Below are 53,012 nucleotides of genomic sequence, written 5' to 3'. Positions count from 1 at the left end.
TGAAGATTACCCAGGACGTGCGCGACTTCGCGGCGAAGCAGGGCATCGGCGAGGATGAGGCCCTCAGCAAGGGCATGGAAACCAAGGCCGTCGAGTTCGTGAAGAGTGGCGCGGAGATTTACCGGAAGGTGTGAGTCGCTTGCGTTATCTGCCCCGGCTGCCGTTGTCGCGGTAGGTGGGGCGGATGCTCAGTAGCGGGCGCGAAGCGTGATGACGAAGTTGCGGGGATCGCCGTAGAAGTTGTAAGTGTTGGTGCCCCCCAGGCGGGTGTAATAGTGGCTGTCGAAAAGATTGTTGATGTCCAGCGTGGCCGACCAGGTCTTGTCGATGTCGTAGCCGAGTTGCACCCGGTAGACCGTGTAGGCGTTTTGAGTGCGGGCGGCGATCGTGGGGCTGGGCGCGCCGCTGGCACTGGTTCCCTGACCTTGCATGCCAAGCCCAAGGCTGAATCCCCTGAGTGGGCTGTTATCCGCAAACCGGTAGCGGGTCCAGAGTTTGAGCAACTCCTTGGGGTACCAGAAGCTGATGGGCTGGCCGGTGCTCGTCCCATTGTGCACCCAGCGGGTGTCCATCCAGGTGTATCCCGCGGAGACATCCCAGCGCGGCGTGATCTGCCCCGCCATTTCGATTTCCCGCCCCTTGCTCTCCAGCTGGCCCGCGGCTGTGTAATAGCCGGGATTGTCGGAGTCGGCCAGCGCCCGGTTGGTGTCCCGGATGTTGAACACCGATGCCGTCACGCTCAGCCGGTCATTGAGCAGACTGGTTTTGGCGCCCACTTCATATTGTCGTCCTACGCGTGGGTCCAGCACGCTGTTGTCCACGCGCGTCTGGGTCTGGGGAACGAAAATGTCCGCATAGCTCGCATATAAAGTGAGCGCTCGGCTGACGTCCCAGGTGAAGCCTGCGTAAGGCGTGAATTGACCTTCTGCGTTGGCGCCGCGGGACCAATCCGTTGGCGCTGGATTGGGGGCCGTGGTGCGGGATTTGCTGGTGTAGTCCGAAAAACGTCCGCCGAGGATCAGGCGGAGCGGGTCTGCGAGATTAAGGCTGAGGCGCCCGTAAACACCGCTTTGGGTCGTTACGTTGTGACTGCCGGTTCGATAGCTTACGGCGGGCTCCGCAACCAGGGGGGGATCGGCGAGGAGCACATTCGTTACGGTCAGCCCCGAACTACCCGGCGAATTCGGATTGGCGCCTCGTCCGCGGCTGTCGAAACTGCTGAAGTTGGCGCCCACGAGCACGCTATGTTCCCGTCCCAGGAGCATGAACGGACCGCCGGCAAAGGTATCCACGGCCTCATGCACGTAGTCGTACATGAACTCCCTGCGCGCATAGCTGGCGATCCGCCCGCTGGCTGGGTCAACCCCGGCTGTTGCATAGCCGTCCTTGAAGAATTGACTCTGATCCCGGCGCATCAGCCTGAGCGACGCCGTCCAGCGGTTGGCGAAGCGATGGGTGAGATCGAGCCCGATATCGGTCGTATCCCATTCAATGCGATTCCAGTCCGGGTAAGGATTGAAGCTGCGTGGAACCGACAGCTGTCGGCCATCCGTGTAAGTGGGTAATCCTGAAAAGCCGGTCGAATCGTTGGTGAGATTGGCGACAAAAAGGTTGAGGGTTGTTGCTCGGGAAAAGTCGTAGTCCAGCGTGAGGTAGCCCATCCACTTCTTGTCATGGATGCGGTTGAAGACGAAGTCCCGGTCTATGCCTGACAACACGCCCCGGGCACGCAGGCTGCGATCCGCGTTGAGCGCACCGCTCACGTCCGCCTCCAGCCGCCGATTGGTCCAGGATCCATAGGATGCGAGGGCCGATGCCGTGAGGTCTGCAGTGGGGCGTTTGCGCACAAAGTTCACCGTCCCGGAGAACGAGCCTGAACCTTGCAGCAGACCGGACGGACCGCGCATGACCTCGATGCGTTCATATAGTCCGAGATCGAACTGTTGGTACCCGGAAAGAGGCAAGGTGGAGGGCAGGCCGTCGTGCTGGACCTCGAGCGCGCCACCCCGGGAATGGAACTGTCCCTGGGTGATGTCGTTGGCGACCGCCTGGACGCCGGTGATCTGGGAAAGCGCATCCCAGGGGGTGACCATGTTCTGGTCGTCCATCTGCTGACGGGTCAGCACCGAGACCGAGTTTGGAATCTCCCGGATGGATTGAGGCAGTTTCCCTGCAACGGTTGTGGTTTCCGCCCGATACGATTCCGCGCGGCTGGCTTCCACCAAAACCTCAGGCAGCGCCTTGGCAGTGGCTGGAACAGAATCGGGTGAGGCCGCAGCGACACCCGCCTGGAGCGCACCCATGAGGAGCGCAAGATTGAGGGGCTTGGGCATGAGCAGTTTCCGCAAGTTCTTAGAGTCGTGGCAAGGGCCGCGATTCTAAAAACTTGCGGAATGCATGGATTGCGACTGATTGCCGCATCCTTTGTGCTGACTGCCGGCTTGCCCTAGATAATCTCCCAGCCCAGCTTGCCGATCAGCACCGTTACCACCGCCAGGAAGGCCTTGCGCACGAAGCCGCTGCCGTGGCGAACGGCCAGCCGAGTGCCGACCTGGGCGCCGGCCAGGTTGCACACCGCCATCGTCAGCCCGATGCCCCACAGCAGCGGGCCGTGGCTGGCGAAGAAGGCGATGGCGGACAGGTTGGTGGCGACGTTGACCAGCTTGGCGCTGGCCGAGGCGCGCAGGAAGTCCATGCCGAACAGGCGTACGAAGCCGAAGATCAGGAAGCTGCCGGTGCCGGGGCCGAAGAAGCCGTCGTAGAAGCCGATCGCGGCGCCGAAGGCGGCGGCGCGCCAGCGGTCGGACGGGCGCAGTTCGCGGGTCGGCACGTGGCCGAGTTCCTTGCGGCGGAAGGTGTAGATGGCCACCGCCAGCATCAGCACCATCACCAATGGGCGCATCGCCTCGCGGGGCAGCCAGGCCACCACCGCGGCGCCGAGCCAGGCGCCGGCCAGTGCGGCGAGGGCCGCCGGCAGCACGACGAACCACGGAATCCGCACCGTCCGCGCGTACTGCCACAGGGACGCACCGGTGCCGGCGATGCTCGACAGCTTGTTGGTGCCGAACAGGGGCGGGATGGGCACCTGCGGAAAGTGGCCGAGCAGGACCGGGATCTGGATCAGGCCGCCGCCGCCGACCACGGCATCGACCGCTCCGGCGAAGAAGGCCACGCTGCCGAGCAGCAGGAGTTCGAGGGACATGGGGGAAGGGCTGTTTTGCCGGGGCGGAGAGCTACGGCTGGAATTTACCGTTGGGGCGAATTCATTCGCCCGTCGAGGTGAATCGACTTACCGAGGGCGAATGAATTCGCCCCAACAGCCATAAGGCTGTGTGGGGCGATGAGTGGCGATCAGACCGTGGCGGGAACGCCGTCGTCGACCGGCAGGGCTTCGTCTTCGTCGTCGAAGGCCTCATCGACCGGGACGATGGCGTTTTCCCACTTGGCGACGACGCTGGTGGCGATGGCGTTGCCGAGCACGTTGGTGACGGTGCGGCCCATGTCGAGGAAGTGGTCGATGCCCAGCACCAGCAGCAGCCCGGCTTCCGGCAGGTTGAACATCGGCAGCACGGCGGCAACGACGACCAGCGAGGCACGCGGCACGCCGGCGATGCCCTTGGAGGACACCATCAGTACCAGCAGCATGGTGATCTGCGTGGTCAGGCTCATCTCGATGCCGTAGGCCTGGGCGACGAACAGCGCGGCGAAGGTGGTGTAGATCATCGAGCCGTCGAGGTTGAAGGAGTAGCCCAGCGGCAGCACGAAGCTGGTGACGCGGTTCTTGATGCCGAACTTCTCGAGCTGTTCCATCAGCTTCGGATAGACCGATTCGCTGGAGGCGGTCGAGAAGCCGACCAGCATCGGGCCGCGGATCAGCTTGAGCAGGCGGAAGATCTCCTTGCCGAGCACGAAGTAGCCGGCGGCGATCAGCACCAGCCACAGGGCGGCCAGCGCGGCGTAGAAGCTGAGCAGCAGCTTGCCGAAGACGAGCAGCATGCCCAGGCCGTTGGTGGTGATGGCACCGGCGACGGCGCCGAACACGCCGACCGGGGCGAAGCGCATCACGTAGTCGGTGACCTTGAGCATCACATGGACGACTTCTTCCATGGTGCATACCAGGCTGCGCGCGGTCTGGCTGTGCAGGTGGCCGAGGGCGGTGCCGAAGAAGACGGCGAAAACCAGGATCTGCAGGATTTCATTGGCCGCCATCGCCTCGAAGATGTTCTTCGGGAAGACGTGGGTGATGAAGTCCTTCAGGTTCAGCGCGCTGGTCTTCAGGTTGGTGGCGGCGCCGGCTTCCGGCAGCGGCACGTTGAGGCCGGTGCCGGGCTGCAGGACGTTGGCGAAGACCAGGCCGAGCAGCAGCGAACAGAACGAGGCGCCGACGAACCAGCCGAGGGCCTTGAGGCCGATGCGGCCGACGGTCTTGGTGTCGCCCATGCCGGCCAGGCCGGCGACCAGGGTCGCGAAGACCAGCGGCGCGATGATCATCTTGATCAGGCGCAGGAAGACGTCGGTCAGGATGCCGAAGTAAGAAGCGATTTCCTTGGCCTGGGCGGGGGTGGCGGCCAGCGTGTTACAGGCGTAGCCGACAATGATGCCGAGCACCAGGGCGATCCCGATCAGGGTCGTCAGCCGGTTCATTTTCATGATGTTCTCCTTGGTTCCAGAAATGGAGGGCGGCTCAGGCGGCCCGGGTCGGGATCATTTGCGGCTTGGTCAGTATTTCCGGGCGCAGCACGTCGGCCAGCTGCTCGGCGTTCATCAGCTGGCGCGCGAGCACGATCTCGGCGACGCCCTTGCCGGTGGCGTGGGCCTCGGCGGCCACGTCGGTGGCGTTGGCGTAGCCGATGTAGGGGTTCAGCGCGGTGACGATGCCGATGGAGCGTTCGACGCTGGCGCGCAGGGTGTCCCGGTTGGCGGTGATGCCGTCCACGCACAGGTCGGCCAGCGTGGTGCAGCCGCGGGACAGGTGCAGCACGCTCTTGAACAGGCTGTGGGCGATGATCGGCTCGAAGGCGTTGAGCTGCAGCTGGCCGGCTTCGGCGGCGAAGGTGACGGTCATGTCGTTGCCGATGACCTCGAAGGCGATCTGGTTCACCACTTCCGGGATCACCGGGTTGACCTTGCCTGGCATGATCGAGGAGCCGGCCTGGCGGGCTGGCAGGTTGATCTCGCAGAAGCCGGCGCGCGGGCCGGAGGACAGCAGGCGCAGGTCGTTGCAGACCTTGGACAGCTTGGCGGCGACGCGCTTGAGCACGCCGGACAGCTGGATGAAGGCGCCGCAGTCCTGGGTGGCTTCGATGAGGTTCGGGGCGGTGACCACCGGGATGCCGCTGACTTCGACCAGGCGGCGGCACACCAGGCCGGCGTAGTCCGGGTGGGCATTGATGCCGGTGCCGATGGCGGTGGCGCCGAGGTTGATCTCGCGGATCAGCAGCGCGGCTTCCTTCAGGCGCTCCTCGTCCTCGCCGAGCATGGTTGCGTAGGTGGAGAACTCCTGGCCGAGGGTCATCGGCACGGCGTCCTGCAACTGGGTGCGGCCCATCTTGAGTACGTCGGCGAATTCGGTGGCCTTGCGCTCGAAGGCGAAGCGCAGGTGGGCCATGGCGTCCACCAGGCGGAAGATGCCGACGTAGGTGGCCAGCTTGAGGGCGGTCGGATACACGTCATTGGTGGACTGGCTCATGTTGACGTGTTCGTTGGGGTGCAGGAACAGGTACTCCCCGCGCCGATGGCCCATGATCTCCAGCGCGCGGTTGGCGATCACCTCGTTGGCGTTCATGTTGGTGGAGGTGCCGGCGCCGCCCTGGATGACGTCCACCACGAAGTGGTCGTGGAACTGGCCGGCGATCACTTCGCGGCAGGCCTTGACGATGGCCTCGGTGCGCTCGCTGTCGAGCAGGCCCAGTTCCTGGTTGGCCTGGGCGGCGGCGAGCTTGATCTGGGCGAGGGAGCGCACAAGATCGGGATAGGCGGCGATGGAGATGCCGCTGATGTTGAAGTTCTCCAGGGCCCGCAGGGTGTGCACGCCGTAGTAGGCGGCGGTGGGAACCTGGCGGTCGCCGAGCAGGTCGTGCTCCGTGCGGTAGATCGGGGTGGTCATACGTGTCTCCAGTGCTTTTTGAATGTGATTTGGCGGGCCGTGGAGAGGCCGTCGTGCCCATTCATTTGCAGGAGCTGTGCCACCGCCCGGACCGCAGTCCGGGTTTTTATCGGTCTGTTTTTAAAGGGTTTTGTTTTCTCCGCTGGCGGGCGCGTTCGGATTTCCGGAAAAGGGGCGGGAAAAGCATCCGGAAATCCGAACGATGCTGTGGGAGAGGGACTCAGTACCAGTTCGAATCGTCTTCGTCGCCCGCCTTGCGGGCTGCGGCCTTCACGCGTACGGCTTCCTCGCGCAGGAAGGTGACGATCTGCCAGATTTCCTCCTCGCCGAGGGCCATGCCGAAGGAGCCCATCTGGGTGTTGGGGCGGCCCTTGGAGATGGTGTCGAACATGAACTTGTCGGAGTTGGGGCCGCCGGGGGCCCAGGCGCCGCGCACGAGCTGCGGGCACTTGCCGCCGTGGCCGCGGGTGTTGTGGCACTGCTGGCAGTTGCGGCCGAACAGCTCCTCGCCCTTGCGGGCGGCCCCGGCATTGCCGGCGAGGGGATTGGCCGACGCGGCGGCGGGCGCGCCGCCTGCGGGCGTCACGCCAAAGGCGTGGGCCAGGCCGCTGAGCCCGAGGGTGAGGCACAGGCCGATGGCGGAGGCCCGCTGCCGGACGGCACGGGCGGTGATAGACGTGGGGGATGTGGGGTGTGTCATGGTTCTCTGGTGTGGGGATCGTTGGAGTTTGATCACGGCGCCAGGCCGTGGGCCCTCAGGATGGCGGCGAGGCGGCCGTCGCTGCGCAGGCTGTCCACCGCGGCATTGACGTCGGCCAGCAGGGCCGGGTCGCCGCGGCGCAGCGCGAAGACGAAGCGGGTGCGGCCGGCCTCGGGCAGCGCCAGGCCGTCGACCGCCTGCGCCTGGCCCCGCCGCCGGGCCTCGGCGAGGGCCGGCTGCCACAGCGCGGCGGCGTCCACGCTGCCGTCGGCAAGGGCGGCCAGCAGCGCGCCGTTGTCGCCGTAGGGCAAGCGGTGCAGGTTCTGCTGGAACAAGTACAGATCGGCCGGCGTGGCGGTGACCACCCCGATCCGGCCGAGCCGGCGGGCGTCGTCGAGGCTGCGGACTGGCGTGCGGGCTCCGACCAGTACATAGCCGGTTTCCAGGTAGGGCGTGCTGGCGGCCAGGCGTTTCTCGGCCAGGTCCTCGTTGGGCCCGCCGCTTTCCGGAATGCCGGCAAACAGCGCGCAGGCGCCGCCGGCGAGGTTCTGCGCGAGGGCCTTGCCGAGCCCGCCGCGGTTCGGGATGCTTACCCATGTCAGGCGGACTTCCCGGCCGAGCTGCCCGGCGACGGCGCGGGCCAGTTCGGCGTCGATGCCGCCGTCCGGCAGGCTGCTGGCCGAGAACGGGGGGGTGGCTTCGGCGAGGCAGACGGTCAGCGGGCCGCCGCCTGGTTCTGCCGGGGGCGGCGCGCTGCCGGCCGGCTGGCCGTGGGTGAGCAGGGCCAGCAAGGTGCCGCAAAGGCGTGTGCGCGGTGTCATGGATCGCTCCGCGGGCGCGGCCCAGGCTTCGGCCGCGCCCGCCGCAAGGGCTGGGACGGGGTTAGCGGTATTGCGGCGAGAGGGCGAAGACCATCATGCCGCCGCCGCGGTTCTGGTGCTTGAACAGCTCGCCGTACACCAGCGGCCACAGGCTGCCGCCGCCAGGGCCGTAGACGATGGCCACGTACTGCTGGCCGTTTACGTTGAAGGTGGTCGGGTTGCCGTGGATGCCGGTGCCGACGTTGAAGCGCCACAGGGTTTCGCCGGTGTCGTCGCGCATCGCCGAGAAGTAGCCTTCGGCGTCGCCGGAGAAGACCAGCCCGCCGGCGGTGGCGAGCAGGCCGCTGGTGGCCGGCGTGCTCTGCGGGCGGCTCCAGGCCAGCTTGCCGGTGGTGGCGTCGAAGGCCTTCACGCCGCCGGTGTAGGGGTTGGCCTTGAGGACCTTGGACGACAGGAACCACTCGCCCTGCCGCCATTCCATCTTCTTGGCCTGGATGTCCATCGAGCTGTCGATGAAGGGCACGTAGAGCAGCTTGGTGAGCGGGCTGTAGGCGGCCGGGTGCCATTCCTTGCCGCCGTCGAGGATGGGGGCGACGTCGGTGGCGACCTTGTCGTAGCCGGGCACCTTGTCCGGATTGACGATCGGGCGACAGTTGCCCTGGAAGCCAGTAACCCAGTTCACGCGGGCGATGGGCACCACCCAGTTGCACTTGCCGCTGTCCCGGTTGATGGAATAGACGTGGCCGTTGCGGTCGGCGTGCAGCCACACCTTGCGGCCTTGGTCGTCGTCCACCAGGATGGTTTCGTTGTTGCCGTCGTAGTCCCAGGAGTCGTTGGGGGTGTACTGGAAGTGGTGCTTGATCTTGCCGGTGGCGGCATCGAGGGCCAGCGTGGCGTTGCTGTACAGGTTGTCACCGGCGCGCACGCGGGGGTCGAAGTCCGGCGAGGGGTTGCCGACGCCCCAGAAGATGGTCTTGGTCTTGGGGTCGTAGTTGCCGGTCAGCCAGGCGGAGGCGCCGCCGGTCTTCCAGGAGTCGTTGGCCCAGGTCTTGGCTACCGGGTCGCTGGCGCTGGTCGGCCGGGTGGTGGTCTGCCAGGCGATCTTGCCGGTGTCCGGGTCGAGGGCGGTGATCTTGCCGACGTTGCCGCCCACGTCGGAGCCGGAGTTGCCGACCACGATCAGGCCGTTGGCGACCAGCGGCATCGAGGTGTAGATCTCGCCGGTGCGGTAGTCGCCGAGGGGCACGTCCCACACGACGCGGCCGGTGGTGTTGTCGAGGGCGACCACGTGGCTGTCGAGGGTCGCCATGTAGACCATGTTCTTGAACACCGCGACGCCGCGGTTGACGGCCTCGCAGCACAGGCGCGGGCCGATGTCGCCGGGTAGCGGATGCTCGTACTTCCACAGCATGCGGCCGCTCTCGCCATCGAGGGAGAAGACCTTGTTCTGGCTGGCGGTCACGTAGATGCGGCCGTTGACGACGGTGGTCTGGCTGTCCTGGGCGTCGTTCACGCCGAAGGACAGGTTCCACTTGGGCACCAGCCGCAGTACGTTGTCACGGGTGATCTGGCGCAGCTGGCTGAAGCGCGTGGCCTGGTAGTCCTTGCCGTAGTGCAGCCAGTTGTTGGCGTCCTTGTCGGCATTGATCAGCATGTCCTCGGACACGTAGTTGGGGCGCCATTTGAAGCCGGCTTCCAGGACGTCGACGCCGAGGGGCGGCTCCGGATCGGCAGGGGCCGCGTCGGCGGCCAGGGCGCCGGTGGCGAACAGGGTCGCCAGCGAGGCGGCCAGCAGCGGCCGGGAAATGCGTTGGGTTTTTCTCATCGTTTTGTCTCCCGCTTTGAGCGTGGTGTGGTGAGGCTTGTCGTCGGGCGCGCCGAAACTGCGTCGCGACGGCCCGCGACCTCCACCAGCCAGCTTTGTGCCAGGCGGTGAAATCTTTTCTTAACAAGGGCTTGCGTTCAGGGGGCGGTCGGCGGACGAGACATCCTTCTCAAATCGGGCAGTCCAGCCGAGACAGGCGAGACAGCTGTCTCAAGCCCGCAGTGCTTCCCTGCGCGGGGCGGTGGAAGGGGCAGGAGCGGACGCGGACGGCCCGGAGGGTGTAGTCTCGCCCCTGTCGGGCGGGCATCGGTCGCTCCTGTCCGTCATGCGTCGCGTCAAGCGCGATGTGTCGAGGCCGGTCGGAATGACCGGGATGCGGGCCGGATGCGGTGTGTGACGAGTGGATCGATGTCTTTGCGGATTGCAATAAACGGGTACGGGCGGATCGGACGGTGTTTCCTGCGGGCCTTGCTGGCGTCGCCGATGCGGGAGGGTTTTTCGGTGGTGGCGATCAACGAGCCGGCCGATCTGGACAGCATGGCCTACCTGACCCGCTTCGACTCCACCCACGGTTGCTTCCCGGGCACCGTCGAGGTGGGTGACGGCTGCCTGCGCATCGACGGCAAGGACATCCCGGTCTTCCACGCGGACACGCCGGAAGGCGTGGACTGGGGCAGGATCGGCGTGGATGTGCTGGTGGAAGCCTCCGGGCGCTACAGCTACCGGCCGGAACTGCAGCGCTTCCTGGATGCGGGTTGCCGGCGCCTGCTGCTGTCCCATCCGGGGCATAGCGCCGGGGACGTGGACCAGACCATCGTCTTCGGCATGAACCATGAGTTGCTGAGCGGCGCGGAGCGCATCGTGTCGGCGGCGTCCTGCACCACCAATGCCATCGTGCCGGTGCTGTCCATCCTCGACGAGGCCTATGGGCTGGACCACGCGATGCTGACCACGCTGCATTCGGTGATGAACGACCAGCCGCTGATCGACGGCTATCACCACACCGACCTGCACCGCACCCGCTCGGCGATGCAGTCGATGATCCCGGTGTCCACCGGCCTGGCCCGTGGTGTGCAGCGCTTGCTGCCGCACCTGGCCGGGCGCATCGAGTCGAAGGCGATCCGCGTGCCGGTGGTGAACGTGTCGGCCATCGACTTGCTGGTGACGCTGAAGCGCGGCACCGACGCGGCCGACGTGAAGGCCCGCCTGCGGGCGGCGGTGGAAGGCCAGGGCTCCGGCCGCATGGCCTACACCGACGAGCCGCACGCCTCCATCGACTTCAACCACAGCCCCCACTCGGCCATCGTCGACGGCGGCCAGACCCGCATGAGCGGCGACCGCCTGCTCAACCTGCTGGTGTGGTTCGACAACGAATGGGGCTTCGCCAACCGGATGGTGGACGTGGCCGCCTTCTGGGGCTCGCGGATGGCTTGAGCGCGCCGCCGGGGCTTCACTCGCGGACCGGCGGAATCTCCTTCAGGGCCGGGCCGCGGCCGAACACGTCGAGGATGGGGCGCAGGTTGGCCAGCTCGCGGGTGCAGGTGGCGGCGTCGTCCGGGCAAGTCAGCGCGAAATCCCGGCGAAAACCGGCCAGTTGCCCCTGGTCGTGCAGGACGGTGGCCAGCACGTTGAGGGCGTCGATGCGCTCGGCGTAGTCGCCGGGCCTGACGCCGGCTCCATAGAACAGCGTGGCGATGCGGTCGCGGCCAAAGTGGTAGGCGTCGCCCTGGCTGGTGTCCGTCGAGCCGTCCTCGTCGAAGGTGACGATCAGCAGGCTGTTGTGCTGGGTCGCCCACGCGGCGTAGGGGCCGATATTCGTTTTCAGCCAGTTGTCCATCTCGCCGAGGGAGGCGCTGTGGGCGTCGTGCTGCTCGTTGGGGATCACCAGCGCCACGTTGGGTAGCTGCGCGAAATCCAGTGGCCGGCCTTCGGCGTCCTCGGCGAAGCCGCGCCAGTGGCGCCCCTGCGGGTCGGTGCTGGCATGGAAGGCGAGGTTCACGTCGGGCGGCAGCAGGAAGCGGCGGCGCCCGGCGGGAAGGCTGTCCGTCGTCGCGGCGCTGGGCAGGGCGATCCAGTTGATGGCCGGGTTGTGCTTGCGGCGGTAGAGATCCAGTTTGGGATCGGCATCGCCTTCCGCATCCCATGTCGGGTGGGGCAGACTCTCGGAGAAGCTCAGGAAGCTCCGCCCGCCGGCACGCAGGCTGGCGCCCAGGTTGGCCGTGGCGAAGGGGCGGCGGGCTGCCGGGATCAGCCGGTTGCCGATGCCGCTGGGCTGTTCGGCGCCGGGGCTGAGCAGGCGGTCGCCGTTGGGCGCGAGTTCGGCCTTGCCCTGGTAGGGTGAGGACGGATCGGCGAACCAGGCGGGCAGCACGCCCTGATTGCTGGCGGCAAACAAGTACAGGTAGTTGGGCTGGCTGGGGCGTGCCGATAGCGGGCGCTCGAGGCCGGCGGGGATGCGCCGGTAGGGCGTTTCGGCGGCCCAGGCGTTGGTGAAGCGGGCGCCATGGCGGGGATCGCGGGCCAGACCGTTGAGGAAGGGCAGGGCCGGGTTGTCCCACACGCGCCGTTCGCCGCCGGCGTAGGCGGAGCGGTTCTCTAGCACCACGACGACGATGTGGTCGTAGGGTCGGGGCTTGGCCGGCGGGGCGGCGAACAGCGGCGTGGCGGCGAGCAGGCTGGCGGCGGCGAGGTGGCGGAGGTGCATGGCGGATTGGCGGCGGGGGCGTGTTTGGGGGTTATGGGCGGGCAATCTCGCCCTACGGGGTGCCGTGCAGGGACTCCGTTCGCCCCAGTTGCGGGAACAGGCGTGTCCATAACGCCACGACGAGCAGCGTGGCGGCACCGCCGATCAGCACCGACGGCACCGCGCCGAACCACGCGGCGGTGAGGCCGGATTCGAATTCGCCGAGCTGGTTGGAGGCACCGACGAAGATGGAGTTGACCGCGCTGACCCGGCCGCGCATGTCGTCCGGCGTCTGCAGCTGGACCAGGGACTGGCGGATCACCATGCTGACCATGTCGGTGGCGCCGCCGATGGCCAGGAAGAACACCGACAGCCACAGGTTGGAGGACAGGCCGAAGGCGATGATCGATAGCCCGTAAGCGGCCACCGAGCCGTACAGAATGCGGCCGACCGAGTGACGCAGGGGATTGCGCGCCAGCCACAGGGCCATCGCCAGCGCGCCGATGGCCGGCCCGGAGCGGAGCAGGCCGAGGCCCCAGGAGCCGGTGTGCAGCACTTCGTGGGCGATGATCGGCAGCAGTGCGGTGGCGCCGCCGAACAGCACGGCGAAGAGGTCCAGCGACATGGCGCCGAAGACGATGCCCTGGCCGCGGATGAAGCGGATGCCGGCGACGAAGCGTTGCCAGGCGGAGCCGGACAGCACACGCTCCACGTGCACGTCGGGCAGGCGCAGCAGGAAGATGGATGACAGGGCCAGCAGCAGCGCAGTGAGGGCGTACACCACCGAGGCGCCGAGCAGATACAGAAAGCCGCCCAGGGCCGGCGCGACGATGGTTGCCGCCTGCATCGCCGAGGCGCTCAGCGCCAGTGCCCGGGGCAGCGCGGCGGGCGGGACGAGGGCCGGCAGCAGGGATGCGCTGGCGGGCATCTGGAAGGTCTGGGCGGCGCCGAGGATCAGTACGGTGCCGAAGATCAGCTCGCGGCTGACGAAACCGGTGGCGCTGGCGACGGCCAGCACGGCGAGGCCGGCGGTCTGCACCAGTTGGGCGGCGACGGTCAGACTGCGCCGGTCGAGGCGGTCCGCCAGGTCGCCGGCGATGGCGGTGAGCAGGATGCGCGGCAGGAACTGGATCAGGCCGACCAGGCCCAGATCCAGCGCGCTGCCGGTGAGCTGGTAGACCTGCCAGCCGACGGCCACGTCCTTGATCTGGCTACCGCCGCCGAACAGGATGCGGGCCAGCCAGAAGAGGACGAAGGGGCGATGCCGGCGCAGGAAATCCGGCGCGTGGGGGTCGCGGGCCGCTTCGCTCATTCGCCGCGGGACAGCGCCGGGCGGCGGCCGATCTCCACCTTGAGGTCGAGCTTGTCCTTGCCGCGGCGCAGCTCGAAACCGGCCTTGCGTCCGGGCGACAGCGCGGCGATGGCTTCCAGCATGGCCTGCGGGTCGTTGACCTTGCGTCCTTCGACGGCCAGCAGCACGTCGCCCGGCTTGACGCCGGCCCGGTCGGCAGGGCTGCCGCGCATCACCCCGGAGATCAAGGTGCCGTCGTTGGAGGGCATGCCGAAGGAGTCCGCCAGGTCGGGGGTGATGGACTGGACTTCGACGCCGATCCAGCCGCGGGTGACCGATCCGCTCTGGATGATCTGCTCCATCACGTTGCGGGCCAGGGACACCGGAATCGCGAAGCCGATGCCGAGGGAGCCGCCGGAGCGGGAGTAGATCGCCGCGTTGATGCCGACCAGGTTGCCGGCCGCGTCGATCAGCGCGCCGCCGGAGTTGCCCGGGTTGATCGCCGCGTCGGTCTGGATGAAGTCCTCGAAGGTGTTGATGCCCAGGTGAGAACGGCCGAGGGCCGAGACGATGCCCATCGTGACGGTCTGGCCGACGCCGAAGGGGTTGCCGATGGCCAGCACCACGTCGCCGACATGGAGTTGCTCGGTGTGGCCGAAGGTGATCGGGTGCAGCTTGCCATCGGCCTTGATCTGCAGCACCGCCAGGTCGGATTCCGGGTCGCGGCCGACGATGCGGGCCGGCAGCTTGCGACCGTCGTTGAGGGCCACCTCGATTTCGTCGGCGGCCTCGATCACGTGGTTATTGGTGAGGATGTAACCTTCCGGCGAGACAATGACGCCGGAGCCGAGGCCCGAGGTGCGCTGCTGGGGCTTGTTGTTGAGGCGGTCGCCAAAGAAGTGGCGGAACAGCGGATCATCGCTGAACGGATTGTTCTGGGCCCGTACCTCCTTGCTGGTGAATACGTGCACCACGGCAGGCAGCGCGGCCTTGGCGGCGTCGGCATAGGATGCCGGCCCCTTGCCCGATGGCAGCGAGACGGGGGAAACCGTTTCCTGGATGGTCACGGAGGGAAGCACGGCGCGTTCGCCGATCCATTCGGGTTTCAGCGTGCTGACCACGAACAGGATCGCCACCGAGACGGTGACGGCTTGGGCAAAGATCATCCACAGGCGATGCATCGTAAAATCTGCGACCGGAGGCGCCCGCGGGCGTCCAGAAATTCTGAAGGGTTAAGGGGAGGCGGCCATGGACAGAGCCGAATTGCAGCGTTATCTCGACACTCTGCTGAATGTCGGTGGATTCAAGGATTATTGCCCAAACGGGTTGCAGGTGGAAGGACGGGCTGAGGTGAGACGCGTGGTGTGCGGCGTGACGGCCAGCCAGGCGCTCCTCGACGCGGCTGTGACAAAGGGGGCCGATGCAGTGCTGGTGCACCATGGCTACTTCTGGCGCGGCGAGGATGGACGCATTACCGGCATGCGCAAGCGCCGCCTGGCAACGCTGCTCAACAATGACATCAGCCTGTTCGCCTACCACCTGCCGCTGGACGCCCATGCGGAGCTGGGCAACAACGCGCAACTGGGCAAGCTGATGGGCTGGCTGGCGGATGGGCGCTTCGGCGAACAGGATCTGGGCTGGACCGGCAACCTGTCCCATGCGGCCAGCTTGACGGCGCTGGCCCGCCAGGCCGCCGCGCGGCTGGGGCGCGAGCCGCTGGTACTGGGGGATCCGGAGCGGACGATCCGGCGGGTGGCCTGGTGTACCGGTGGTGCGCAGGGCTATTTCGAGCAGGCCATCGCCACCGGCGTGGACTGCTTCATCTCCGGTGAAGCCTCGGAGCAGACGACCCATCTGGCGCGGGAGTCCGGGGTGGCCTACCTGGGAGTGGGCCACCACGCCAGCGAACGCTATGGCGCGCAGGCCCTGGGCCGGCACCTGGTCGAGACTTTCGGTATCGACGCCGAGTTCGTCGAGGTGGACAACCCGGTCTGATCAGGCCGCGGCCTTGCTGCCCGGGCGCGGCGGCTCCAGATCCGCAAGGGTGAGCTCCACATTGGGCCGGTAGGTGCCCAGGGTGTCGTCGAGCACGGCCAGCAGCAGCAGGAGCTCCTCGACCACGCTGAGGGGAAAGCCCTGCCGGGTGCCGTTGCGGTTGTCGCGCAGCAACTGGTGGATATAGACCTGGGCTTCCTGGGTGCCCCACCGCTCCTGCAACTGGTGCATGACGTGCTCCATCTGCTCGACCGAGTCGGGGGCGGCCCGGGAGGCCTTGAAGTCGGCCCAGGTGATCGTCTTGACGTTGAAGGTCTTGTTGAGCTGGCGGGTGAGGGCTTCGAACTCGGCCCGCATGCCGGCCACGTGATAGACGTCGAGCAGCTTGAGCCACGGCTTGACGGCCTGCCGCGGGTTGCTGCGGATGTAGTCGGCAAGGGTTTCGGCGGCGCCCTGGGTGCGGCCGAAGGACATCATGATTTCAGCCAGTTCGAGGGCGGAGTCCTGTTCGTCTACGGTTTCGTCGAAGGGAATCGGGTGGGCTGGCGCGAAGGTGGGCTCAGCCCAGTCGGCGGAGTCGTCAGGGATGGGCGGCGGCGCATAAGACTGCGGCGGGGGCGGGGCCAGCGGCGTTGCGGGCACGACTGGCGGCGGCGCGGCTGCTGCGGCAGCGCTGGAATCCACGACCGGCTCGTCGGGGAACACGGACTCGTGCGGCCGAGCCGCCTCGAACTCGGTCAACGGGGCGGCGTCGGAGCGTCGTTTGCGCATCCACAGCAGGGCCAGGCCGCCGGCGGCCACCGCGGTGATGCCGCCGAGCACGGCGAGCCAGTCCGGTGCGGCGCCCTTCGGGCTGCTTTCCTCCGGTGCTGCGGCTGGCGGGGTGGGGTGGGGCGGGGCTGCCGCAATGGTGGGGGCTGCCGGCGCCTGCTCCGGGAGCGGGGCCGGGCGCTGTACATCGGCTTCCTGCCGGTCCAGTTCGGCAATGCGCTGGCGTAGCGCCGCCTGGTATTCCTCGAGGCGCCTGATCTTCTCGTCGAGCTCGAGCTGGGCTGAAATGCTTTCGTCGTAGGTGGAGAGCGTCGACTTGCCGGTCGGGGTTGCCTGAGCACTCTCGGCCGCGGCCGGCGGGTGGGGAAGCCGGTAGTCGAGACGGAGCGCCGGGTTCTTGTCCTTGCTGATGACCAGCCGATCGCCCCGCCGCTTCTTGTCTGCACCCTTCCTGCCCGTCTTGTTGCCCACGCCAGCCTTCGGTGGGACTACGCGCTCTTCACGTTCGCCGACCGCTGTTGCTGCGGTGCGGAAAGGCTTGCGAGCCCGTGTGCCGCCGGTACGTGGCGAGGGTGCTACGTCGGCCGTGGGCGGGCTGATTTCCGGCGTGGCGTTCCGCGCCATCGGCGGCTGCAGCAGGATCGGGTAGTCGCGGTAGAGTTCGGTACCGCAGGCGACGCGCAGGCCGAGCATGGCCGCCGGATGGTTGATGGGCTCGCGGGTCGTGATGCGCAGCCGGTCGCCACTGATCGAGATGCGGGCGTTGCGGATCCACGGCAGATCGTCACCGTTTGCCGCTGCCGGCGGAGCGATCCGGAAACAGGATGGATCGAATGTTTCCCCGGTCGCCGCCGTTAGCCTGATTTCTGCGCGCAAGGGTTCCCCCAGCGCGGAATGGACGACGATATCGCTCAACCCGGCCGCCATCACGGCAGGTTCGAACAACAGGGCAAGCGTCGCGACGAGTATGGAAAGGGGCTTTTGCGCGCTGTTCATCAATGGGGTCGGGAGCGACGGGATCGCGGTTGCTTTGTTGTGCGTTGCGGCATCCATCGATGCGCCGCAGTCGATACAATATTCTAGTGAAGTTTGTCATTCGGCGCGGCGCCTTGTTTTCCGCGAAGTGCCGGCAAACGTTACGTATCGTGACATGGTCGACGGTTTGCTGGCCGGTCCATTTGTGCTTTGTTTCCCGTTATTGTGTTTTTTGATGTCCATGCCGCTTTCCGAACCTGTTGTACGGCGTAGCCGCGCCCATACCCGTCGCATCGAAGTCCAGGGCTATTTGAGGGAGGATGGCCTGTTCGATCTGGATGCCCGCCTGACCGACGAGAAGGCGGCGGACTATCCGCTGGCGTCCGGTATCCGCAAGGTGGGCGATCCGGTGCATGACCTGTTCATCCGCGTCACCATCGACAGCGCCTTCGTGGTCGTCGATGTGGAGGCCTGTTCCGAGTGGGTGCCCTATCCCGGTGGCTGCGACACCATCGCGCCGGTTTATCGGGCCCTGATCGGTCTGAATCTGGTTCGCGGTTTCCGCAAGGCCGTCAGCGAGATGTTCAGCGACGTGCGCGGATGCTCCCATCTCACCGAACTGCTGGCGTCCCTGCCGACGGCGGCGATCCAGACCCTGGCCACCTTCCGGCGTGACACGGGGGAGGGCGAGGATGGTGGCAAGCCCTTCCAGCTCGACCGCTGTCATGCCCTCGAAACCACCTCGTCGACGGTGATGCGCTACTACCCGCGCTGGTACCGCAAACCCGATCCAGCATAGCGAGAGGCCGCTGCCGGTGTGCAGTGCAGCGTGAAAGCGGTTGTGTCCGATGTTTCGTATATAATCGGTCGATCCAAATACCGACATGTCAATAAGCAGGTCGGCGGCGGATTGTTTTTCGAACACTCCGGCCGCATACGCCGGGTGGGCGAAAAGCGGGGCGGTACATACGTTGGACGAGGGAGAACGGCGTGTGTGTCGCGGGGTGCGTGCTGGCCCCGAACAGTCCCATCAACCAAGCGTGAGCGGCCTTTATAAGGCCAAGACTTCGATCGAAGGGCAACCATGAAAATTCACGAATATCAGGGCAAGGAAATCCTGAGAAAATTTGGCGTCACGACGCCGCGCGGCGTGCCGTGCTTCTCAGTCGATGAAGCAGTCAAGGCAGCGGAAACGCTGGGTGGCAAGGTCTGGGTCGTCAAGGCCCAGATTCACGCCGGTGGTCGCGGCAAGGGCGGTGGCGTGAAAGTCGCCAAGTCCCTGGACGAACTCAAGCAGTATGCCGGCCAGATCCTTGGCATGCAGCTCGTTACCCACCAGACCGGCCCTGAAGGCCAGAAGGTGCGTCGCCTGCTGATCGAGGAAGGCGCCGACATCAAGAAGGAATACTACGTTGCCGCGCTGACCGACCGCGCCACGCAGAAGGTTGCCATGATGGCTTCCAGCGAAGGCGGTATGGACATCGAGGAAGTTGCTCACAGCACCCCCGAGAAGATCCTCAAGGTCTTCGTCGATCCGGCCACCGGCCTGACCGACGAACAGGCCCTGTACCTCTCGAATGGTATCGGCGTTCCCGAAGGCTCCACCGCTCAGGCTGTGGACACCCTCAAGAAGCTGTACACCACCTACATGGAAACCGATGCTTCCCTGGCGGAAATCAACCCGCTGATCCTGGAAGGCAATGGCACCATCAAGGCTCTGGACGCCAAGTTCAACTTCGACTCCAACGCCCTCTACCGTCATCCCGAGATCGTCGAGTATCGCGATCTGGATGAAGAAGATGCGGACGAAATCGAAGCCTCCAAGTTCGATCTGGCCTATATCTCCCTGGACGGCAACATCGGCTGTCTGGTGAACGGCGCGGGTCTGGCGATGGCCACCATGGACACCATCAAGCTGTTCGGTGCCGAGCCGGCCAACTTCCTCGACGTGGGCGGCGGTGCCACCACCGAGAAGGTGACCGAAGCCTTCAAGATCATGCTCAAGAACCCCAAGGTGAAGGGCATTCTCGTCAACATCTTCGGCGGCATCATGCGCTGCGACACCATCGCTACCGGCGTGGTCACCGCGGCCAAGGAAGTGCACCTGTCCGTCCCGCTGGTCGTCCGCATGAAGGGCACCAACGAAGAGATCGGCAAGCAGATCCTGCGCGATTCGGGCCTCCCGATCATCGCGGCCGACACCATGGCCGAAGCGGCCCAGAAGATCGTCGACGCGGTCAAGTGAGGAGTTAGCGAATGTCCATCCTGATCAACAAAGACACCAAGGTCATCACCCAGGGTATCACCGGCAAGACCGGTCAGTTCCACACCGAGAAGTGCCAGGAGTACGCGAACGGCAAGGAATGCTTCGTTGCCGGCGTGAACCCCAAGAAGGCTGGCGAGAAGATCTTCGACATCCCCATCTACGCGTCCGTCAAGGAAGCGGCCGCCGAAACCGGCGCCACCGTGTCCGTGATCTACGTGCCGCCCGCTGGCGCTGCTGCGGCGATCTGGGAAGCCGTTGAAGCCGACCTCGACCTGGCGATCTGCATCACCGAAGGCATCCCCGTTCGCGACATGCTGGAAGTGCGCAACAAGATGAAGGCCAAGGTTGCTGCCGGTGGCAAGGAAACCCTGCTGCTGGGCCCCAACTGCCCGGGTCTCATCACCCCCGATGAAATCAAGATCGGCATCATGCCGGGTCACATCCACCGCAAGGGTCGCATCGGCGTGGTTTCCCGCTCCGGCACCCTGACCTACGAAGCTGTCGCCCAGCTGACCGAAATCGGTCTGGGCCAGTCTTCCGCCGTCGGCATCGGTGGTGACCCGATCAACGGTCTGAAGCACATCGACGTGATGCGCATGTTCAATGACGATCCGGATACCGACGCCGTCATCATGATCGGCGAAATCGGTGGTCCCGATGAAGCCGAAGCCGCCCAGTGGTGCAAGGCCAACATGAAGAAGCCGATCGTCGGCTTCATCGCCGGTGTGACCGCCCCCGCGGGCAAGCGCATGGGCCATGCTGGTGCGCTGATCTCCGGCGGCGCCGACACTGCTGACGCCAAGCTCGCCATCATGGAAGAGTGTGGTTTCACCGTGACGCGTAATCCGTCCGAAATGGCCAAGCTGCTGAAGGCCATGCTGTAATCGGGCCATCAAGCCTGATGAGGACCGCGCCTGTGGCTGACGCCCGGGCGCGGTTTTGTTTTTTGTACGCTATTTTCATCAGTTGAGTCTTACATGTCCGAGTTTCTGGTGCCGACGTTCTGGATTGGCTTGCTGCAGATCGTGGCTATCGACTTGGTGTTGTCCGGTGACAACGCGGTGGTGATCGCCCTGGCGTGCCGTCGCCTGCAGCCGGAGCAGCGGCGGATCGGCATTTTCTGGGGGGTGGCAGGGGCGGTCGGGCTGCGTGTGGTGTTGACTGCTTTCGCGGCAAGTCTGCTCGGCCTGGCCTGGCTGAAACTGGTCGGCGGGCTGGTGCTGCTGTGGATCGGTACCAAGTTGCTGTTGCCGGAGGACGATGGTGCCCACGAGATCGATGCGGCGACATCGGTGGCCGGTGCGGTCAAGACGATCATCGTTGCCGACTTCGTGATGAGCGTCGACAACGTCATCGGCGTAGCGGGGGCTGCAGGTGACAGTCTCGTGCTGCTCGGACTCGGGCTGGCCGTGAGCATCCCGATCATCGTCTGGTCCAGCCAGCTCATCATGAAGTGCATGGAGCGTTTCCCGTTGATCGTCACGCTCGGGGCAGCGCTGCTGGGCTGGGTGGCGGGTGGCATGGTCGTCGACGATCCCCTCTGGCGCTCCGTCGTGATCGATCATCCCGCGTGGTTGAGGCCAGCGGCGGGGCTGGCGGGGGTTCTGGTCGTGCTGGGGACGGCCCGTTTGCTGCAGCGGCGCGCAGAGGGTGCGGCGGAGCGGCAGATTCTTTGAGGCGCGTCTCCTAGACTTCGGGCATGGATCAACAACAACCGATGTATTGGCGCATGGCCATGGTTTCCCACGTGGGGCGTGTTCGCGTCCGCAATGAGGATTATGTCTGTTGTGCCGAGGAGATGGGCCTGGCCGTGCTGACCGATGGGATGGGCGGCCACGCGGGGGGGGCCGTAGCGTCCCGCCTCGCTGCGGAGGCCTGGATGGCCCACATGCAGCTCGTCGTTGCCCAGCGCACGGTTGACGCGGGTGAGTTGAGGGCGGCGGTTGCGGCAGCCAATCAATCCGTTTTCGACGAAGCGCAGCGGGACCCGTTTCTGCAGCACATGGGAACGACATTGGCCGGGGTCTGTGTTTGTCCTTCGTCAGGCCGCCTGCTGGCCTGTCATGTGGGCGATTCCCGCATCTACCGGTGGCGGAGCGATGTCCTCGATTGCCTGACCCGTGATCACAGCGTATTGCGGGAGCAATCCGACGCGGGCATGATTGATCCCTTGGGCTCCGGTTCAGCCGCGTTGCGTGGTTTGTTGACCCGGGCTGTTGGTGTGGCGGTCTGTGTCGAAGCGGATGTGGCTGATTTTCCGCTGCAGGATGGTGACATTTATCTCCTCTGTTCAGACGGGCTCACCGATATGCTTCCCGATGCCGAGATCGCCGATGTATTGGGCGCGCTCGGTGGGGCTCCCCGGCTGGCGGCCGAACATCTCGTCGATATGGCGAATGACCGGGGGGGCGTGGATAATGTTTCGGTTGTCATTGTGTCGTCGCGCCGGGCTGGACGGCTCGGCACTGAACTTGATTGAGGCAGGTTGTAGATAGGAATAGTGATGCCCAGGTTGATATTGAGCATGGATGGTCTGGTGTTGAAAGAGATGACTCTCGAAAAGGAGCGTACGACCATCGGCCGGAAACCGCATAACGACATCCAGATCGACAATCTGGCGATCAGCGGCGAGCACGCGGCGATCGTGACCATCCTCAACGATGCTTTCCTTGAGGACATGAACAGCACCAATGGCACCTATGTGAATGGGCAGCCGGTCAAGAAGCATGTTCTCAAGAGCAACGATGTGATCGAACTGGGGAAGTATCGGCTGAAGTATCTTGCCGACAGTGCCCCGGGCTCCGAGCAGGATGAGGCGATGAGTTACGCCCAGGCCGCGGTGACGACGGACACCGCTCTGGCGTCGAATGCGCCCGCGGATCTGACTTCCACCAACGCCGCAACCCCGGTGGGGGCCTTGGGCATGATCCAGATTCTCAGTGGGGCGCATGCGGGGCGGACGCTGGAGCTGTCCAAGTCCCTGACGACTCTCGGCAAGCCCGGGACCCAGGTGGCGGTGATTACCCGCCGTCCACATGGCTATTTCATCACCCATGTGGAAGGAACCGTCTTTCCTGTCGTGAATGGCCGTGCCCTGGATGCCCAGGCCCATCGGCTTAACGACAACGACATCATTGAAATTGCCGGCGTCAAAATGGAGTTCTTCACGAAGAGCGTGACTTGAGCGGGGCGGATCGGGCTCGACGGCGAGAGCATCGTTTCGTCCGCGAAGTCGTTGCGTGGCCCGTGGCTCAATGAACCTCCTTCCGACTATTCGCGAGGGCCGGCCGGTTGGCCGATTGCACTCGAGAGGTGCCGAGAGATCAAGATGAAAGTAAGGGTTCTCGGGTGCAGCGGTGGGATCGGTGGGCGCAGTCAGCGCACCACGGCCCTGCTGGTGGATCATGATGTGCTGATCGATGCCGGGACGGGCGTTGGCGATCTGGAGTTCGAGGAGCTCCTGCGCATCGATCACATCTTCGTGACCCATGCTCACCTCGACCATATCGCGATGATCCCGCTGCTCGTCGACACGGTCGGCGATGCGCGCTCGATGCCCATCGTCGTACATGGGTCGCCCGAGACGCTGCGCATCCTGCGTTCGCACATTTTCAACTGGCTGGTTTGGCCCGATTTTTCGTCGATTCCCGACCGCAGCAGCCCTTTCCTGCGTTTTCAGGAGATGCGCATCGGTGAGTCGGTGCGCATTGGAGGGGGGCGCCAGGTGACGATGCTGCCGGCCCTGCATACAGTGCCGGCGGTGGCCTACCAGTTGTCGGTGGATGGGCGCAGCCTGGTGTTCTCCGGCGACACGGCGTATTCGGATGCCCTCATTGCGGCCATCAACGAGATCCCCGATCTGCGCCACCTGATCGTCGAAACCGCCTTTCCCGATGAGCAGCAGGATCTGGCGCTGGCGTCCCGCCACCTCTGTCCAAGCCTGCTGGCCTTGTTCCTGGAAAAGGTGAAGGCAAAACCTGAAGTGTGGATCACCCACCTGAAACCGAGCAGGGCGCAGACGACCCTGCAGGAGATTGCCGACAATTGCGGGCAATTCAAGCCGAGGGCGCTGTACAACGGCCTCGAGCTCGAACTCTGATGCCTGCGCCTGCCCGTTGCGATGCCGCTGGCCTGTTCCCGTTCGAGGGGGCGCCTCTTGACGCTGAGTGAAGCGGCTTATTTTCCGGATGTGACTTTCCTATGAGTAGCAGTGCTCCCAGCAGGACGAGTGGTCGTGATGTAGCCAGTCGCCTGGCCTTCTTCAAAGGTCTTCAGGCCGTCACCAACAAGGTTCATGCGACCGAGAACATCGATGAGATCATCTTCGAGCTGTCTTCGGAGATCTGTGCGCTGTTTTCCGCCGAGCGCATGACCATTTATGTGGTCGATGACAACCGCAGCACGATCTCGTCGCGGATCAAGACCGGTTTGCAGACCATCCGCACGATCCGGCTGCCGATCGCCGAGAACAGCGTGGCGGGCTATGTGGCGCTGACGGGAAAGATGCTCAACATCGCCGATGCCTATGACGAGCAGGCGTTGAAGGCCATTTCTCCGCGCATGGAGTTCCGGCGGGAGGTGGATGAACGTTCCGGTTATCGGTCCCATCAGATGCTGGTGGCGCCGATCTGCAAGGAGGAGGGCGATGTGCTGGGCGTTATCCAGCTCATCAACAACCGCAGCGGCGAAGCGTTTTCGTCGGTGGCCGAAGAGGGTATCCAGGGGCTCGGGCAAACACTGGCTATTGCCTTTTCCCAACGCCGCCACGCCCTGACCCAGCCCAAGTCCAAGTACGAGGGGTTGGTCCACGATTCCAAGCTGACGGCGCAGGAGCTCGAGACGGCCACCTCCCAGGCGCGGGAGCGGGGAATTTCCATCGAGCAGCTTCTCATTACCGAGTACAGCATCAAGCCGGCCGACATCGGCAACGCGATTTCCCGCTTCTTCGGTGTGCCCTATGAGCCTTTCCGGCCTGACCGGGTCAAACCGTTCGATCTGATCCGCAACCTGAAGCGGGACTATGTGCAGCAGGTCGAATGGCTGCCGCTGGAGGAGGGGCCGGATGGGCTGCTGGTGATGGTCACCGATCCCGAACAGGCGACTGCCTCGCGGGTCGTGCAGAACGTGTTCCCGAAGGCGGTGCCGGTCTTCCGGGTCACGACGCATCTGGAGTTCATGCAGACCGTGGCCCAGATGTTTGCGGCCGGGGGGGACGGTGCGTCGGTGAACGACCTGCTGTCCGACATGGTGGAAGATGAGGGGGAGGTTGGTGTTTCCGCCGATGACGCGTCGGCGGCCGCCGACAACGAACTGGTCAAGCTCGTAAACCGGATCATCATCGACGCCCACCGCCAGGGGGCGTCGGACATCCACATCGAACCGCGGCCGGGCAAGGAAAAGACCCTGATCCGTTTCCGCAAGGACGGCTCCCTGGTCCCCTACATCGAGATTCCGGCCAGCTACCGGAGTCCGATCGTCACCCGCATCAAGATCATGTGCGATCTGGACATCTCGGAGCGGCGCAAGCCCCAGGACGGCAAGATCAGGTTCCGCCGCTTCGCACCCCTCGACATCGAGCTGCGGGTTGCGACAATCCCTACCGCCGGCGGCATGGAAGATGTGGTGATGCGCCTGCTGGCCAACAGCGAGCCTCTACCGCTGGATCAACTGGGTCTGCTGGAGAACAATTTCACCCGTCTCCAGCAGACGATCACCAAGCCCTACGGCATTTTCTTCGTATGCGGTCCGACGGGGTCGGGCAAGACCACCACGCTGCACTCCATCCTGGGTTCGATCAATACGCCGGAGACCAAGATCTGGACCGCCGAGGATCCGGTGGAAATCACCCAGAAGGGCTTACGCCAGGTGCAGGTGAATCGCAAGGCGGGGCTCGATTTCCCGACGGTGATGCGCTCCTTCCTGCGGGCCGACCCCGATGTGATCATGGTCGGCGAAATGCGCGACAAGGAGACCGTGTCCATCGGCCTGGAGGCTTCACTGACCGGTCACCTCGTGTTCAGCACGCTGCATACCAACAGCGCGCCGGAGTCGGTGGTGCGCCTGCTGGACATGGGCATGGATCCCTTCAATTTCTCCGACGCGCTGCTCGGCGTGCTGGCCCAGCGCCTGGCCAAGCGCCTGTGCGGGAAATGCAAGCGGGCCTATCACCCGGATGAGGCCGAGATACGCCGTCTGCTCGACGAGTATTGCGAGGACTTGCGCAACACAGGGGTCTTCCAGGAGGATCCGGTACGGGCCCGGGGGGACATTCTCAATACCTGGCGTCAGCGCTACGCGGATGCGCAAGGACGCTTCACCCTGTATGGGCCGGTCGGCTGCGAACACTGTACCGGAGGCTACAAGGGGCGTCTGGGCCTGCACGAATTGATGGTCGGGACGGACAGGGTCAAGGCACTGATCCAGGAGCGCGCCCGCGTCGCCGTGTTGCTGGCCACCGCGCTCGAGGAAGGGATGCGGACCCTGCGCCAGGACGGCATCGAGAAAGTGCTGGCGGGCCTGACGGACCTCAAGCAGGTGAGCAAGGTCTGCATCCGCTGACCTGGCCCGCCAGGGCCGGCCAACGTCAGTCGAGGCGGGCCAGCTTGGACTTGGCCATCGGCGGGTTCTTGGCGAAGTAGCGGCGCAGTCCGCGCAGGATCGCATCGGCCATACGGTCCTGGTACGCCTCGTCGTTGAGTTTGGCCTCTTCGTCCGGATTGGAGATGAAGGCGGTTTCCACCAGGATGGACGGGATGTCAGGCGCCTTGAGCACGGCGAAGCTGGCTTGTTCGACCTCGCCCTTGTGCAGGCGATTGATGTTGCCGAGCTCGCCGAGGACCGCCTTGCCGACCTTCATGCTGTCGTTGAGGGCGGCCGTCTGCGAGAGGTCGAGCAGGGTCCGGGCGAGGTGATTGTCCTTTACGTCCAGGTTGACCCCGCCGACCAGATCCGCCGCGTTTTCCTTCTGGGCCAGCCAGCGTGCTGCGGTGCTCGACGCCCCCTTTTCCGACAGAACGAATACCGAGCTGCCGCGGGCAGTCGGGCTGATGAAGGCATCGGCGTGGATCGACACAAACAGGTCTGCCTGTACTCTGCGGGCTTTGGCGACCCGTTGCTGCAGCGGTACGAAATAGTCTGCATCGCGGGTCAACATGGCCCGCATATTGGGTTCCGCGTCGATCTTGGCCTTCAGCCGTTTGCCCACCGACAGGGTGACATGCTTTTCGAAGCTGCCAGCCGCGCCCACTGCGCCTGGATCCTCGCCGCCATGGCCCGGGTCGATGGTGATCGTGATCAGGCGATTGATGCCGCCGTCCTCGTCTGCCGGTCTGGCGGCCGGGCGAGAGGCCTGCTGGGGCGGCTCGGCAATCGTTCCTTCGCGTTTTTGGGGGGGCTCCGGCTTGCGAGTCAGCTCGACGGCCTTGCGTGGCGCCTCCTCCGGCTTCTGGGGGGGCGGCGCTCCGCCGACCACGGCCTCTTCCGGGGTGATCTTCTCGAGCAGCGCGAGCAGGGGGTCGACCGGTTCGCTCGGATAGAGATCGAGCACCAGGCGATGACCGTATTCGCCGACCGGCTTCAGTGTGAACACCTGCGGACTGATCTCGGCCTTCAGTTCGATGACCAGCCGTACAACGCCCGGGCGATTGCGCCCGGCGCGGATCAACTGGATGTACGGGTCCTGGCCGGTGATCTTGGTGGGCAGGGACTGCAGTACCTCATTGAGTTCGACGCCCTCCAGATCGACGACAAGCCGCTCCGGCTTGTGTACCAGTTGGTGGTTGAAGTTCAGTGCTTCCCGGCTTTCGAGTGTGATGCGGGTGTAGTCCTTGGCGGGCCAGACCCGCACGGCCAGGACGCTGCTTTGGGCGGCTCGGCCCAAGGGGCTGACCAGCAGAAGCAGGCTGGCACCCGCCGAGCTGATGAAACGCCGGCGCAAGGCTGCGTCGATGCTCAGGGGGGGCAGTGGGGATGCGATGCGGCGAAACGTTCCAGGCATGTATGACCTTCTCCGCTTAACGGCCGCAATTCCAGCGTGCGACCGCCTTTGGCGGAAACCTGCAGATGAACTTCGAGGTCTGCTGCCGGAAGATACGGTTGAGCGCGATCAGGCCACTCCACAATACGAATGCTGTCGCCTTCGAAGTATTCTTCCAGTCCTGCCTCGAGAAATTCTTCTGCGTGGGTGAAGCGATAAAAATCAAAGTGATATACGACAATTCTAGAATCTTTATACGGTTCGACCAAGGTATATGTTGGGCTCTTCACCTTTCCGGTGAAGCCGAGGCCGCGTAGCAGGCCGCGGGTGAGCGTGGTTTTGCCGGCCCCCAGATCGCCGCGTAGGAATATGTTCAGGCCTGCGGGAAGGGCTCTTGCCAGCCGCTCGCCGGCAGCGAGCGTGGCATCTTCGTTAGCAAGGTACAGGCTCCCGGAGGGGGCGCTATCATGACTGGGATGGGCGTGAGACACGATAATCCTTCTGAGGAACAAGACGATCTGACATCCCTTGCGGCGCAGATCAAGGACTGGGCACAGGCCCTGGGTTTTGACGAGGCACGGATTGCCGGCATCGACCTGGCTCACGCCGAATCAGGCCTGGAGAACTGGCTTGCTGCCGGTTGCCATGGACAGATGGATTATATGTACAAACACGGAACCAAGCGTTCCCGCCCGGCGGAACTCGTGCCAGGCACGCAGAGGGTCATTTCCGTGCGCATGCCTTACTGGCCGGAGGCCAAGCCCGCCAACGAGGTGTTGGCGGATCCCGCGCTGGCCTATGTGTCCCGCTACGCCCTCGGCCGTGACTACCATAAGGTCCTGCGTGGCCGCCTGCAGAAGCTGGCCGACCGGATCGGTGAGGTGGTTCCCCATGGTTATCGCGTATTCGTGGACTCCGCGCCGGTGATGGAGGTGGCGCTGGCCGATAAGGCCGGGTTGGGGTGGCGGGGTAAGCACAGCTTGCTGCTGTCGCGTCGGGCTGGCTCCTTCTTCTTTCTCGGTGAAATCTACACAGACCTGCCCTTGCCGGTGGACCCACCCGTGGATGCCCATTGTGGTAGTTGCTCGGCCTGCATCTCCGCGTGCCCGACCGGGGCCATTGTGGCGCCTTATCAGGTGGATGCCCGTCGCTGCATTTCCTACCTGACGATCGAATTGAAAGAGGCCATTCCCCTGGAATTTCGTCCTTTGATCGGCAACCGGATTTACGGCTGTGACGACTGTCAGATAGTATGCCCATGGAATCGCTTTGCAGGGCTCTCGTCAGAGGCGGAATTTGCTCCTCGACATGGGCTTGATCATGCAAAGCTGGTAGAGTTATTCCATTGGACAGAAAGGGATTTTCTCGAACGTATGGCTGGCAGTCCGATATACCGTATCGGTTATGAGCGTTGGTCGCGCAATATCGCCATAGCTCTGGGTAATGCCCCCCTCGAAAGCGAGGTGAGGCAGGCCCTCGAGGATCGCCTCGGGGGGGCTTCTCCATTGTTGGCGGAACATATCAAATGGGCTTTGCAACAACACGATGCATTGCCCACGGATGCCGCGGTATAGTTGGTGACGATGTTCCGAAAACAGTCAAAAATTCCTGTGCACGAAACCCCGGCTCCGCAGACTCTGGCGGAAGTGACCGCCATGGAGGCCTGGCGTTTCGATCCCCTATGTATCGCCGAGGACGACCCCAAGGTCGACGCGCCCAGCCATCGGCCGGACAAGTTCCGCATCAAGATGCTCATGCGCGACGGCGAGCGTCGTCGCGAAACGGAACTACTGATCCAGAAGCGATACGCGTGGCGTGGCTATGGCCAGCTCGGCTCGATGGACGAACCGAACCAGCTGACGATGAATGCCGAGTTGTTCGGCCGGGTCTATGCGACCCTCACCGTCAATGTCGACTCGCCTGCAGGGCTGGCTCTCGACAGCACTTATGGGGCCGAAGCCGCACGTCTGCGTGCGCAGGGGCGCAAGCTCTGTGAGTTCGGGCGTTTCGCCATCGATCCGTCGGCCCGCTCCAAGCGCCTCATCGCTTCCCTGTTCAACCTGCTTTATATCTATTCGGCTCGCGTCAAGGGCTGCACCGACATCCTCATCGAGATCAATCCGCGTCATCGGGATTTCTACGAACGGATGCTGGAGTTCCGCCAGTTGGGTGAGGAGCGCATGTGTGAGCGGGTCAAGGCGCCGGCTTTGCTGATGCACATCTCGTGCGCGCGTATCGAGCAGCGCATGAAGGAAATCGGCGGGCGCTGGCGTGAGCTCCCCGATGAAAAGTCGATCTACAAGTTCGCCTTCACGCCGGAGGAAGAACTGGAGATGATCGAACGTCTCAGGAACTGATCCGTCCAGCCCCTCTCCATAGGAGACGGGCTGGCGTAGAATCCACGACTTCTCTTTCCTCCGCATTTTCATGTCCGATCCTGGCAAGCTGCCCATTGGGGTCTTCGATTCCGGTGTGGGCGGTCTCACTGTCGTGCGCGCGCTGATGGAGCGCCTGCCCCTCGAGAGCATCGTGTATTTCGGCGATACGGCTCGCGTCCCCTATGGCGTGAAGTCAGTGGCGACCATTGAGCACTTCACCGGCCAGATCACCGATTACCTGCTTGAGCAGGGCGTCAAGATGCTCATCATCGCCTGCAATACCATGGCGGCGGTGGCGGCGCCGGTGGTCAAACAGAAGGCGGGCGGAATCCCGGTGCTCGACGTGATCGATGCGGGAGCCAGAGCTGCTGTCACCGAATCCCGTTCGCGGGCGATCGGCGTGATCGGCACGCCGACGACAGTCAATAGCAATGCCTACGCGCGCCGCATGCACGCCATCGATCCCAGTGTGCGTGTGTACTCCCAGGCCTGCCCGCTCTTCGTGCCGCTGGTCGAGGAGGGCTGGCTGGACCATCAGGTGACGCGCCTGACGGCCCAGGAATACCTCAAGCCGGTACTGGCGGAAAACGTGGATACGCTGGTCCTTGGCTGTACGCACTATCCGCTGATCAAGCCGCTGCTGCAGGACGTCGTCGGGCCGGACGTGCATCTGGTCGATTCGGCCATCACCGTGGCCGAGCAGGCGGCGCGTACGCTGAACGAAATGGGCCTCGCCAATTCTGGAGACAGCCTGCCCACGTATCGCTATACGGTCACCGACATTCCTTTGCGCTTCCAGACCATCGGCGAGCGTTTCCTGGGGCGCTCGCTGGGGCAGATTCAGAAGGTGGACTGGTGAAAAGAGGGGGCTGACGGATTAGCTCTGGGGTTGCGGAGCATTCCGTGGGGTGACATCTGCAGGTGAATGAATTCGCCCCCGTGGAAAAAGAGGCTGCGTGATCCGCAGCCTTTTTCAATTCAGGCGTTCTTGCGCTTCTGCCACAGCACGTCGCCGCGGCCGCCGGCGCGGTTGAGCACCCGGCCGAGCACGAAGAGCAGGTCGGACAGGCGGTTGAGGTACTGGCGCGGCGCGTCATTGACCGCCTCTTCCTGGGCCAGTGCGACGATCATCCGCTCGCCGCGGCGGCAAATGGTTCGGGCCTGGTGGGCGAGGGCGGCGGCGTGGGTGCCACCGGGCAGGATGAAGTCCTTCAGCGGCTCCAGATCGTCGTTGAAACGATCCAGTTCGTCTTCCAGATACTGCACCTGCTTGGCGGTGATCATCTCCATGCCGGGGATACACACTTCGCCGCCCAGATCGAAAAGGTCGTGCTGTACGTTGGTCAGCAGGGTGCGCACGTCGTCCGGGAGTTCCTCGCACAGCAGCACGCCGATGGCGGCATTCACCTCGTCCACCTCCCCGAGGGTATGGATGCGCAGGCTGTTCTTGGAAACCCGGTTACCGTTGCCGAGGCCGGTGGTGCCGGCATCGCCGGTACGGGTGTAGATCTTGGACAGGCGGTGGCCCATTGTGCTGTCTCCTGAAGGAGTTGTGTTTTTGGAAGGCCGATTATAGCCAGCGGGGCCCGGCGGGGAGGGATGCTACAATTTACGGCTTTGATACTTGTCCTTCCCCGACCGTCGCAGTTGAGACATCCGGAGACCCCACGCCGATGAAAAGCGCCGAAATCCGCCAGAAATTCCTCGAATTCTTCGCCTCCAAGGGCCACCAGATCGTGGCGTCCAGCTCGCTGGTTCCCCATGAGGATCCGACCCTGCTGTTCACCAACGCGGGCATGAACCAGTTCAAGGATGTCTTCCTCGGCTTCGACAAGCGCCCCTACACCCGCGCAACCACGTCCCAGAAGTGCGTGCGTGCCGGCGGCAAGCACAACGACCTCGAGAACGTCGGCTATACCGCCCGCCACCACACCTTCTTCGAGATGCTGGGCAACTTCAGCTTCGGCGATTACTTCAAGCGCGATGCGATCCACTATGCCTGGGAACTGCTGACCGAAGTCTTCAAGCTGCCGAAGGACAAGCTCACCGTCACCGTTTACGCGGAAGACGACGAGGCCTACGACATCTGGACCAAGGAAGTCGGCGTGCCGGCCGACAAGGTCATCCGCATCGGCGACAACAAGGGTGCCCGTTACGCGTCCGACAACTTCTGGATGATGGGCGATACCGGCCCCTGCGGCCCGTGCACCGAGATCTTCTACGACCACGGCGAGCATATCTGGGGTGGCCCCCCGGGATCGCCGGAAGAAGACGGCGACCGTTTCATCGAGATCTGGAACAACGTGTTCATGCAGTTCAACCGGGACGAGGCCGGCGTGATGCATCCGCTGCCCAAGCCCTCGGTGGATACCGGCATGGGCCTGGAGCGGGTTTCCGCCGTGCTGCAGGGCGTGCACGCCAACTATGAGATCGACCTGTTCCAGACCCTGATCAAGGCTGCGGCCCGTGAAACGTCCGATGCCGACATGGACAGCCCGTCCCTCAAGGTGCTGGCCGACCACATCCGCGCCTGCTCCTTCCTGATCGCCGATGGCGTGATCCCCGGCAACGAAGGCCGCGGTTACGTGCTGCGCCGGATCATCCGCCGCGCCATCCGCCACGGCTACAAGCTGGGCGCCCGCGCAGCCTTCTTCCACAAGATGGTGCCGGATCTGGTCGTCGAGATGGGCGACGCCTATCCCGAGCTGAAGGCTGGGGAAGCCCGCGTGACCGACATCCTCAAGCAGGAGGAAGACCGCTTCTTCGCCACCATCGAGAACGGCATGGCCATCCTCGAAGGCGAACTGGCGGCGATGGCAGCGGCCGGGTCTGCTGTGTTCAACGGTGAGACCGCCTTCAAGCTGCACGACACCTTCGGCTTCCCCCTCGATCTGACCGCCGACGTGTGCCGCGAGCGCAACGTGACCGTGGACAGCGCCGCCTTCGACGCCGCGATGGCGCGCCAGAAGGAACAGGCCCGTGCCGCCGGCAAGTTCAAGATGGCGGCCAACCTGGAATATGACGGTCCGGCGACGACCTTCCACGGCTACGAAAGTCTCGAAGCCAAGGGCAATGTGCTGGCCCTCTACAAGGACGGCGTGGCCGTCAATGAGCTGAACGAGGGTGAAATGGGCGTCGTGGTCCTCGACGACACGCCGTTCTACGCTGAATCCGGCGGTCAGGTCGGTGACCGCGGTGAGCTGCGTTCCGTGCATGGCATCTTCGCGGTGGAAGACACCCTGAAGATCCAGGCCACCGTCTTCGGTCACCACGGCGTGGTCACCACCGGCAAGCTGACCGTCGGCAACGGTGTCACCGCCAAGGTGGATACCCAGGCCCGCGCCCGCACCGCCCGCCATCACTCGGCGACCCACCTGCTGCACAAGGCCCTGCGTGAAGTGCTCGGCAGCCACGTGCAGCAGAAGGGCTCCCAGGTCGATCCGGACAAGACCCGCTTCGACTTCGCCCACACCCAGCCGGTGACGGCCGAGGAGATCGCCCGCATCGAGCGCATCGTCAATGACGAGATTCTCGCCAACGCCGCGACGGACGCCAGCGTGATGGACATCGAGTCCGCCCAGAAGACCGGCGCGATGATGCTGTTCGGCGAGAAGTACGGTGATGAAGTGCGCGTGCTGACCATCGGCTCCTCCAAGGAACTCTGCGGCGGCACCCACGTGGCCCGTACCGGTGACATCGGCCTGTTCAAGATCACCCTCGAAGGTGGCGTCGCCGCGGGCGTGCGCCGGATCGAGGCGGTGTGTGGCGATGTGGCATTTGACCGGGTGCAGCGTGTGTTTGATGATTACGAAAATCTTTCCTTCGAGCTCGGTTTTGCTTCTGTTGTAGGTTCTACGGCCACCGAACAGGCCGCCAAGCTGAAAGCAAAGCTGCATGCAGCGGAGAAAGAGATCGCTCGCCTGAAGAGCAAGCTGGCGGCCAGCCAGGGTGACGAGCTGGCGGCCCAGGCCAGCGACGTGGCCGGCGCCAAGGTGCTGGCTGCCACGCTGGAAGGCGCCGACGTGCCGACCCTGCGCGAGACCCTGGACAAGCTGAAGGACAAGCTCAAGTCCGCCGCCATCGTGCTGTCCAGCGTGAATGACGGCAAGGTCAGCCTGATCGCCGGCGTGACTGCCGACCTGACCGGCAAGGTCAAGGCTGGCGAACTGGTCAACTTCGTTGCCCAGCAGGTCGGCGGCAAGGGCGGTGGCCGTCCCGACATGGCCCAGGCCGGGGGCACCGATGCTGCCGCGCTTCCCGCTGCGCTGGCTGGGGTGGCCGGTTGGGTGGGCGGAAAACTGGGCTAAACGGTATTCGGCGTTCCCGGGGCGGTGCGCGTTGGCGCTACCGCTTCAGCGTCGCCGAGCTTCTCCTCCGTCGAGGAAGAGGCTTCGAGTTGAACGGCCGGGCCGTCTGCCGGCCGTTTTTCCGTGGACGGTGCCGAATAGAAGCTGAAACCGTTGCGACCGGTGCCCTTGACGAGGTACAAGGCCTGGTCCGCGTGCTGGAACAGCGCTTCGGCGTCCCCGGCGTCCGACGGGTAGAGGGCGATCCCGATGCTGGCGGAGATCCGCGCATCGCCTTCCTTGAGTGCGTAGTGGGTGGCCAGCGTGCTGCGGATTGACTGGGCGATGGGCTCGACGTGCTGGCGATCGGTGATGCCGCCCAGGAGCACTGCGAATTCATCACCGCCGAGTCGTGCCGCCGTGTCCATTTCACGGATGCAGGCCGTCAGACGGTGGGCGACCTCGATCAGCAACTGATCGCCGGCCAGGTGGCCGAGGGTGTCGTTCACCTCCTTGAAGTGGTCGAGATCGACCAGCAACAGCGCAACTTCTGTTTCCGTGCGGTCGGCGATGTTCATGTCCTGCTGCAGGCGGTCGAGCAGCAGGCGCCGGTTGGGCAGGTCGGTCAGCGTGTCGTAGCTGGCCTGGCGCCACAGCTGCTCCTCGGCGCGTTTTTGCTCGGTGACGCTGGAGTACATGCCGACCCGCCACTGCACCTGACCGTTGTCGTCGTAGATGGTGTTGATCATCAACCAGTCGGCTGCGATCTGCCCGTTGTGCCGTCGGTTCAGTATTTCCCCTTTCCAGGTGCCGGTGGCATCCAGGCTTTCCCACATCGTGCGGAAGAACGCATGGTCATGGCGTCCGGAACTCAAAAACCCCGCTCGCTGGCCAATGGCTTCCTCCGGCGTGTATCCCATGAGGCGGGTGAAGGCGGGGTTGATGGCGACGATGCGGTTGCTTGTATCGGTGACCATGATGGCCTCACCGACTGCTTGATAGACGAGGGAGGCCAGGCGCAGCGCGTCTTCCCGTTCGCGGCGCTCACTGCTGTCGCGGATCACCAGCGTTGCCATGCGGCCGCTTTCGGTTTCGGTCGGGGTCATGCTGACGCTGATCGGAAAGCGGCGGCCATCCGCTGCGACGGCAATGAGGTCCACGTCGGCGACGGATTGCGATGGCTGACTCAGCTCGCTCCACTCGGATGCCAGCAGGTTTCCGATGGGACGTCCGATCAGATCTTCGTACTGATAGCCAAAGGTGCTCAGCGCCCGCTGATTGGCACGGCGGACATGCCCGGATATATCGATGATGACGATCGCATCAGGTGCGGTGTCGAGCAGGATGCGCAGCTCCAGTTCCTTGCTCGCAATGTGTTGCAGATCGCGTTCCCGGAGCGACCAGAGGTGGATCAGCAGACCCAGCATGAGGAGGGTTGCAAGGACGAAGATGACGACCTGTACCACTGTTTTGGTGAGCTCGCGGTACCAGCCGAGCAGGTAATCGTCATCGGCGAGGCCGACGATGATGTAGTAGGGATAACGACTCATGCGCCGGTAGGCGTTGGTTCGTTCGATACCATCGATCTGGGTGACGGCCAGATAGGCGCCTTGCTCGGGATCGGCGCGGATGGCTGCTGCGAGTTGTGGTGATACGGCCCGCGAGCCGATCCGGATTTCCGGGGTGCTTGGTGCCGGATGACGGGTGATCAGGCCAAGGTCGGTGTCGCGCAGCGTGACGGCTCCAGCGGGCCCGAGGTTGAGGCTCGCAAATAGCTCGCGAAGATGGGCAAGGCGGATGCTGGCGACGGCAATACCGGCAAATTGATCGTTGTGAGTATTGATGCGTCGGCTCAGCGTAATGATCCATTCGCCGCCGACGCGCCCCTGGAGGGGCGGGGAGATGATCAAGCCGGTTGATGAGGAAGCTCGGTGGCGAAGAAAATAGTCCCGGTCGGCCAGCAAGCGGGGGGTTCGGTTGGGCTGGCCGCTGCTGGCGAGCAGAGAGCCTTGTTCATCGACGATCAGCAGGCTGTGCAGGGCCGGCTGACGGGCGAAATGCTGCTGCAGAATGGTCTGGTAGCGCTTGGTGTCGCGTGTTGCTGACGGGCCTTCGTCGAGATCGTCCACCAGGGCCTGGAGGGTCAGGTCGATGCGATCGAAGATCGCCGCGATGTCGTGATCGAGGAGTTGCGCCAGATTGCGGGTGTTGACGATGGCCCGCGCCCGCGACTGTTCCAACCCCTGGTTAAGGGATTGGAAGGCCAAGCCGATGACCATCAAGTTCAGCAGGACGACGGCGATGATCAGCCGTGTCCGGAACTGGGATGCGCTGAAGCTTGCCGACTGAAAAGTGGGCACAGCCTTCATGGCTGCTCCTTCATCGAGGCGTGGAACTTATGGCGACGTCCCGGTGCGGGTGGGGTGGCTGTTGCCGGCTGCCAGTCTCACTGTTTTCTCGCGAAGGAGAAAGAGGTTTGCGCAAAAATCTGCCCAGCCGGGCCTGGCTGCGAGGGCGCAGGCCCGGTCGGTCGATCAGAACGGCAGTGTGACGCCCGGCCAGACCCCTTCGATGGCGCGCCGGAAGTCGGCCTGGATGCGCTCGATGGCGGCCTGGTTGTCGGCTTCGAAGCGCAGCACGACGACCGGTGTGGTGTTGGACGGACGAGCCAGACCGAAACCATCGGCGTATTCGACCCGCACGCCGTCGATGGTCAGGATGCTCTCGGCACCGTTGAACTGGGCCTCGGCCTTGAGCTTGTCCACCAGCGCAAAAGGTTCGCCTTCATTCATCTTGATGTTCAACTCGGGCGTGCTGGTGGCGTTGGGCAGGCCCTTCAGCACCGGGTTGGCGTCGGCGTGGCGGGACAGGATTTCGAGCAGGCGGGCGCCGGTGTACAGGCCGTCGTCGAAGCCGTACCAGCGTTCCTTGAAGAACACGTGGCCGCTCATCTCGCCGGCCAAGGGGGCGCCGGTTTCCTTCAGCTTGGCCTTGACCAGCGCGTGGCCGGTGTTCCACATGGTGGGCTTGCCGCCACGCTCCTTGATCCAGCCGGCCAGGTTGCGGGTGCATTTGACGTCGTAGATGATCTCGCCGCCCGGCACGCGGGTCAGCACGTCTTCGGCGAACAGCATCAGCTGGCGGTCGGGGAAGATGATCTCGCCATCTTTGGTGACGACGCCCAGGCGGTCGCCGTCGCCATCGAAGGCTAGGCCGATTTCGGCATCGGTTTCCTGAAGGGCACGGATGACATCTTTCAGGTTTTCCGGCTTGGAGGGGTCGGGGTGGTGGTTGGGGAAGGTGCCATCCACGTCACAGAACAGTTCGACCAGCTCGCAACCGAGGCGCTTGAAGAGCTCCGGGGCGACTGCGCCGGCAACGCCGTTGCCGGCATCCATCACGACCTTCATGGGGCGGGACAGCTTCACGTCGCCGACGATCTTTTCGATATAGGCGGGTACCACGTTGGCCTGGGTCAGCTTGCCGGGGGTTGTGGCCGTGACCAGGTTGCCATCGATGATGCGCTGGCGCAGGCCCTGGATCAGTTCGCCGAACAGGGTCTGGCCACCGAGGACCATCTTGAGGCCGTTGTAGTCGGGCGGGTTGTGGCTGCCGGTGACGGACACGCAGGAGTGGGTATCCAACTCGTAGGCGGCAAAGTAGGTCAGTGGGGTCGGCACACAGCCGACATCGATGACGTCCACGCCGGCGGCGCGGATGCCGTCGGCAAGCGCACCGGCCAGTTCCGGACCGGACAGGCGTCCATCCCGCCCTACTGCGATGGCTTTCTGACCGCGGGCTACTGCTTCGGAACCGAGGGCCTGGCCGATCGCGCGTACGGCTTCGGCTGTCAGGGTCTTGTTGACGATGCCGCGAATGTCATAGGCCTTGAAGATCTCTGGGGCGGGAACGAACATACTGGGAACTCCGGTCGGAAACGATGAGGACTCGATTATACGCGGTGCACCATGACGGCTGGGTGTGCCGGCGGCACGGAAATTAACGTTTTCTTGTGTGCCCGCATGGAGTGCGATGGCAACCGTCAGCCGCCGGCATGAAAAAAGGACAGGATGCGCAGCGGGAGCCAGTTCAGATGTCCAGGCCACGCGCCGCTGACGAAACCCACGTGACCGCCTTCCAGGGGCTGCTCCAGGCGCACCGTGCTGGAAACGTCCCGCGGGCCGGGCAGGTGATGGGCGGGGAGAAAGGGGTCGTTCAGCGGGTTGAGCAGCAGGGTTGGAACGCGGATGCCCGGCAAGTGCGGCTTGCTCGATGCCTGCTGCCAGTATTCATCGGCGTTGCGAAAGCCGTGCAAGGGGGCCGTTACCAGGTTGTCGAACTCATGCAGTGTGCGTGCCTGCCACATGGCACGGCCATCGAAAATTCCCGGATGGTGTCCCAGCTTGATGGCCGCATTGCGCTTGAGGGTTGTCAGAAAGTGGCGGGTATAAAGGCGGTTGAACCCCTGGGCCAGCACGTGGCCAGTTGCGTTCATGTCGACAGGGGGACAGATTGCCGCAGCTGCATCGATCAGCCGGGTGGCGGAGATGCCGCGGGTGCCCAGCCAGAGCAGCAAGGCATTGCCACCGAGGGATACACCGGCGGCGTAGCGGGGCTGTGCCGGAAAGCGTGCCGCCAGGCGTTCAAGGATCCAGCCGATTTCTTCCGCGTCACCGGCGTGATAGCCGCGGGGCAGGCGATTGGGCTCACCCGAGCAGCCGCGAAAGTGCGGGATGACCCCATTCCAGCCCCGTTCGGCCAGATGCCGCATGAGGTAACGCGCATAGGGTGACCGGCTGGAGCCTTCCAGCCCATGGAAAAGCACGACCAGCGGAGTGCCGGGGCGCAGTGGCAGCCAGTCGAGGTCGATGAAGTCGCCGTCCGGCGTGTCCCAGCGTTCACGGTGAAGGGCGGGCAGTGACCCCTTGCGGAGCAGAGGCCAGATGGTCTGGGCGTGCCCGCCGGGCAGCCAGCGGGGGGCGACATAAGTCCCAGGTGGCGGGTGCGTGGCGGTCGTCAATGGACCACGTGGGGCGTGTCGTTGCTGTGCAGGCTGTCCATGTCGGGGGCGAGGGAGGCGTGATGCATGACCATCCTCCAGCCCAGCGCGCCGCGGGTAAATACGTTGGTGGCGATGATCGGTGGATGGAGGCGGTCGTCGCCTTCCACGTGCACGTGCTGCTGCAGCGTGTGCACGGCCGTCATGACGCTGACCCAGCGTACCGGGTGGCTGATACTGACGTTGATGCGACTGCCGCTGGCGAAAAGCTGGCGCCAGGACTCCCGGATTGCGACAAGCCCGACGAGACGGATGCTGCCGGGGTGGACGCAGACAACTTCTTCGTCTTCCGACCAGACGGACATCATGCCGTCGATGTCGGCGCGGGCCAGTGCGGCGGAGAACGCCGCTTCGGCGTCGTCGGGTGAAGTGTAGATCGGGTTGCTCATGCGTGTTTCTCGGGTGGACGTTCGCATGCGACACGGGGGCGTTGCCGCCCCCGTTCTGGCTGTGGCCCGGTGAGGAGCCTCAGTGGTGTCCCTTGGGCAGTTCGCCCGTGAAGACGTATTTCGCACCGCAGTACGGGCAGGTCGCCTGACCTTCCTTGGTGACGTCGAGGAAGACGCGCGGATGCCGCGCCCACAGCGGGGCATCGGGCATCGGGCAGTGCAGCGGCAGCTCGTGGGCGGTGATTTCGATCGGCTTCGACTTGTCCTGATTTTCAGGCATGGGTTGCTCCCTGGGATCTTAGATGTAAGACAGCCACTCTTCGTATTCGGGGGCCTGGCCATTGACGATCTGGAAGAAGCGGGTCTGCAGCTTCTCGGTGATCGGGCCACGCTTGCCTTCGCCGATGGTGCGGCCGTCCAGCTCGCGGATCGGGGTCACTTCGGCGGCGGTGCCGGTGAAGAAGGCTTCATCGGCGATGTAGATGTCGTCGCGGGTGATGCGCTTGGAAACGACGTCGAGGCCGAATTCCTTGGCGACGCGGATCACGGAGGCGCGGGTGATGCCGGTCAGCGCGGAGGCGATCTCGGGTTCGTAGATGGCGCCGTCTTTGATCACGAAAAGGTTCTCGCCGGCGCCTTCGGCCACGAAACCGTTGGTGTCGAGCAACAGGGCTTCGTCGTAGCCGGCTTCGGTGGCTTCCAGGTTGGCCAGGATGGAGTTGGCGTAGGTGGAAGCCAGCTTGGCGCGCGGCATGGTGACGTTGACGTGGTGACGGGCGAAGGACGAGGTCTTTACGCGGATGCCCTTCTCGAGGCCGTCTTCACCCAGATAGGCGCCCCACGGCCAAGCGGCGATCGCCACGTGGACGGTGGCGCCCTTGGTGGAGATGCCCATCTTTTCAGAGCCGTAGAAGGCGATCGGGCGCAGGTAACAGGATTCGAGCTTGTTGGCGCGGACCACTTCCAGCTGGGCTTCCATCAGAACTTCCTTGGAGTAAGGAATGTTCATCATGTAGATCTTGCCGGAGTTGAGCAGGCGCTGGGTGTGCTCGGCGAGACGGAAGATCGCCGTGCCCTTGACGGTCTTGTACGCGCGGACGCCCTCGAATACGGACAGGCCGTAGTGCAGGGAGTGGGTGAGCACGTGGGTGGTCGCTTCGCGCCACGGCACGAGCTTGCCGTCGTACCAGATGAAACCGTCGCGGTCTGCCATTGACATTGTGGGGATCTCCAGCTGAAAACAGTAAATTTCGAGCCCACGATTCTAGCTCATTCCGTGAGGCTGCGGACCCTCACCCGGAAGGGGGTAAAATGGCGGCTTTGTCTGTGGCGGGATGTCGATGAGAGTCTGGAAACCGAATGTGACGGTGGCGGCTGTGGTCGAGCGCGACGGGCGCTTTCTGGTCGTCGAGGAGGAGACCGAGAGCGGACTGCGTTTCAACCAGCCGGCGGGCCACCTGGACCAGGGCGAATCCCTGCTGCAGGCTGCGACCCGCGAGGCGCTGGAGGAGACCGCACATCACTTCAAGCCGGAATTCCTGGTGGGGATCTACCAGTGGCCCAAGCCCGGCAGCGATATCACCTACCTGCGGTTCACGTTTGGTGGCAGCGTGACCGGCCTCGACCCGGAGCGAAAACTGGATTCGGGAATCGTGAGGGCCGTATGGCTGACGCTGGACGAGTTGCGGGAGACGCGGGTGCGTCATCGCAGTCCCTTGATCCTGCAGTGCTGCGAGGATTACTTGGCGGGGAGGCGTTATCCGCTGGATCTGTTGCGCCACTACGACGTTTGATGGTGCGTCCGGGCCTCCTGGCAATCTGCATGCTGTTCGGTGCGGGTGCGGCCTCGGCTGACGAGCGTCTGGCGGTATGTTTCAACTACGGGTGCCTCAATGAGTCGCCTGTGGTGTTTTCCGAGGGGCAACTCGAGGTACTGGCCGGACGTTTGAGCCGTGCGTCTTCTGCACCGGCTGAGCGGGCAATCCTCGCTCAGGTGATGGGCCAGTTATATCGCTGGGCGGGCGAGCAGTCACCGATTCATGTGGATCGGCCGGGTGACTACCTCGACGACGACGTGCCGGGGAAGATGGACTGCATCGATCACGCCGAGACCACGACGCGCATGCTGCAGATGCTGGCGCGGCGCGGGCTGCTGCGTTTTCATGTGGTGGATGAGGTGCATCGCCGGGTGCGCTGGCTGGTCGCCCAGCATTTTTCGGCGGTGATTCGCGAGAAGGACGACGAGGCGTCGGCTGCTGGGGCGCGATTCGTGGTGGATACTTGGTTTGGGGAGCACGGCGATCCTGCCGTGGTGTTGCCCCTGGAAGATTGGCTGGATGGAGAGGGACCGAATGTCTCGTAAGGAAAAAGTCATCGTCGGCATGTCCGGCGGCGTGGATTCGTCGGTGGCGGCGATGCTGCTCAAGCAGCAGGGCTACGACGTGGTCGGCCTGTTCATGAAGAACTGGGAGGACGATGGCGACGATGAATACTGTTCGACCCGGGAGGACCTGGTGGACGTGGTGTCGGTGGCCGATGTGCTGGGCATCGAGCTGGAAGTGGTGAACTTCTCCAAGGAGTACAAGGAACGGGTTTTCGCCGATTTTCTGCGCGAGTACGAGGCGGGCCGCACGCCCAACCCGGACATCCTGTGCAACTCGGAAATCAAGTTCAAGGCCTTTCTTGACCACGCGCTGGCGCTGGGCGCGGATCGCATCGCTACCGGCCACTACGCGCAGGTGCGCGAATGGACCAACGACGGGCGCACCGAGTACCAGTTGCTCAAGGCGGAAGACGGCACCAAGGACCAGAGCTACTTCCTGTATCGCCTGAACCAGGCCCAACTGTCGAAGGCCTTGTTCCCCATCGGCCATCTCTACAAGCGCGACGTGCGCAAGATGGCCGAGGCGGCCAACCTGCATGTGCATGCCAAGAAGGATTCGACGGGCATCTGTTTCATCGGCGAGCGTCCGTTCCGGGAATTCCTGTCCCGCTACCTGCCGGCCAAGCCAGGCGAGATCCGCACGCTGGAAGGCGACAAGGTGATCGGCCAGCACCAGGGCCTGATGCATCACACCATCGGCCAGCGCAAGGGCTTGCAGATCGGCGGTATCAAGGGCAACCAGGATGACGCGGGCGAGCACGACGCCTGGTACGTCGCGCAGAAGGACATGGCGAAGAACGTGCTGTACGTCGTGCAGGGCCACGATCACCCGGCGCTGTTGAAGGATCGCCTCCTGATCAGCGATCTGAGCTGGGTTGCCGGCCGGGATCCGCGTACGCACTGGGTGTACACGGCCAAGCCGCGTTACCGGACGCCGGACGCGCCCTGTGAGATCGATGTGCTTGCCGACGGTCGGGCCGAGATTGCCTTTGCCCAGCCCCAGTGGGCGGTGACGCCGGGCCAGAGTGTGGTGATCTACGAAAGCCGGGTGTGCCTGGGTGGCGGGATCATCACGGCCTGAGGCTTCTTTTGGTACATAAGCAAACGGGCGCTATGGGGCGCCCGTTTGTTTTCAAGGACTCTGAGCCAGCCGGAAACTCGGATACGCCCAGTTGTGCTCCCACGCGGCGCGCACCATGTTCGGGTACTCGGGGCGTCCGAGGCTGCCGTTGTAGCGCCCCAGCGCGCGGAACAGGTCGCCCCGTTCGATGTCCAGGTAATGGCGCAGGATCGTGCAGCCAAAGCGCAGGTTGGTGCGCATGTGGAAGAGGTTGCTCTCCTGGTTGCCGATCAGCTTGACCCAGAACGGCATGACCTGCATGTAGCCGCGGGCCCCGGCGGTGGACAGGGCGTACTTCTTGAAACCACTCTCCACCTGGATCAGGCCCAGTACCAGCTGAGGGTCGAGGCCGGCGCGGGTGGCTTCGTAGTGGATCGCCCGTAGGAGTTCGGAGCGATAGGTTTCGTCAGGGATGCGCTTGGTCAGCCGGTGGGACATTTCGGCCAGCCAGCGAGCCCGCTCGGGAGAGCGTTCGAAGCTTGGGTCGAGCGGGGCCTGGTCGGCGACCGCCGCGTGTAGCGCGGCCTGCACGCTGGCGGCGAGCGGCTCGTAGAGCTGGCTGCCGGCATGCGCCATCGTCGTCCCGCCCAGCAGGCAGGTGGCCAGTATGCGGGCGACGATGGAACGCATGGGCAGCATGCTTCAGCCCTTCAGCTTGGCGATGACCGTAGCGGCGATGTCGCCAACGGCCAGCTTGGTGGCTTCGGCGTCGCGGCGGCCTTGGTATTCGACGACACCCTCTTTCAGGCCGCGGTCGCCGATGACGACGCGGTGCGGCGTGCCGATCAGCTCGTTGTCGGCGAGCAGGGAGCCCGGACGCTCGTCCCGGTCGTCGAGGAAGGCATCGATGCCGGCGGCGACCAGTTCGCCGTACAGCTTGTCGGCGGTCTCGCGCACAGCTTCGGACTTGGCATAGCCCATCGGTACGATGGCGACCTGGAAGGGGGCGATGGCGTCGGGCCAGATGATGCCGCGGGCGTCGTTGTTCTGCTCGATGGCGGCGCCGAGGATGCGTGAGACGCCAATGCCGTAGCACCCCATCTCCATGACCTGTTCCTTGCCTTGCTCGTTGAGGAACTTGCAGCCGAGGGCTTCGGAGTACTTGGTGCGCAGCTGGAAGATGTGGCCGACTTCGATGCCGCGGCAGATGTCGAGGCTGCCCTTGCCGTCCGGCGAAGGATCGCCGACGACGACGTTGCGCAAATCGGCCACTTCGGCTTCGGGGAAGTCACGGCCGATGTTGACGCCGGTGTAGTGGTAGTCGTCCTCGTTGGCGCCGGTGACGAAATCGGCCATCGCCGCAACGGTGCGGTCCACGACTACGCGGCCCTGGAAGCCGACGGGGCCGAGGGAGCCGGCGTTGGCGCCGAAGGCGGCCAGGATGGAGGCCGGGGAGGCGAAGGTCAGCGGATTCTTGACGCCGGCGACCTTCTGGGCCTTGACCTCGTTGAGTTCGTGGTCGCCGCGCAGCAGGAACAGCACGGGCTTGCCGCCGGACGCTTCGTCGCCGTCTACCACGATCGCCTTGACGGTCTGGGTGGCGGGGATCTTCAGGAAGGCTGCCAGCTCGTCGATGGTCTTGGCGCCGGGGGTATGCACCTTGGTCAGTGCAGTGCTGGCAGCGGGGCGCGGGGTGGTCGGTGCCAGGGCTTCGGCGAGTTCCACGTTGGCGGCGTAGTCGGAATCCGGACAGTAGGCGATGTCGTCCTCGCCGGTCTCGGCGATCACGTGGAATTCGTGGGAGCCGGTGCCGCCGATTGAGCCGGTATCCGCCGCAACGGCGCGGAATTTCAGGCCGAGCCGGTTGAAGATGCGGTGATAGGTGTCGTACATGTTGCGGTATTCCCGCTGCAGATCCTCGAAGGAGCTGTGGAAGGAGTAGCCGTCCTTCATGACGAACTCGCGGCCGCGCATCACCCCGAAACGGGGGCGGATTTCGTCGCGGAACTTCATCTGGACCTGGTAGAAGTGCTTGGGCAGCTGACGGTAGCTCTTCAGTTCCTTGCGCACCACGTCGGTGATGACTTCCTCGTGGGTCGGGCCGACGACGAAATCACGGTCGTGGCGGTCCTTGAAGCGAAGCAGTTCGGGACCGTAGAAATCCCAGCGGCCGGACTCCTGCCACAGTTCGGCCGGTTGCACGGCGGGCATCAGCACTTCGATGGCGCCGGCTCGGTTCATCTCCTCCCGCACGATGGCTTCCACCTTGCGCAGGGCGCGCAGGCCCAGGGGCATCCAGGTGTAGATACCGCCGGCGAGGCGCTTGATCAGCCCCGCGCGCATCATCAGTTTGTGGCTGATGACTTCCGCGTCGGAAGGGGCTTCCTTGAGGGTGGAGAGGAAGAACTGGGAGGCACGCATGACGGAGTCCATTGTTAGTACAGCGCGCAATTTTAACGTGCACCTTGCGCCTTGGCGCCGCTTCTGTTGCATTGCACCGATTCGGGGCGTCGGCTTCCGCGACAAGGGGAAATATGGAAGAATTCCGCACAGTTCATGAATTAAAGGTTGCACCATGCTCGACCGTGAAGGCTACAGGCCTAACGTCGGCATCATTCTGGTGAATGCGCGCAACGAGGTTTTCTGGGGCAAACGGATACGAGAACATTCCTGGCAGTTTCCGCAGGGCGGAATCAAGCACGGCGAGTCGCCGGAACAGGCCATGTACCGTGAGCTCTTCGAAGAAGTCGGCTTGAAGCCTGAGCACGTTCGTATCATCGGCCGCACCCGCGGCTGGTTGCGCTACGACGTGCCCAAGCACTGGATCAAGCGGGAATGGCGTAACACCTATCGCGGCCAGAAGCAGATCTGGTTCCTGTTGCGACTGGTGGGACGCGATTCCGACGTTTGCCTGCGTGCAAGTACTCACCCGGAGTTCGATGCCTGGCGCTGGAGTTATTATTGGGTGCCCCTTGAGGCGGTCATCGAGTTCAAACGCGGCGTTTATCAGGCGGCGTTGCTGGAGTTGTCCCGCCTGTTGTTCCGTGATCGAACCCTCGATATTCCGGAAAGCTACCGACCGATCGTCGTAACCCCGGAGTCTCCGGGGAAACCTCCCCTCTCCTGACAAGACGTGTGCCGAGCTGAAACTCGGCGCACGTCTTTTTGTCTCATCCAACAAGTGTCGTCGGGTTTAGTTGTCGCATTGAATGCGACAACGGGTCCGGGTGCGCCGCCAGGCGATCCGGGTTCTTTGCTGTAGGGGCACATCGGGAGGAAACACCATGGAGCGCTTGCACTATCAGCCGATCCGGCAGTTTCGGGTCAAGAGTGGCACTTGCGAGGTTGCGGATGCCTGGAGCTTGACGAAGGTGGTTGCGTCGTCGCCCGCCATCGAAGTGATGACCGATTTGCGGCGGATTCCTGCGGCAACCATCTCTGACGGGGTTTCCCTCGTCGAGGCCAATCACAGCATGATCCTGCGCGGCGTGCGAATGCTCTTCGCAACGGACGGCGACCGGCGCGTGGTGGGCATCGTCACGTCCAATGACCTGCTCGGCGAGAAGCCGACACGGGCCGCGCGAGAACGGATGGCGCGCCATGAAGAATTGACCGTGCGTGACATCATGGTGGCGACCGAAGAGCTCGACGCCGTGACGATGGCCGACGTGTTGCGCGCAGAAGTAGGGCACGTTGTGGCGATGCTCAAGGCCTGTGGCCGGCAGCATGCGCTCGTGGTTGAGGATGAGGGGGGCGAGGCTCCTGTGATCAGGGGGATCTTTTCTGCATCCCAGATCGCGCGCCAGATGGGCATCCCCCTGCAAACGACGGAGGTGGCGCGCACGTTTGCGGAGATTGAGGCTGCCATTGGCAGTTGAGTTTCCGGACGAATGGCTGCCCGGCGCTGCATGGGTTTGGCTAGGAGAAAGGGGAGGAGAGTAGAATCGGGTCTTTCTTTCATCCTCCCCTTTGAAACCTGATGGATGCAGTTTCCCGTTTGGCCCGGTCATGCGTTCCGTTTTTCTTCGCTGCGGCGAGTGTTGTGCTTGTCGGGTGTGCCAGTGGTCGCACGGCCCTCTTTGAAGATGAGGTCATGCCAGCGTGGAAGGAAATTGAGCCGGAGTTCCCCGCTTTCCCGGAGCGCGCTCACCTGATTCCCCTCGATATGGGGACGGAGTCCACATCCTCGTCGTACATCGATGAAAAGTCGCTGACTCTGGCGGGAGACGGCATCGTCCGTTTCACGTTGGTCGTGCGCAGCGCGGGTGGTGCGCAAAACGTGAGCTTCGAGGGGGTTCGCTGTGAGACGGCAGAGCGAAAGCTCTACGCCATCGGTCGGAACGACCGGGAGTGGATCAAGCCCCGTTCCGACGAATGGCGGCGGATCAGCGACAATGCGTTCAATCGGCAGTATGCATTGCTGGCCAAGGATTTCTTTTGTCCGGCAGGGTCCATCCGCCCGGACCGGGACGGTATCGTGCGATCCCTGCGGCAGGCAGCTGGCCTGCGTTGACGTCAAATTTCAAGTAGTGGAGGGCAGGAATGCTGGATCAACTGATCATCGGTTTCGACAAGGCCTTGCGCACGGTGTTTGCCGATGCTTATACGGTGCGCCCGGTGCCGGGCGAGACTTTGCCCGAGGCTGACATGAGTGATCAGGAGAAGCGCCATGCCGCCTCTCTGATGAGGGTGAATCACTGTGGTGAAATCTGTGCTCAAGCCTTGTACCAAGGGCAGGCGCTGATGTCTCAGAACGAGGGCATCAAGAAAGCATTGGCGGGCGCTGCGCACGAGGAGACGGAGCATCTGGCCTGGACCGAGCGCCGGATTGCAGAGTTGGGAGGGCGTAAGAGTTTTCTGAATCCTGTCTGGTACAGCGGGTCGCTGGCCATCGGCATGTTGGCGGCGCGTTTTGGGGATGGCGTTAATTTGGGCTTCCTGGCCGAAACGGAACGCCAAGTCGAGGCCCACCTGGATAGTCACTTGGGCCGTCTGCCAGAACAGGATCTGCGGTCTCGTGAAATCGTCACTCAGATGAAGGTCGACGAAGTCGCGCACGCCGATACGGCCGTGCGGCTCGGTGCGGTTGAGCTTCCCACGCCAGTGAAGGCCGCCATGAAGGCGACCTCGAAGCTTATGACCGGCGTTGCGTACTGGCTCTGATCTCAGCGAAGCCTAGACTTGGACGATTTCCCAGGTGTGTTCGATTTCCGCGGTCTTGCTGAGCATGATTGTGGCGGAGCAATACTTATCTGACGACAGTTTGATGGCGCGCTCGACGCTCTCCGGCTTCAGTTCATGCCCCGTGACGATGTAGTGAAACGAGATTCGGGTGAATACCTTGGGATCGGTTTCTGCGCGCTCGGCCTTCAGGCGTACGCTGCAATCCCGGACATCCTGCCGGCCCCGCTTGAGGATCAGAACAACGTCGAACGCCGTGCACCCGCCTGCGCCAGCCAGCATCATCTCCATCGGCCGCGGCGCCAGATTGCGTCCCCCAGCGTCCGGGGCGCCGTCCATCGTGACTGTGTGACCTGAGCCCGTTTCGGCCATGAAGGTCATCTCACCAACCCACTTGACTACACACTCCATTCTGTTTCCCTTCGATATCGACTGTCTGGAGGGGCTGGCCCCCTTTTCTGAGCATCGATTGTAGCCGTCTTGAGGGGAGGCGCAGCAGAGCTTTCATGTTGCGATGCGGTATTGTCGCGGCGGTTCATGTTCTCGCTTGAGGTGTGGTGCGAGTGAGTGTTATGTTGGATTTGTATAGTTAAATCATTGGCTTGTATAAATATTCGCCGATAAGTTAAATCTATTTTGTGATAGATAATATTGTTGTGCGATGCACAAAAAAATCTTGCGCCTCAGGTTTTCGAGAGCGATAATTTCCTCAGTCCAGTTGCTTTTGTTGTCGGGAGCGGCTGAAAGGTGTCTCCTCCACCCTCCTCCTTTGGTGTGGATTTAGCGCAGATCTCCCCGATCTGCGCTTTTTTTTGCCTTGCGATAGTGTTTGACACCAGCTTCTTGGTTGGGGTAAAATCCACGGCTTTCCGAATTATGGTCGTTCCCGGTGTCGGGAAAAGTCAGAGGGATCTTCATGAAAACGTTTTCTGCCAAGCCGCACGAGGTCAAGCGCGACTGGTTCGTCGTCGATGCGACGGACCTAGTCCTTGGTCGGCTTGCTTCCCAGGTTGCGCTTCGCTTGCGCGGCAAACATAAAGCCATCTACACCCCGCACGTCGATACCGGTGATTTCATCGTTGTCGTTAACGTCGACAAGCTGCGTGTGACCGGCACCAAGGCCCAGGACAAAAAGTACTACCGCCACTCCGGTTATCCGGGCGGTATCTACGAAACCAACTTTACTAAGCTGCAGCAGCGCTTCCCCGCTCGTGTGCTTGAAAAGGCTGTCAAGGGCATGCTGCCCAAGGGCCCGCTCGGCTACGCCATGCTGAAGAAGCTGAAGTGCTACGCCGGTGCCGAGCATCCGCATGCCGCACAGCAGCCCCAAGTTCTCGCGATTTAACAGGAGCCGATAATGGCTGTGACTTACAACTACGGTACCGGTCGTCGCAAGTCGGCTGTTGCTCGTGTCTTCATCAAGAAGGGCTCCGGCAACATCGTCGTGAACGGCAAGCCGGTTGATCAGTTCTTCTCCCGTGAAACCGGCCGCATGATCGTGCGTCAGCCGCTGGTTCTGACCAACTTCGTCGACAGCTTCGACATTCTGGTCAATGTGACCGGCGGTGGTGAATCTGGTCAGGCTGGTGCTGTGCGTCACGGCATTACCCGTGCGCTGATCGACTACGATGCAGAGCTCAAGTCCCCGCTGAAGAAGGCTGGCTTGGTGACTCGTGATGCCCGCGAGGTCGAGCGTAAGAAGGTCGGCTTCCGTAAGGCGCGTCGTCGCAAGCAGTTCTCCAAGCGTTAATTCGCTTCGAGCATGGTCAAAAGGCCGCCTTCGGGCGGCTTTTTGTCATCTTGGCGTAGTATGTTGTTCCGGCATAGTTCGGGTGTCTGCTGGTAGTTCATTTCCTGTTGGGGGCAAGCATGGTCAAGGTTGGTGTGGTTGGTGGGACGGGATATACCGGGGTTGAGCTGTTGCGCTTGCTGGCGCAGCATCCGGATGTGGAGCTGAAGGCGATCACCTCGCGTGGCGAGGCGGGGATGCCGGTGGCGGATATGTTCCCGAGCCTTCGCCGCCGGGTTGATCTGCGGTTTGTTGATCCCCAGGCGGCCGACCTGTCAGGGTGTGATGTTGTCTTCTTTGCTACGCCTAATGGGATTGCGATGCAGCAGGCCGCGGCCCTTGTTGCTGCGGGTGTGAAGGTCATCGATCTGGCTGCGGACTTCCGTATCTCTGATGTGGCTGAGTGGGAGAAGTGGTACGGGATGACGCACGCCTGCCCCGAGCTGGTGGCTGAGGCTGTGTATGGTCTGCCGGAGGTGAATCGCGAGGCTGTCAAGGCTGCGCGGGTGGTGGCCAATCCGGGTTGTTATCCCACTGCAGTGCAGTTGGGCTTTTTGCCGCTCGTCGAAGCTGGTGTCGTGCAACTGGACGGCTTGGTTGCAGATGCCAAGTCCGGTGTCTCCGGCGGCGGCCGCAAGGCGGAGACGCACATTCTGTTCTCCGAGTCGGCGGACAACTTCCAGGCTTACGGTGTGGCCGGTCATCGGCATCTGCCGGAGATCCGGCAGGGGTTGTCGCGCTACGCCAAGGCGCCCGTCGGGCTGACTTTCGTCCCGCATCTCACCCCGATGATTCGTGGCATTCATGCGACGCTGTACGCACGTCTTACGAAGGATGTTGATCTGCAGGAGCTGTTTGAGTCCCGCTTTGCCGACGAGCCGTTTGTCGATGTGATGCCGCGCGGGGCTCATCCTTCCACGCGTTCTGTACGTTCCGCCAACATCTGTCGGATTGCGGTTCATCGTCCGCAGGGGGGGGATGTGGTCGTGGTGCTGTCGGTCATCGACAACCTCGTGAAGGGGGCGGCAGGTCAGGCGGTGCAGAATATGAACATTCTCTTCGGGTTGCCTGAAACTGCAGGTCTCGGGCAGATCCCGGTGATGCCTTGAACTAAAATTGAGTGTTTTTGTCGACTATTTGATGGTGTTGCCTTGACCCGCCGTTGGGGGCTGACCATAATCCGACGATCGTTTTGAAGGAGTTGTTCCATGGATGCCGTGACCGAAATGCCGAGCCCGTTTGTGTTTACCGATAGCGCTGCCAGCAAGGTGAAGGAGTTGATCCTCGAGGAGGGCAATCCGGATCTCAAGTTGCGTGTCTTCGTGACGGGCGGTGGCTGTTCCGGTTTTCAGTACGGTTTTACCTTCGATGAGATCCGCAACGAAGATGACACCGTTATGGAAAAGGAGGGGGTGATGTTGCTGATCGATCCCATGAGCTACCAGTATCTGGTAGGGGCGGAGATCGACTATACGGAGGGGCTTGAAGGCTCCCAGTTCGTGATTCGCAACCCCAATGCGACGAGTACTTGTGGTTGCGGCTCGTCGTTTTCCGCATGATCTGAGTCGTTAGAAGGGGCGGTTTATTCCGCCTTGGTTGGCTCGGTTTTGCCGAAAGGCGCCTGTTGCGTAAGTGACAGGCGCTTTTTCTTTGTGAGTAGGGCGGAATGCTGCATCCCGTTTTCGGGATGGGCTAGAATTTCGGCTCTCTTTTTTCGGGGTGGTTCGCGCTTGTGGCTACGCGCCATTCGGTTTGAGCGCTGCTCCGAGGCTGTGCAAGGATAGATATGACTGACATTACTGCGTCGCTGGAGTTGATCAAGCGGGGGGCGGATGAGCTTCTGATCGAGGCTGATCTGGTTGAGAAGCTTAAAACGGGGCGTCCTTTGCGTGTCAAGGCAGGCTTCGATCCCACCGCGCCGGACCTGCACCTTGGGCACACGGTGCTGATCAACAAGTTGCGCCATTTTCAAGAGCTCGGCCATCAGGTGTTATTCCTGATTGGTGACTTCACTGGCATGATTGGTGATCCTTCAGGCAAGAACACGACCCGGCCGCCGCTCACGCGTGAGCAGGTGCTGGACAATGCCCGTACTTATCAGGACCAGGTGTTCAAGATCCTTGATCCTGCCAAGACCGAGGTTTGCTTCAATTCCAGTTGGATGGAGGCCTTGGGGGCGTCGGGCATGATCCGCCTTGCTGCTCAGCATACCGTGGCGCGAATGCTGGAGCGCGATGACTTCTCGAAGCGTTATTCGGCTCAGCAGCCGATCGCGATTCACGAGTTCCTCTACCCCCTGTGTCAAGGCTACGACTCGGTGGCGTTGAAGGCTGATATTGAATTGGGTGGTACGGATCAGCGTTTCAATCTGCTTGTCGGGCGTGAGTTGCAGAAACATTACGGCCAGGCGCCGCAATGCGTGCTCACAATGCCGCTCCTTGAGGGGTTGGATGGCGTAAACAAGATGTCGAAATCCCTGGGTAATTACATTGGCATTTATGAGCCGCCCAATGAGATTTTCGGCAAGGTGATGTCTATCTCCGATGATCTGATGTGGCGTTACTATGACTTACTGTCGTTCAGGGGCGCTGAGGAAATCAAAGGCTTGCGTGAGGCGATTGTCGGCGGGCGAAACCCGCGCGATGTAAAAGTGATGCTGGCGCAGGAATTGGTAGCCCGTTTTCATGGGCAAGCTGCCGCTGGGGCGGCCTTGGAGGACTTCGAGGCGCGTTTTCAGCGGAACGCGATTCCCGATGACATTCCAGAGGTCTCGTTGCCTGGAGGCGTGGAAGGGGTTTCAATCAGTGCGGTCCTGAAGCAGGCGGGTTTGACGGCCAGTACTTCGGAGGCTCTGAGAATGATCGACCAGGGCGGAGTGCGATTGAATGGTGACAAGCTGAGCGAGAAGGGTTTGGTTTTGAAGGCTGGAGAGGTTGTTGTGCTTCAGGTCGGGAAGAGGAAGTTTGCCCGCGTGAGCGTGGTTTAAATTATTTTCCCGTATGGTGTTGACGGGTTCTGATAATTCTTTATAATGCGCAGCTCTTTCGCTGCAGCGCGTTACGAAGTAAGCGCTACGGGG

General features: G+C 63.5%; 49 protein-coding genes. 26 read left to right on the top strand and 23 right to left on the bottom strand.

The window, feature by feature from the left end; all coding sequences use genetic code 11:
- Positions 1-188 precede the first annotated feature (188 nt).
- The 7 genes from B4920_RS23340 to B4920_RS23310 form a co-directional block, all read right to left on the bottom strand.
- Entirely contained in the window at positions 189-2,333 is a 2,145-nt protein-coding gene (locus B4920_RS23340; RefSeq protein ID WP_079437088.1) for a TonB-dependent siderophore receptor, read from the bottom strand.
- A gap of 113 nt (positions 2,334-2,446) precedes the next feature.
- Positions 2,447-3,202 (bottom strand): sulfite exporter TauE/SafE family protein, encoded by a 756-nt coding sequence (locus B4920_RS23335; protein WP_079437087.1) that lies wholly within the window; start codon positions 3,200-3,202, stop codon positions 2,447-2,449.
- A gap of 149 nt (positions 3,203-3,351) precedes the next feature.
- Positions 3,352-4,650, bottom strand: a complete 1,299-nt coding sequence (locus B4920_RS23330; RefSeq protein WP_079437086.1) for a dicarboxylate/amino acid:cation symporter — start codon at positions 4,648-4,650, stop codon at positions 3,352-3,354.
- A 34-nt stretch (positions 4,651-4,684) separates the two neighbouring features.
- Positions 4,685-6,106, bottom strand: coding sequence for an aspartate ammonia-lyase (aspA, locus tag B4920_RS23325; protein WP_079437085.1), 1,422 nt, complete (start codon positions 6,104-6,106; stop codon positions 4,685-4,687).
- Positions 6,107-6,326: 220 nt separating this feature from the next.
- Positions 6,327-6,806, bottom strand: coding sequence for a c-type cytochrome (locus tag B4920_RS23320; RefSeq protein ID WP_173862694.1), 480 nt, complete (start codon positions 6,804-6,806; stop codon positions 6,327-6,329).
- A 32-nt stretch (positions 6,807-6,838) separates the two neighbouring features.
- Positions 6,839-7,627, bottom strand: coding sequence for an ABC transporter substrate-binding protein (locus B4920_RS23315; RefSeq protein ID WP_079437084.1), 789 nt, complete (start codon positions 7,625-7,627; stop codon positions 6,839-6,841).
- 61 nt (positions 7,628-7,688) lie between these two features.
- Positions 7,689-9,452 carry a PQQ-dependent dehydrogenase, methanol/ethanol family gene (locus B4920_RS23310; protein ID WP_079437083.1) on the bottom strand — a complete coding sequence of 588 codons (1,764 nt, stop codon included), beginning with the start codon at positions 9,450-9,452 and terminating at the stop codon, positions 7,689-7,691.
- A gap of 408 nt (positions 9,453-9,860) precedes the next feature.
- On the opposite strand from B4920_RS23310, the gene B4920_RS23305 reads away from it, so the two are divergent.
- Positions 9,861-10,886 (top strand): type I glyceraldehyde-3-phosphate dehydrogenase, encoded by a 1,026-nt coding sequence (locus B4920_RS23305; RefSeq protein WP_079437082.1) that lies wholly within the window; start codon positions 9,861-9,863, stop codon positions 10,884-10,886.
- 16 nt (positions 10,887-10,902) lie between these two features.
- On the opposite strand, the gene B4920_RS23300 is transcribed toward B4920_RS23305, so the two are convergent.
- From B4920_RS23300 to B4920_RS23290, 3 genes are read right to left on the bottom strand one after another with little or no spacing between them, the layout of a single operon-like run.
- On the bottom strand, positions 10,903-12,156 hold the full coding sequence (locus B4920_RS23300) for an alkaline phosphatase family protein (RefSeq protein ID WP_079437081.1): 1,254 nt from the start codon (positions 12,154-12,156) through the stop codon (positions 10,903-10,905).
- Between the two features lie 52 nt (positions 12,157-12,208).
- Complete coding sequence (locus tag B4920_RS23295; RefSeq protein ID WP_079437080.1) at positions 12,209-13,447, bottom strand: MFS transporter; 1,239 nt, start codon at positions 13,445-13,447, stop codon at positions 12,209-12,211.
- Entirely contained in the window at positions 13,444-14,607 is a 1,164-nt protein-coding gene (locus tag B4920_RS23290) for a Do family serine endopeptidase (RefSeq protein WP_079437079.1), read from the bottom strand. Before B4920_RS23290 ends, B4920_RS23295 begins: the two co-directional genes overlap by 4 nt.
- 67 nt (positions 14,608-14,674) lie before the next feature.
- On the opposite strand from B4920_RS23290, the gene B4920_RS23285 reads away from it, so the two are divergent.
- On the top strand, positions 14,675-15,421 hold the full coding sequence (locus B4920_RS23285; protein ID WP_079437078.1) for a Nif3-like dinuclear metal center hexameric protein: 747 nt from the start codon (positions 14,675-14,677) through the stop codon (positions 15,419-15,421).
- Here the strand turns inward: B4920_RS23285 and B4920_RS23280 are convergent, their stop codons facing one another.
- On the bottom strand, positions 15,422-17,188 hold the full coding sequence (locus tag B4920_RS23280; RefSeq protein WP_079437077.1) for a FimV family protein: 1,767 nt from the start codon (positions 17,186-17,188) through the stop codon (positions 15,422-15,424).
- Positions 17,189-17,408: 220 nt separating this feature from the next.
- On the opposite strand from B4920_RS23280, the gene B4920_RS23275 reads away from it, so the two are divergent.
- The 8 genes from B4920_RS23275 to B4920_RS23240 all read left to right on the top strand — a co-directional run bounded on the left by B4920_RS23275 (position 17,409) and on the right by B4920_RS23240 (position 25,991).
- Positions 17,409-17,966: a DUF2889 domain-containing protein gene (locus tag B4920_RS23275; RefSeq protein WP_079437076.1), complete on the top strand. Its 558-nt coding sequence runs from the start codon at positions 17,409-17,411 to the stop codon at positions 17,964-17,966.
- Between the two features lie 285 nt (positions 17,967-18,251).
- The gene (sucC, locus tag B4920_RS23270) at positions 18,252-19,412 is read left to right on the top strand and encodes an ADP-forming succinate--CoA ligase subunit beta (protein WP_079437075.1); all 1,161 of its coding nucleotides are present in this window, start codon (positions 18,252-18,254) and stop codon (positions 19,410-19,412) included.
- Between the two features lie 11 nt (positions 19,413-19,423).
- Positions 19,424-20,317, top strand: a complete 894-nt coding sequence (gene sucD / locus B4920_RS23265) for a succinate--CoA ligase subunit alpha (RefSeq protein ID WP_079437074.1) — start codon at positions 19,424-19,426, stop codon at positions 20,315-20,317.
- Between the two features lie 93 nt (positions 20,318-20,410).
- Positions 20,411-21,109: a TerC family protein gene (locus B4920_RS23260; RefSeq protein WP_079437073.1), complete on the top strand. Its 699-nt coding sequence runs from the start codon at positions 20,411-20,413 to the stop codon at positions 21,107-21,109.
- Between the two features lie 23 nt (positions 21,110-21,132).
- Positions 21,133-21,912 (top strand): PP2C family serine/threonine-protein phosphatase, encoded by a 780-nt coding sequence (locus tag B4920_RS23255; protein ID WP_079437072.1) that lies wholly within the window; start codon positions 21,133-21,135, stop codon positions 21,910-21,912.
- A gap of 24 nt (positions 21,913-21,936) precedes the next feature.
- Positions 21,937-22,617: an FHA domain-containing protein gene (locus tag B4920_RS23250; RefSeq protein ID WP_079437071.1), complete on the top strand. Its 681-nt coding sequence runs from the start codon at positions 21,937-21,939 to the stop codon at positions 22,615-22,617.
- A gap of 144 nt (positions 22,618-22,761) precedes the next feature.
- A complete protein-coding gene (locus B4920_RS23245; protein WP_079437070.1) occupies positions 22,762-23,532 on the top strand; it encodes a 3',5'-cyclic-nucleotide phosphodiesterase in 771 nt (256 codons plus the stop codon).
- 101 nt (positions 23,533-23,633) lie between these two features.
- A complete protein-coding gene (locus tag B4920_RS23240; RefSeq protein WP_079437069.1) occupies positions 23,634-25,991 on the top strand; it encodes a GspE/PulE family protein in 2,358 nt (785 codons plus the stop codon).
- Between the two features lie 25 nt (positions 25,992-26,016).
- Here B4920_RS23240 and B4920_RS23235 read toward each other — a convergent pair whose 3' ends face one another.
- Both B4920_RS23235 and tsaE read right to left on the bottom strand, forming a co-directional pair.
- Positions 26,017-27,429, bottom strand: a complete 1,413-nt coding sequence (locus B4920_RS23235) for an N-acetylmuramoyl-L-alanine amidase (RefSeq protein ID WP_079437068.1) — start codon at positions 27,427-27,429, stop codon at positions 26,017-26,019.
- Complete coding sequence (gene tsaE, locus B4920_RS23230; protein WP_079437089.1) at positions 27,384-27,902, bottom strand: tRNA (adenosine(37)-N6)-threonylcarbamoyltransferase complex ATPase subunit type 1 TsaE; 519 nt, start codon at positions 27,900-27,902, stop codon at positions 27,384-27,386. The genes B4920_RS23235 and tsaE overlap by 46 nt, the downstream gene beginning before the upstream one ends.
- Between tsaE and queG the strand changes: the two genes are divergently transcribed.
- From queG to murI, 3 genes are all read left to right on the top strand, one after another.
- The gene (gene queG, locus B4920_RS23225) at positions 27,885-28,982 is read left to right on the top strand and encodes a tRNA epoxyqueuosine(34) reductase QueG (protein ID WP_079437067.1); all 1,098 of its coding nucleotides are present in this window, start codon (positions 27,885-27,887) and stop codon (positions 28,980-28,982) included. The two genes, tsaE and queG, sit on opposite strands and share 18 nt — an antisense overlap.
- Positions 28,983-29,018: 36 nt before the next feature.
- A complete protein-coding gene (locus B4920_RS23220; protein ID WP_139379606.1) occupies positions 29,019-29,765 on the top strand; it encodes a long-chain N-acyl amino acid synthase in 747 nt (248 codons plus the stop codon).
- A 70-nt stretch (positions 29,766-29,835) separates the two neighbouring features.
- Positions 29,836-30,645 carry a glutamate racemase gene (murI, locus tag B4920_RS23215; protein ID WP_079437065.1) on the top strand — a complete coding sequence of 270 codons (810 nt, stop codon included), beginning with the start codon at positions 29,836-29,838 and terminating at the stop codon, positions 30,643-30,645.
- Between the two features lie 119 nt (positions 30,646-30,764).
- On the opposite strand, the gene B4920_RS23210 is transcribed toward murI, so the two are convergent.
- Entirely contained in the window at positions 30,765-31,316 is a 552-nt protein-coding gene (locus tag B4920_RS23210) for a cob(I)yrinic acid a,c-diamide adenosyltransferase (RefSeq protein WP_079437064.1), read from the bottom strand.
- Positions 31,317-31,459: 143 nt separating this feature from the next.
- On the opposite strand from B4920_RS23210, the gene alaS reads away from it, so the two are divergent.
- A complete protein-coding gene (gene alaS / locus B4920_RS23205; RefSeq protein WP_079437063.1) occupies positions 31,460-34,093 on the top strand; it encodes an alanine--tRNA ligase in 2,634 nt (877 codons plus the stop codon).
- Here alaS and B4920_RS23200 read toward each other — a convergent pair.
- The 6 genes from B4920_RS23200 to B4920_RS23175 form a co-directional block, all read right to left on the bottom strand.
- Entirely contained in the window at positions 34,090-36,441 is a 2,352-nt protein-coding gene (locus B4920_RS23200) for a diguanylate cyclase (protein WP_079437062.1), read from the bottom strand. The genes alaS and B4920_RS23200 overlap by 4 nt on opposite strands.
- A 165-nt stretch (positions 36,442-36,606) precedes the next feature.
- On the bottom strand, positions 36,607-37,989 hold the full coding sequence (locus tag B4920_RS23195; protein ID WP_079437061.1) for a phosphomannomutase/phosphoglucomutase: 1,383 nt from the start codon (positions 37,987-37,989) through the stop codon (positions 36,607-36,609).
- Positions 37,990-38,114: 125 nt separating this feature from the next.
- Positions 38,115-39,092 (bottom strand): YheT family hydrolase, encoded by a 978-nt coding sequence (locus tag B4920_RS23190; RefSeq protein ID WP_079437060.1) that lies wholly within the window; start codon positions 39,090-39,092, stop codon positions 38,115-38,117.
- The gene (locus tag B4920_RS23185) at positions 39,089-39,520 is read right to left on the bottom strand and encodes a nuclear transport factor 2 family protein (RefSeq protein WP_079437059.1); all 432 of its coding nucleotides are present in this window, start codon (positions 39,518-39,520) and stop codon (positions 39,089-39,091) included. Before B4920_RS23185 ends, B4920_RS23190 begins: the two co-directional genes overlap by 4 nt.
- Before the next feature lie 79 nt (positions 39,521-39,599).
- The gene (locus B4920_RS23180) at positions 39,600-39,800 is read right to left on the bottom strand and encodes a zinc-finger domain-containing protein (protein WP_079437058.1); all 201 of its coding nucleotides are present in this window, start codon (positions 39,798-39,800) and stop codon (positions 39,600-39,602) included.
- A gap of 18 nt (positions 39,801-39,818) precedes the next feature.
- Entirely contained in the window at positions 39,819-40,739 is a 921-nt protein-coding gene (locus B4920_RS23175) for a branched-chain amino acid transaminase (RefSeq protein ID WP_079437057.1), read from the bottom strand.
- Between the two features lie 115 nt (positions 40,740-40,854).
- On the opposite strand from B4920_RS23175, the gene B4920_RS23170 reads away from it, so the two are divergent.
- The 3 genes from B4920_RS23170 to mnmA are packed head-to-tail and all read left to right on the top strand — an operon-like array spanning position 40,855 to position 42,984.
- The gene (locus B4920_RS23170) at positions 40,855-41,313 is read left to right on the top strand and encodes an NUDIX hydrolase (RefSeq protein ID WP_079437056.1); all 459 of its coding nucleotides are present in this window, start codon (positions 40,855-40,857) and stop codon (positions 41,311-41,313) included.
- A 29-nt stretch (positions 41,314-41,342) separates the two neighbouring features.
- Positions 41,343-41,882, top strand: coding sequence for a hypothetical protein (locus B4920_RS23165; RefSeq protein ID WP_216819995.1), 540 nt, complete (start codon positions 41,343-41,345; stop codon positions 41,880-41,882).
- Complete coding sequence (mnmA, locus tag B4920_RS23160) at positions 41,872-42,984, top strand: tRNA 2-thiouridine(34) synthase MnmA (protein ID WP_088179535.1); 1,113 nt, start codon at positions 41,872-41,874, stop codon at positions 42,982-42,984. The genes B4920_RS23165 and mnmA overlap by 11 nt, the downstream gene beginning before the upstream one ends.
- A 51-nt stretch (positions 42,985-43,035) precedes the next feature.
- Here the strand turns inward: mnmA and B4920_RS23155 are convergent, their stop codons facing one another.
- Both B4920_RS23155 and B4920_RS23150 read right to left on the bottom strand, forming a co-directional pair.
- Positions 43,036-43,653: a lytic transglycosylase domain-containing protein gene (locus B4920_RS23155; RefSeq protein ID WP_173862695.1), complete on the bottom strand. Its 618-nt coding sequence runs from the start codon at positions 43,651-43,653 to the stop codon at positions 43,036-43,038.
- A 12-nt stretch (positions 43,654-43,665) separates the two neighbouring features.
- Positions 43,666-45,384 carry a proline--tRNA ligase gene (locus B4920_RS23150; protein ID WP_079437052.1) on the bottom strand — a complete coding sequence of 573 codons (1,719 nt, stop codon included), beginning with the start codon at positions 45,382-45,384 and terminating at the stop codon, positions 43,666-43,668.
- Positions 45,385-45,538: 154 nt separating this feature from the next.
- Between B4920_RS23150 and B4920_RS23145 the strand changes: the two genes are divergently transcribed.
- The 4 genes from B4920_RS23145 (at position 45,539) to coq7 (ending at position 48,126) form a co-directional block, all read left to right on the top strand.
- Positions 45,539-46,090, top strand: coding sequence for an RNA pyrophosphohydrolase (locus B4920_RS23145; RefSeq protein WP_079437051.1), 552 nt, complete (start codon positions 45,539-45,541; stop codon positions 46,088-46,090).
- 157 nt (positions 46,091-46,247) lie between these two features.
- Entirely contained in the window at positions 46,248-46,841 is a 594-nt protein-coding gene (locus B4920_RS23140) for a CBS domain-containing protein (protein WP_079437050.1), read from the top strand.
- Positions 46,842-46,942: 101 nt separating this feature from the next.
- Positions 46,943-47,476, top strand: coding sequence for a CNP1-like family protein (locus tag B4920_RS23135; RefSeq protein ID WP_079437049.1), 534 nt, complete (start codon positions 46,943-46,945; stop codon positions 47,474-47,476).
- 29 nt (positions 47,477-47,505) lie between these two features.
- Positions 47,506-48,126: a 2-polyprenyl-3-methyl-6-methoxy-1,4-benzoquinone monooxygenase gene (gene coq7, locus B4920_RS23130; protein ID WP_079437048.1), complete on the top strand. Its 621-nt coding sequence runs from the start codon at positions 47,506-47,508 to the stop codon at positions 48,124-48,126.
- Between the two features lie 12 nt (positions 48,127-48,138).
- On the opposite strand, the gene B4920_RS23125 is transcribed toward coq7, so the two are convergent.
- Entirely contained in the window at positions 48,139-48,555 is a 417-nt protein-coding gene (locus B4920_RS23125; RefSeq protein ID WP_079437047.1) for an OsmC family protein, read from the bottom strand.
- Positions 48,556-49,060: 505 nt separating this feature from the next.
- Here B4920_RS23125 and rplM point away from each other — a divergent pair.
- From rplM to tyrS, 5 genes are all read left to right on the top strand, one after another.
- The gene (gene rplM, locus B4920_RS23120; RefSeq protein WP_079437046.1) at positions 49,061-49,489 is read left to right on the top strand and encodes a 50S ribosomal protein L13; all 429 of its coding nucleotides are present in this window, start codon (positions 49,061-49,063) and stop codon (positions 49,487-49,489) included.
- A gap of 12 nt (positions 49,490-49,501) precedes the next feature.
- Positions 49,502-49,894 (top strand): 30S ribosomal protein S9, encoded by a 393-nt coding sequence (gene rpsI / locus B4920_RS23115; RefSeq protein ID WP_079437045.1) that lies wholly within the window; start codon positions 49,502-49,504, stop codon positions 49,892-49,894.
- Positions 49,895-50,013: 119 nt separating this feature from the next.
- On the top strand, positions 50,014-51,042 hold the full coding sequence (gene argC / locus B4920_RS23110) for an N-acetyl-gamma-glutamyl-phosphate reductase (RefSeq protein WP_079437044.1): 1,029 nt from the start codon (positions 50,014-50,016) through the stop codon (positions 51,040-51,042).
- A 99-nt stretch (positions 51,043-51,141) separates the two neighbouring features.
- The gene (erpA, locus tag B4920_RS23105; RefSeq protein ID WP_079437043.1) at positions 51,142-51,492 is read left to right on the top strand and encodes an iron-sulfur cluster insertion protein ErpA; all 351 of its coding nucleotides are present in this window, start codon (positions 51,142-51,144) and stop codon (positions 51,490-51,492) included.
- A 227-nt stretch (positions 51,493-51,719) separates the two neighbouring features.
- On the top strand, positions 51,720-52,919 hold the full coding sequence (gene tyrS, locus B4920_RS23100; protein ID WP_079437042.1) for a tyrosine--tRNA ligase: 1,200 nt from the start codon (positions 51,720-51,722) through the stop codon (positions 52,917-52,919).
- The last annotated feature ends 93 nt before the right edge of the window (positions 52,920-53,012 follow it).

The organism is Zoogloea sp. LCSB751 (assembly GCF_002028455.1).
Lineage (GTDB): Bacteria > Pseudomonadota > Gammaproteobacteria > Burkholderiales > Rhodocyclaceae > Zoogloea.
This window is presented reverse-complemented; position numbering and strand designations above follow the sequence as displayed.

What these genes read in the sequence shown, in the direction of transcription:
- B4920_RS23135 (WP_079437049.1), top strand. Translation starts at nt 46,943, where the DNA reads ATGGATGCAGTTTCCCGTTTGGCCCGGTCATGCGTTCCGTTTTTCTTC.
- B4920_RS23200 (WP_079437062.1), bottom strand. Translation starts at nt 36,441, where the DNA reads ATGAAGGCTGTGCCCACTTTTCAGTCGGCAAGCTTCAGCGCATCCCAG.
- B4920_RS23155 (WP_173862695.1), bottom strand. Translation starts at nt 43,653, where the DNA reads ATGCGTTCCATCGTCGCCCGCATACTGGCCACCTGCCTGCTGGGCGGG.
- B4920_RS23285 (WP_079437078.1), top strand. Translation starts at nt 14,675, where the DNA reads ATGGACAGAGCCGAATTGCAGCGTTATCTCGACACTCTGCTGAATGTC.
- B4920_RS23335 (WP_079437087.1), bottom strand. Translation starts at nt 3,202, where the DNA reads ATGTCCCTCGAACTCCTGCTGCTCGGCAGCGTGGCCTTCTTCGCCGGA.
- B4920_RS23170 (WP_079437056.1), top strand. Translation starts at nt 40,855, where the DNA reads ATGTCGATGAGAGTCTGGAAACCGAATGTGACGGTGGCGGCTGTGGTC.
- B4920_RS23240 (WP_079437069.1), top strand. Translation starts at nt 23,634, where the DNA reads ATGAGTAGCAGTGCTCCCAGCAGGACGAGTGGTCGTGATGTAGCCAGT.
- B4920_RS23255 (WP_079437072.1), top strand. Translation starts at nt 21,133, where the DNA reads ATGGATCAACAACAACCGATGTATTGGCGCATGGCCATGGTTTCCCAC.
- tyrS (WP_079437042.1), top strand. Translation starts at nt 51,720, where the DNA reads ATGACTGACATTACTGCGTCGCTGGAGTTGATCAAGCGGGGGGCGGAT.
- B4920_RS23165 (WP_216819995.1), top strand. Translation starts at nt 41,343, where the DNA reads ATGCTGTTCGGTGCGGGTGCGGCCTCGGCTGACGAGCGTCTGGCGGTA.
- B4920_RS23125 (WP_079437047.1), bottom strand. Translation starts at nt 48,555, where the DNA reads ATGGAGTGTGTAGTCAAGTGGGTTGGTGAGATGACCTTCATGGCCGAA.
- B4920_RS23180 (WP_079437058.1), bottom strand. Translation starts at nt 39,800, where the DNA reads ATGCCTGAAAATCAGGACAAGTCGAAGCCGATCGAAATCACCGCCCAC.
- argC (WP_079437044.1), top strand. Translation starts at nt 50,014, where the DNA reads ATGGTCAAGGTTGGTGTGGTTGGTGGGACGGGATATACCGGGGTTGAG.
- aspA (WP_079437085.1), bottom strand. Translation starts at nt 6,106, where the DNA reads ATGACCACCCCGATCTACCGCACGGAGCACGACCTGCTCGGCGACCGC.
- B4920_RS23150 (WP_079437052.1), bottom strand. Translation starts at nt 45,384, where the DNA reads ATGCGTGCCTCCCAGTTCTTCCTCTCCACCCTCAAGGAAGCCCCTTCC.
- rplM (WP_079437046.1), top strand. Translation starts at nt 49,061, where the DNA reads ATGAAAACGTTTTCTGCCAAGCCGCACGAGGTCAAGCGCGACTGGTTC.
- B4920_RS23260 (WP_079437073.1), top strand. Translation starts at nt 20,411, where the DNA reads ATGTCCGAGTTTCTGGTGCCGACGTTCTGGATTGGCTTGCTGCAGATC.
- sucC (WP_079437075.1), top strand. Translation starts at nt 18,252, where the DNA reads ATGAAAATTCACGAATATCAGGGCAAGGAAATCCTGAGAAAATTTGGC.
- B4920_RS23175 (WP_079437057.1), bottom strand. Translation starts at nt 40,739, where the DNA reads ATGTCAATGGCAGACCGCGACGGTTTCATCTGGTACGACGGCAAGCTC.
- B4920_RS23280 (WP_079437077.1), bottom strand. Translation starts at nt 17,188, where the DNA reads ATGAACAGCGCGCAAAAGCCCCTTTCCATACTCGTCGCGACGCTTGCC.
- B4920_RS23300 (WP_079437081.1), bottom strand. Translation starts at nt 12,156, where the DNA reads ATGCACCTCCGCCACCTCGCCGCCGCCAGCCTGCTCGCCGCCACGCCG.
- B4920_RS23340 (WP_079437088.1), bottom strand. Translation starts at nt 2,333, where the DNA reads ATGCCCAAGCCCCTCAATCTTGCGCTCCTCATGGGTGCGCTCCAGGCG.
- queG (WP_079437067.1), top strand. Translation starts at nt 27,885, where the DNA reads ATGGGCGTGAGACACGATAATCCTTCTGAGGAACAAGACGATCTGACA.
- B4920_RS23195 (WP_079437061.1), bottom strand. Translation starts at nt 37,989, where the DNA reads ATGTTCGTTCCCGCCCCAGAGATCTTCAAGGCCTATGACATTCGCGGC.
- B4920_RS23140 (WP_079437050.1), top strand. Translation starts at nt 46,248, where the DNA reads ATGGAGCGCTTGCACTATCAGCCGATCCGGCAGTTTCGGGTCAAGAGT.
- sucD (WP_079437074.1), top strand. Translation starts at nt 19,424, where the DNA reads ATGTCCATCCTGATCAACAAAGACACCAAGGTCATCACCCAGGGTATC.
- B4920_RS23245 (WP_079437070.1), top strand. Translation starts at nt 22,762, where the DNA reads ATGAAAGTAAGGGTTCTCGGGTGCAGCGGTGGGATCGGTGGGCGCAGT.
- B4920_RS23210 (WP_079437064.1), bottom strand. Translation starts at nt 31,316, where the DNA reads ATGGGCCACCGCCTGTCCAAGATCTACACCCGTACCGGCGATGCCGGC.
- B4920_RS23185 (WP_079437059.1), bottom strand. Translation starts at nt 39,520, where the DNA reads ATGAGCAACCCGATCTACACTTCACCCGACGACGCCGAAGCGGCGTTC.
- B4920_RS23315 (WP_079437084.1), bottom strand. Translation starts at nt 7,627, where the DNA reads ATGACACCGCGCACACGCCTTTGCGGCACCTTGCTGGCCCTGCTCACC.
- mnmA (WP_088179535.1), top strand. Translation starts at nt 41,872, where the DNA reads ATGTCTCGTAAGGAAAAAGTCATCGTCGGCATGTCCGGCGGCGTGGAT.
- B4920_RS23145 (WP_079437051.1), top strand. Translation starts at nt 45,539, where the DNA reads ATGCTCGACCGTGAAGGCTACAGGCCTAACGTCGGCATCATTCTGGTG.
- alaS (WP_079437063.1), top strand. Translation starts at nt 31,460, where the DNA reads ATGAAAAGCGCCGAAATCCGCCAGAAATTCCTCGAATTCTTCGCCTCC.
- B4920_RS23305 (WP_079437082.1), top strand. Translation starts at nt 9,861, where the DNA reads ATGTCTTTGCGGATTGCAATAAACGGGTACGGGCGGATCGGACGGTGT.
- erpA (WP_079437043.1), top strand. Translation starts at nt 51,142, where the DNA reads ATGGATGCCGTGACCGAAATGCCGAGCCCGTTTGTGTTTACCGATAGC.
- B4920_RS23290 (WP_079437079.1), bottom strand. Translation starts at nt 14,607, where the DNA reads ATGCATCGCCTGTGGATGATCTTTGCCCAAGCCGTCACCGTCTCGGTG.
- coq7 (WP_079437048.1), top strand. Translation starts at nt 47,506, where the DNA reads ATGCTGGATCAACTGATCATCGGTTTCGACAAGGCCTTGCGCACGGTG.
- B4920_RS23320 (WP_173862694.1), bottom strand. Translation starts at nt 6,806, where the DNA reads ATGACACACCCCACATCCCCCACGTCTATCACCGCCCGTGCCGTCCGG.
- B4920_RS23250 (WP_079437071.1), top strand. Translation starts at nt 21,937, where the DNA reads ATGCCCAGGTTGATATTGAGCATGGATGGTCTGGTGTTGAAAGAGATG.
- B4920_RS23330 (WP_079437086.1), bottom strand. Translation starts at nt 4,650, where the DNA reads ATGAAAATGAACCGGCTGACGACCCTGATCGGGATCGCCCTGGTGCTC.
- B4920_RS23275 (WP_079437076.1), top strand. Translation starts at nt 17,409, where the DNA reads ATGCCGCTTTCCGAACCTGTTGTACGGCGTAGCCGCGCCCATACCCGT.
- B4920_RS23310 (WP_079437083.1), bottom strand. Translation starts at nt 9,452, where the DNA reads ATGAGAAAAACCCAACGCATTTCCCGGCCGCTGCTGGCCGCCTCGCTG.
- B4920_RS23235 (WP_079437068.1), bottom strand. Translation starts at nt 27,429, where the DNA reads ATGCCTGGAACGTTTCGCCGCATCGCATCCCCACTGCCCCCCCTGAGC.
- B4920_RS23295 (WP_079437080.1), bottom strand. Translation starts at nt 13,447, where the DNA reads ATGAGCGAAGCGGCCCGCGACCCCCACGCGCCGGATTTCCTGCGCCGG.
- rpsI (WP_079437045.1), top strand. Translation starts at nt 49,502, where the DNA reads ATGGCTGTGACTTACAACTACGGTACCGGTCGTCGCAAGTCGGCTGTT.
- murI (WP_079437065.1), top strand. Translation starts at nt 29,836, where the DNA reads ATGTCCGATCCTGGCAAGCTGCCCATTGGGGTCTTCGATTCCGGTGTG.